The 55,806-nt window shown below is 61.2% G+C and carries 55 protein-coding genes and 4 pseudogenes (2 of these 59 running past the window's edge); 16 read left to right on the top strand and 43 right to left on the bottom strand.

Annotated features, from left to right (window positions below; all coding sequences use genetic code 11):
- Together ACSBOB_RS28090 and ACSBOB_RS28085 are read right to left on the bottom strand one after the other, a co-directional pair.
- On the bottom strand, positions 1-6 hold the start of the coding sequence (locus ACSBOB_RS28090; protein WP_442583858.1) for an FAD-dependent oxidoreductase. 1,527 nt of this gene lie to the left of the window's left edge; the window shows 6 of its 1,533 coding nt (coding positions 1-6); the start codon lies at positions 4-6; its stop codon lies beyond the left edge, outside the window.
- A 23-nt stretch (positions 7-29) separates the two neighbouring features.
- Positions 30-536, bottom strand: a complete 507-nt coding sequence (locus ACSBOB_RS28085; protein WP_442579317.1) for a YciE/YciF ferroxidase family protein — start codon at positions 534-536, stop codon at positions 30-32.
- A 182-nt stretch (positions 537-718) separates the two neighbouring features.
- Here ACSBOB_RS28085 and ACSBOB_RS28080 point away from each other — a divergent pair, with 182 nt between their 5' ends.
- Positions 719-1,612: an SDR family oxidoreductase gene (locus ACSBOB_RS28080; protein ID WP_442579316.1), complete on the top strand. Its 894-nt coding sequence runs from the start codon at positions 719-721 to the stop codon at positions 1,610-1,612.
- A 23-nt stretch (positions 1,613-1,635) separates the two neighbouring features.
- On the top strand, positions 1,636-2,502 hold the full coding sequence (locus ACSBOB_RS28075; RefSeq protein WP_442579315.1) for an alpha/beta fold hydrolase: 867 nt from the start codon (positions 1,636-1,638) through the stop codon (positions 2,500-2,502).
- Positions 2,503-2,544: 42 nt separating this feature from the next.
- Here the strand turns inward: ACSBOB_RS28075 and ACSBOB_RS28070 are convergent, their stop codons facing one another.
- The 3 genes from ACSBOB_RS28070 to ACSBOB_RS28060 are packed head-to-tail and all read right to left on the bottom strand — an operon-like array spanning position 2,545 to position 4,371.
- Positions 2,545-3,414, bottom strand: a complete 870-nt coding sequence (locus ACSBOB_RS28070) for a transglutaminase-like domain-containing protein (RefSeq protein WP_442579314.1) — start codon at positions 3,412-3,414, stop codon at positions 2,545-2,547.
- A gap of 38 nt (positions 3,415-3,452) precedes the next feature.
- Positions 3,453-3,770, bottom strand: a complete 318-nt coding sequence (locus ACSBOB_RS28065) for a SemiSWEET family sugar transporter (RefSeq protein ID WP_442579313.1) — start codon at positions 3,768-3,770, stop codon at positions 3,453-3,455.
- Positions 3,771-3,786: 16 nt separating this feature from the next.
- The gene (locus ACSBOB_RS28060) at positions 3,787-4,371 is read right to left on the bottom strand and encodes a hypothetical protein (RefSeq protein ID WP_442579312.1); all 585 of its coding nucleotides are present in this window, start codon (positions 4,369-4,371) and stop codon (positions 3,787-3,789) included.
- Between the two features lie 223 nt (positions 4,372-4,594).
- Between ACSBOB_RS28060 and ACSBOB_RS28055 the strand changes: the two genes are divergently transcribed.
- From ACSBOB_RS28055 to ACSBOB_RS28045, 3 genes are all read left to right on the top strand, one after another.
- On the top strand, positions 4,595-6,706 hold the full coding sequence (locus ACSBOB_RS28055; protein ID WP_442579311.1) for a catalase: 2,112 nt from the start codon (positions 4,595-4,597) through the stop codon (positions 6,704-6,706).
- A gap of 123 nt (positions 6,707-6,829) precedes the next feature.
- Positions 6,830-7,246, top strand: coding sequence for a DUF6894 family protein (locus tag ACSBOB_RS28050; RefSeq protein WP_442579310.1), 417 nt, complete (start codon positions 6,830-6,832; stop codon positions 7,244-7,246).
- Positions 7,247-7,249: 3 nt separating this feature from the next.
- Complete coding sequence (locus tag ACSBOB_RS28045) at positions 7,250-7,888, top strand: DUF6766 family protein (RefSeq protein WP_442579309.1); 639 nt, start codon at positions 7,250-7,252, stop codon at positions 7,886-7,888.
- A 19-nt stretch (positions 7,889-7,907) separates the two neighbouring features.
- On the opposite strand, the gene ACSBOB_RS28040 is transcribed toward ACSBOB_RS28045, so the two are convergent.
- The 8 genes and pseudogenes from ACSBOB_RS28040 to ACSBOB_RS28005 form a co-directional block, all read right to left on the bottom strand.
- Positions 7,908-8,114, bottom strand: a complete 207-nt coding sequence (locus ACSBOB_RS28040; protein ID WP_442579308.1) for a KTSC domain-containing protein — start codon at positions 8,112-8,114, stop codon at positions 7,908-7,910.
- 14 nt (positions 8,115-8,128) lie between these two features.
- Positions 8,129-8,434, bottom strand: coding sequence for a hypothetical protein (locus tag ACSBOB_RS28035; RefSeq protein ID WP_442579307.1), 306 nt, complete (start codon positions 8,432-8,434; stop codon positions 8,129-8,131).
- Between the two features lie 111 nt (positions 8,435-8,545).
- Positions 8,546-9,706 (bottom strand): extracellular catalytic domain type 1 short-chain-length polyhydroxyalkanoate depolymerase, encoded by a 1,161-nt coding sequence (locus tag ACSBOB_RS28030; RefSeq protein ID WP_442579306.1) that lies wholly within the window; start codon positions 9,704-9,706, stop codon positions 8,546-8,548.
- A gap of 154 nt (positions 9,707-9,860) precedes the next feature.
- Positions 9,861-10,781, bottom strand: a complete 921-nt coding sequence (locus ACSBOB_RS28025; RefSeq protein WP_442579305.1) for a hypothetical protein — start codon at positions 10,779-10,781, stop codon at positions 9,861-9,863.
- 157 nt (positions 10,782-10,938) lie between these two features.
- Complete coding sequence (locus ACSBOB_RS28020; protein WP_442579304.1) at positions 10,939-11,436, bottom strand: YciE/YciF ferroxidase family protein; 498 nt, start codon at positions 11,434-11,436, stop codon at positions 10,939-10,941.
- Between the two features lie 170 nt (positions 11,437-11,606).
- On the bottom strand, positions 11,607-12,551 hold the full coding sequence (locus ACSBOB_RS28015; RefSeq protein WP_442579303.1) for an NAD(P)/FAD-dependent oxidoreductase: 945 nt from the start codon (positions 12,549-12,551) through the stop codon (positions 11,607-11,609).
- Positions 12,552-13,345, bottom strand: a pseudogene (locus ACSBOB_RS28010) (SDR family NAD(P)-dependent oxidoreductase).
- A 12-nt stretch (positions 13,346-13,357) separates the two neighbouring features.
- Entirely contained in the window at positions 13,358-14,533 is a 1,176-nt protein-coding gene (locus tag ACSBOB_RS28005) for a zinc-dependent alcohol dehydrogenase (protein ID WP_442579302.1), read from the bottom strand.
- Between the two features lie 205 nt (positions 14,534-14,738).
- On the opposite strand from ACSBOB_RS28005, the gene ACSBOB_RS28000 reads away from it, so the two are divergent.
- Positions 14,739-15,038: a hypothetical protein gene (locus ACSBOB_RS28000; RefSeq protein ID WP_442579301.1), complete on the top strand. Its 300-nt coding sequence runs from the start codon at positions 14,739-14,741 to the stop codon at positions 15,036-15,038.
- A 35-nt stretch (positions 15,039-15,073) separates the two neighbouring features.
- On the opposite strand, the pseudogene nadE reads toward ACSBOB_RS28000, so the two are convergent.
- The 5 genes and pseudogenes from nadE to ACSBOB_RS27975 all read right to left on the bottom strand — a co-directional run bounded on the left by nadE (position 15,074) and on the right by ACSBOB_RS27975 (position 18,159).
- A pseudogene (nadE, locus tag ACSBOB_RS27995) lies at positions 15,074-15,909 on the bottom strand (ammonia-dependent NAD(+) synthetase).
- 18 nt (positions 15,910-15,927) lie between these two features.
- On the bottom strand, positions 15,928-16,542 hold the full coding sequence (locus ACSBOB_RS27990; protein ID WP_442583857.1) for a cysteine hydrolase family protein: 615 nt from the start codon (positions 16,540-16,542) through the stop codon (positions 15,928-15,930).
- Between the two features lie 5 nt (positions 16,543-16,547).
- Positions 16,548-16,927: pseudogene (locus ACSBOB_RS27985) on the bottom strand (inorganic diphosphatase).
- A 188-nt stretch (positions 16,928-17,115) separates the two neighbouring features.
- Positions 17,116-17,892, bottom strand: a complete 777-nt coding sequence (gene xth, locus ACSBOB_RS27980) for an exodeoxyribonuclease III (RefSeq protein ID WP_442579300.1) — start codon at positions 17,890-17,892, stop codon at positions 17,116-17,118.
- Positions 17,893-17,973: 81 nt separating this feature from the next.
- On the bottom strand, positions 17,974-18,159 hold the full coding sequence (locus ACSBOB_RS27975) for a DUF3606 domain-containing protein (protein WP_442579299.1): 186 nt from the start codon (positions 18,157-18,159) through the stop codon (positions 17,974-17,976).
- 316 nt (positions 18,160-18,475) lie between these two features.
- Between ACSBOB_RS27975 and ligD (ACSBOB_RS27970) the strand changes: the two genes are divergently transcribed.
- Positions 18,476-21,121: a DNA ligase D gene (gene ligD / locus ACSBOB_RS27970; protein ID WP_442579298.1), complete on the top strand. Its 2,646-nt coding sequence runs from the start codon at positions 18,476-18,478 to the stop codon at positions 21,119-21,121.
- A 1-nt stretch (position 21,122) separates the two neighbouring features.
- Here ligD (ACSBOB_RS27970) and ligD (ACSBOB_RS27965) read toward each other — a convergent pair whose 3' ends face one another.
- The 5 genes and pseudogenes from ligD (ACSBOB_RS27965) to ACSBOB_RS27945 form a co-directional block, all read right to left on the bottom strand.
- Entirely contained in the window at positions 21,123-22,175 is a 1,053-nt protein-coding gene (gene ligD, locus ACSBOB_RS27965) for a non-homologous end-joining DNA ligase (RefSeq protein ID WP_442579297.1), read from the bottom strand.
- Positions 22,176-22,183: 8 nt separating this feature from the next.
- Positions 22,184-22,991, bottom strand: a pseudogene (gene ku, locus ACSBOB_RS27960) (non-homologous end joining protein Ku).
- A 5-nt stretch (positions 22,992-22,996) separates the two neighbouring features.
- A complete protein-coding gene (ku, locus tag ACSBOB_RS27955; RefSeq protein ID WP_442579296.1) occupies positions 22,997-23,863 on the bottom strand; it encodes a non-homologous end joining protein Ku in 867 nt (288 codons plus the stop codon).
- A 678-nt stretch (positions 23,864-24,541) separates the two neighbouring features.
- Complete coding sequence (locus tag ACSBOB_RS27950) at positions 24,542-25,105, bottom strand: cytochrome b/b6 domain-containing protein (protein ID WP_442579295.1); 564 nt, start codon at positions 25,103-25,105, stop codon at positions 24,542-24,544.
- Positions 25,102-25,386, bottom strand: coding sequence for a PepSY domain-containing protein (locus ACSBOB_RS27945; RefSeq protein WP_442579294.1), 285 nt, complete (start codon positions 25,384-25,386; stop codon positions 25,102-25,104). The genes ACSBOB_RS27950 and ACSBOB_RS27945 overlap by 4 nt, the downstream gene beginning before the upstream one ends.
- A gap of 183 nt (positions 25,387-25,569) precedes the next feature.
- On the opposite strand from ACSBOB_RS27945, the gene ACSBOB_RS27940 reads away from it, so the two are divergent.
- The 5 genes from ACSBOB_RS27940 (at position 25,570) to ACSBOB_RS27920 (ending at position 29,290) form a co-directional block, all read left to right on the top strand.
- Positions 25,570-25,851, top strand: a complete 282-nt coding sequence (locus tag ACSBOB_RS27940; RefSeq protein ID WP_442579293.1) for a PepSY domain-containing protein — start codon at positions 25,570-25,572, stop codon at positions 25,849-25,851.
- A gap of 2 nt (positions 25,852-25,853) precedes the next feature.
- Positions 25,854-26,528, top strand: a complete 675-nt coding sequence (locus tag ACSBOB_RS27935) for a response regulator transcription factor (RefSeq protein ID WP_442583856.1) — start codon at positions 25,854-25,856, stop codon at positions 26,526-26,528.
- Positions 26,525-27,886, top strand: coding sequence for a sensor histidine kinase (locus ACSBOB_RS27930; protein WP_442579292.1), 1,362 nt, complete (start codon positions 26,525-26,527; stop codon positions 27,884-27,886). Before ACSBOB_RS27935 ends, ACSBOB_RS27930 begins: the two co-directional genes overlap by 4 nt.
- Positions 27,887-28,071: 185 nt before the next feature.
- On the top strand, positions 28,072-28,590 hold the full coding sequence (locus ACSBOB_RS27925; protein WP_442579291.1) for a cytochrome b: 519 nt from the start codon (positions 28,072-28,074) through the stop codon (positions 28,588-28,590).
- Positions 28,591-28,594: 4 nt separating this feature from the next.
- Positions 28,595-29,290, top strand: coding sequence for a VIT1/CCC1 transporter family protein (locus ACSBOB_RS27920; protein ID WP_442579290.1), 696 nt, complete (start codon positions 28,595-28,597; stop codon positions 29,288-29,290).
- A 207-nt stretch (positions 29,291-29,497) separates the two neighbouring features.
- Here ACSBOB_RS27920 and ACSBOB_RS27915 read toward each other — a convergent pair whose 3' ends face one another.
- Positions 29,498-31,087 carry an MBL fold metallo-hydrolase gene (locus tag ACSBOB_RS27915; protein ID WP_442579289.1) on the bottom strand — a complete coding sequence of 530 codons (1,590 nt, stop codon included), beginning with the start codon at positions 31,085-31,087 and terminating at the stop codon, positions 29,498-29,500.
- Between the two features lie 409 nt (positions 31,088-31,496).
- Between ACSBOB_RS27915 and ACSBOB_RS27910 the strand changes: the two genes are divergently transcribed.
- Together ACSBOB_RS27910 and ACSBOB_RS27905 are read left to right on the top strand one after the other, a co-directional pair.
- Positions 31,497-33,878 (top strand): phosphoketolase family protein, encoded by a 2,382-nt coding sequence (locus ACSBOB_RS27910; protein ID WP_442579288.1) that lies wholly within the window; start codon positions 31,497-31,499, stop codon positions 33,876-33,878.
- The gene (locus ACSBOB_RS27905) at positions 33,878-35,050 is read left to right on the top strand and encodes an acetate/propionate family kinase (RefSeq protein WP_442579287.1); all 1,173 of its coding nucleotides are present in this window, start codon (positions 33,878-33,880) and stop codon (positions 35,048-35,050) included. The genes ACSBOB_RS27910 and ACSBOB_RS27905 overlap by 1 nt, the downstream gene beginning before the upstream one ends.
- A 34-nt stretch (positions 35,051-35,084) precedes the next feature.
- Here the strand turns inward: ACSBOB_RS27905 and ACSBOB_RS27900 are convergent, their stop codons facing one another.
- From ACSBOB_RS27900 to ccoN, 14 genes are all read right to left on the bottom strand, one after another.
- Positions 35,085-37,367, bottom strand: coding sequence for a heavy metal translocating P-type ATPase (locus tag ACSBOB_RS27900; RefSeq protein WP_442579286.1), 2,283 nt, complete (start codon positions 37,365-37,367; stop codon positions 35,085-35,087).
- Positions 37,368-37,373: 6 nt separating this feature from the next.
- Positions 37,374-37,760, bottom strand: coding sequence for a hypothetical protein (locus tag ACSBOB_RS27895; protein ID WP_442579285.1), 387 nt, complete (start codon positions 37,758-37,760; stop codon positions 37,374-37,376).
- Positions 37,761-37,820: 60 nt separating this feature from the next.
- Complete coding sequence (locus ACSBOB_RS27890) at positions 37,821-39,080, bottom strand: MgtC/SapB family protein (protein ID WP_442579284.1); 1,260 nt, start codon at positions 39,078-39,080, stop codon at positions 37,821-37,823.
- Positions 39,081-39,090: 10 nt separating this feature from the next.
- Positions 39,091-39,537 (bottom strand): thioredoxin, encoded by a 447-nt coding sequence (trxA, locus tag ACSBOB_RS27885; protein ID WP_442579283.1) that lies wholly within the window; start codon positions 39,535-39,537, stop codon positions 39,091-39,093.
- Entirely contained in the window at positions 39,538-40,815 is a 1,278-nt protein-coding gene (gene hemA / locus ACSBOB_RS27880; RefSeq protein ID WP_442579282.1) for a 5-aminolevulinate synthase, read from the bottom strand. It abuts the gene before it with no gap.
- 173 nt (positions 40,816-40,988) lie between these two features.
- A complete protein-coding gene (locus ACSBOB_RS27875) occupies positions 40,989-41,426 on the bottom strand; it encodes a pseudoazurin (RefSeq protein ID WP_442579281.1) in 438 nt (145 codons plus the stop codon).
- Positions 41,427-41,554: 128 nt separating this feature from the next.
- Positions 41,555-41,746, bottom strand: coding sequence for a cbb3-type cytochrome oxidase assembly protein CcoS (gene ccoS / locus ACSBOB_RS27870; RefSeq protein ID WP_442579280.1), 192 nt, complete (start codon positions 41,744-41,746; stop codon positions 41,555-41,557).
- Positions 41,743-43,980 carry a cation-translocating P-type ATPase gene (locus ACSBOB_RS27865; protein WP_442579279.1) on the bottom strand — a complete coding sequence of 746 codons (2,238 nt, stop codon included), beginning with the start codon at positions 43,978-43,980 and terminating at the stop codon, positions 41,743-41,745. Before ACSBOB_RS27865 ends, ccoS begins: the two co-directional genes overlap by 4 nt.
- Entirely contained in the window at positions 43,977-44,471 is a 495-nt protein-coding gene (locus ACSBOB_RS27860; protein ID WP_442579278.1) for a FixH family protein, read from the bottom strand. The genes ACSBOB_RS27865 and ACSBOB_RS27860 overlap by 4 nt, the downstream gene beginning before the upstream one ends.
- The gene (gene ccoG / locus ACSBOB_RS27855) at positions 44,468-46,027 is read right to left on the bottom strand and encodes a cytochrome c oxidase accessory protein CcoG (RefSeq protein WP_442579277.1); all 1,560 of its coding nucleotides are present in this window, start codon (positions 46,025-46,027) and stop codon (positions 44,468-44,470) included. The genes ACSBOB_RS27860 and ccoG overlap by 4 nt, the downstream gene beginning before the upstream one ends.
- A 152-nt stretch (positions 46,028-46,179) precedes the next feature.
- On the bottom strand, positions 46,180-47,043 hold the full coding sequence (gene ccoP / locus ACSBOB_RS27850) for a cytochrome-c oxidase, cbb3-type subunit III (RefSeq protein WP_442579276.1): 864 nt from the start codon (positions 47,041-47,043) through the stop codon (positions 46,180-46,182).
- Between the two features lies 1 nt (position 47,044).
- The gene (locus ACSBOB_RS27845) at positions 47,045-47,197 is read right to left on the bottom strand and encodes a cbb3-type cytochrome c oxidase subunit 3 (protein ID WP_442579275.1); all 153 of its coding nucleotides are present in this window, start codon (positions 47,195-47,197) and stop codon (positions 47,045-47,047) included.
- A gap of 9 nt (positions 47,198-47,206) precedes the next feature.
- A complete protein-coding gene (ccoO, locus tag ACSBOB_RS27840; RefSeq protein WP_442579274.1) occupies positions 47,207-47,938 on the bottom strand; it encodes a cytochrome-c oxidase, cbb3-type subunit II in 732 nt (243 codons plus the stop codon).
- 11 nt (positions 47,939-47,949) lie between these two features.
- On the bottom strand, positions 47,950-49,560 hold the full coding sequence (gene ccoN, locus ACSBOB_RS27835; RefSeq protein ID WP_442579273.1) for a cytochrome-c oxidase, cbb3-type subunit I: 1,611 nt from the start codon (positions 49,558-49,560) through the stop codon (positions 47,950-47,952).
- 127 nt (positions 49,561-49,687) lie between these two features.
- Between ccoN and ACSBOB_RS27830 the strand changes: the two genes are divergently transcribed.
- Positions 49,688-50,197: a hemerythrin domain-containing protein gene (locus ACSBOB_RS27830; RefSeq protein WP_442579272.1), complete on the top strand. Its 510-nt coding sequence runs from the start codon at positions 49,688-49,690 to the stop codon at positions 50,195-50,197.
- Here ACSBOB_RS27830 and ACSBOB_RS27825 read toward each other — a convergent pair.
- The gene (locus ACSBOB_RS27825; protein WP_442579271.1) at positions 50,194-50,910 is read right to left on the bottom strand and encodes a Crp/Fnr family transcriptional regulator; all 717 of its coding nucleotides are present in this window, start codon (positions 50,908-50,910) and stop codon (positions 50,194-50,196) included. The two genes, ACSBOB_RS27830 and ACSBOB_RS27825, sit on opposite strands and share 4 nt — an antisense overlap.
- Before the next feature lie 141 nt (positions 50,911-51,051).
- On the opposite strand from ACSBOB_RS27825, the gene hemN reads away from it, so the two are divergent.
- Positions 51,052-52,398 carry an oxygen-independent coproporphyrinogen III oxidase gene (hemN, locus tag ACSBOB_RS27820; protein WP_442583855.1) on the top strand — a complete coding sequence of 449 codons (1,347 nt, stop codon included), beginning with the start codon at positions 51,052-51,054 and terminating at the stop codon, positions 52,396-52,398.
- A gap of 238 nt (positions 52,399-52,636) precedes the next feature.
- On the opposite strand, the gene ACSBOB_RS27815 is transcribed toward hemN, so the two are convergent.
- From ACSBOB_RS27815 to ACSBOB_RS27800, 4 genes are all read right to left on the bottom strand, one after another.
- A complete protein-coding gene (locus ACSBOB_RS27815) occupies positions 52,637-54,160 on the bottom strand; it encodes an AAA family ATPase (protein WP_442579270.1) in 1,524 nt (507 codons plus the stop codon).
- Positions 54,161-54,234: 74 nt separating this feature from the next.
- Complete coding sequence (locus ACSBOB_RS27810) at positions 54,235-55,071, bottom strand: universal stress protein (protein ID WP_442579269.1); 837 nt, start codon at positions 55,069-55,071, stop codon at positions 54,235-54,237.
- Between the two features lie 75 nt (positions 55,072-55,146).
- A complete protein-coding gene (locus ACSBOB_RS27805) occupies positions 55,147-55,596 on the bottom strand; it encodes a pyridoxamine 5'-phosphate oxidase family protein (protein ID WP_442579268.1) in 450 nt (149 codons plus the stop codon).
- An 81-nt stretch (positions 55,597-55,677) separates the two neighbouring features.
- Positions 55,678-55,806, bottom strand: partial view of a hypothetical protein gene (locus ACSBOB_RS27800; RefSeq protein WP_442579267.1) — the 3' end only. Its footprint extends 384 nt past the window's final position; 129 of the gene's 513 nt are visible here — the last part of the coding sequence; its start codon lies off the right edge, out of view — the gene reads right to left on this strand; its stop codon occupies positions 55,678-55,680.

The following is a 55,806-nucleotide window of genomic DNA, read 5'->3' as shown; positions in this document are numbered from 1 at the left end:
GTTCATAAGGGGCCTCCGACCGCAGCCGGTCAACTCGAAGCCTTCTCGTTGACTTTTCGCTCGGCGATGGTGGTCAACTTTTTATCGGCCGCCTTTTCCTCGTTGAGCGTCGTGGCCAAAAGTCTGGCAACAGCCTCTTTCCCGCTCTCTTCTGCCCACGCGATCAGGGTTCCGTAGCGGGTGATCTCGTAGTGTTCGACCGCCTGCCCTGCGGCGATCAATGCGGCGTCGAGGACCTTTTTCTCGGCAACTTCGCCGGCGATACCGTTCGCTTCCTTGATGATGCCGTCGATTGCCGGGCAGGTCGTCCCCTTTGGCTTCTCGCCGATGAGCTCGAAGGCTTGCTCGAGCCGCTGCACATGCTTTTCTGTTTCGGCGAGGTGCGCCTTGAAGGCGGCCGTCAGGTCGCGGTTGGTCGCCTTTTCGACCATATCGGGCAGAGCATTCAGTATTTGCTTTTCGGCATAGTAGATGTCCTGCAGCACGTGCAGGAACAGATCGTCCATCGTCTTGATGTCTTTCGTAAACAGACCCACGGTGCGCTCCTGGATTTGATTTGGAAAAGAGTCTGTTGAGAACGCGCGGCCCGAACGCCCGTTCCGGCCAATCTAACTGCGTGCGTCATTGGCCTGGGCGCTGTAGGAACGATTGCCTCCGTCCATCGTTGCGACTTGTCGGGCTGATGTCCGGCCAATCTCCCAAATGATGGAATATCGCCATGACCGATCGCCCGCCGCTTCAGGATCCTCGCAAGCAATATCCGGCACCGCCTTTTCCCGAGCAGCGGCAGCCCATGCCAGGCCTTGCCCGAAAAATGGACCCCGTCCCCGATCATGGCGAGGAGAGCTATCGCGGCTCCGGCCGGCTGAAGGGGCGCAAGGCGCTGGTGACCGGTGGAGATTCGGGAATAGGGCGCGCGGCGGCGATCGCCTTTGCCCGTGAAGGCGCGGATGTCGCGATATCCTATCTGCCGGAGGAAGAGGCGGACGCCAAGGAAGTCATCGCTCTCATCGAGAAGGAAGGGCGTACATCCATCCCACTGCCGGGCGACATCAAGGATGAGGCGTGGTGCCGGGCGTTGGTGGAAAAGACCGTCACCGGCCTGGGCGGTCTCGACATCCTGGTGATCAATGCCGGCCGCCAGCAGTACCGGGACAAGATCGAGGATTTGACGACCGACGACTTCGACAAGACCATGAAGACCAATCTCTACGCGCTCCATTGGATCGCACAAGCGGCGGTCCCGCATATGGCGGCAGGCGCTTCTGTCATCACCACGGCCTCCATCCAGGCCTATCAGCCTTCACCGATCCTGCTCGACTATGCCACGACCAAGGCCGGCATCGTCGCCTACACCAAGGCGCTCGCGAAGCAACTGATCGAACGTGGCATCCGCGCCAACGTCGTCGCGCCCGGCCCGGTCTGGACGGCGCTACAGCCTAGCGGCGGGCAGCCGGATGAAAAGGTCGAGAAGTTCGGGGAGGACAGCGATTTCGGCCGGCCGGGCCAACCGGTCGAGTTGGCGCCAGTATTTGTGCTCCTCGCCTCACAAGAAGCAAGCTTCATCAATGGGGAGGTCTACGGTGTGACCGGCGGCAAGGGAGTTGGTTGAGGACTTCTTCCGGGCGACCGGGCATGTTTGAGGGCTTCAAGCCGGAATTCATCGATGTGGGCGAGGCCGTACTGCGCGTCCGTCATGGGGGCTCCGGTCATCCGGTTCTTCTCTTGCATGGTCATCCGCGCACGCATGCAACCTGGCACCGCGTTGCACCGCTTCTGGGCGCTGAACACACCGTCGTCTGCCCGGATCTGCGCGGTTTTGGACAGTCATCGAAGCCGGTTGACACACCGGATCATGCGGGCTCGTCAAAGCGCGCAAAGGCCGCCGATTGTGTCGCGTTGATGCGCAAGCTCGGATTCGAGCGTTTCGCGGTCGTGGGACATGACCGCGGCAGCTACACGGCCTTCCGCGCGGCGATGGACCATCCCGAAGCCATCACCCATCTGGCCGTACTGGACGGTGTGCCGATCCTTGAAGCGCTGGAACGCTGCGACGTCGGCTTCGCCTCGGCCTGGTGGCACTGGTTCTTTTTCGCCCAAGCCGAAAAACCCGAACGCGCCATATTGGCAAACCCCGAGCTTTGGTATCCAGGCACACCGGACCAGATGGGAGAAGAGGCCTACGCCGACTTCATGGCCGCAACGCGCGATCCAGAAACGATCCATGGCATGCTGGAGGATTATCGCGCAGGCCTCGGCCTTGATCGGCAACACGATGAAGCGGATCGACGCGCCGGACGCAAGGTGCAATGCCCGACGCTTGCGCTTTGGTCGCTGCGCGACGATCTCGAACGACTTTACGGCGATGTGCTCGGCGTCTGGCGACCATGGACCACACGGCTGGAAGGACGCGGTCTGGACTGTAGCCACCACATGGCGGAGGAGGCGCCCGAGGAACTTGCGACCGAGCTGCGGCGGTTTCTAAGCGAGGCCGGAGAATAGTCGGCGGCTTCCCAACCCCCTCACTGACGAAGGTAACTTCGATCAATTCGCGCCAGCGTGTGGCGCCGGCTCCTCGGTGGAGATTGCATCGGTCGTTCGGCCCGGCAACTCCGGAGATCCATCGGCGTGGTCGATGGTGATTTTGACCGGGCCCGCCTCGATCTCGCCAAAGGGCGACGCGAACGCAATCTCCGCCGCGTCCCGGCCGACGCCGATCCGGACCAATCCATCGAGATTTGCTTGCCGCGTTCCATCGAAGAGCCACCAGCGGCCGCCAAGATAGGCTTCGAAGACGGCGTGGAAATCGCGGGGCTCCAGCCCGTAGGCATAGCAGCTGACGAAGCGCGCCGGAATATTGAGCGCGCGGCAGAATGCGATGCCGAGATGTGCGAAGTCGCGACAGACTCCTGCCCTGAGTAGTAGGCTTTCGTCGGCAGTGGTTTGTTCGTTCGACGAGCCGCGACGGTAGTCGATATTGTCGTAGAGCCAGTTGCAGATCGCGGTGACGCGGCCGTGCCCCTTTGGCAAATCGCCAAACTCACGACAAGCAAATGCAGATAGCCTGTCCGAGGGGACGAACCGCGACGGCAAGAGGAAAGGCATGATGTCGAGCGGTATCGCGTCGAGCGGAGTTTCACCGATCGTCGCGGGGTCGGCGCGAAAAACATCGAGGGTGACATCGGCCTGGTAGACGACCTCTAGCGGGCCGGGCTGCGCTGAGACACTCACATAGCGATTCTGGATGTCGGGAACGGTGTAAGTCCGACGCGGAAGGTCTGGCGTGACAGTCAGCCGCTCAACCAGGCCATGATGCCTGAGCAACCTTGCCACCTCCAGATTGAAGATGAAGACGGTGGGCGCTTTCACCTCGTAAGAGAGCTCACACCCCAATCTGTATCGAACGGTCGTCACATGTCTCATCCTTCAGTTCGGCGATCTCGACGGTAAGATCAACTCTTAGTATCGCTGCCGCGTCCCGTCGGATCGATAGCGTCCGCGATCGCTTCCTTCTTGGCTCCGGGAAGCACGGTCATCATTAGGATGAATGCAGAGAGGATGAGGCAGACGCCGTTGGTGATGATGATGGGCCACTCCGCCTTCAGCAACCCGAAGGCCAGCCATAACGCAAAACCCAAAACAGTCAGCGCGTACATCGGTGCCGAGATACTGCTGGTGTCGCGCGTCTTGATGATTTTCCAGGCCTGCGGCGTGAAGCTGGTCATGGAACATATGGCTGCAAGATATCCGACGATGGTAACCGTTTCCATCGATGCAAAGCCCATCTCAGGAACGACCCGGCTCAGAGCTATCCGCCCGCGCTAGCTCCGAAACGCGAACGACCCCGTGCTGACTGACGAAAGTGAGGGTGGAATTCGTGCTCTGTGCTTGAGATACACCGGAAATCTGGTGATCGCCGGTGTCGTAGGAGGTGGTCTGGCCGTGATCGTCGATGACCAGGCGACGCTTCAGTGGAAACACCGCGTAGCGCATGTCATTCTGAGATCCAACGGAAGAAGGGTTTCCGAGTTCTTGGGGCCACCATGAACCGGCATGCAGAGTGCCGCCAGAGCGACAACTGACGACAAAATCCGCGTCAGGGTGCTCCACCGGGTGCTCGCGCAGGTACCTCGACAGTTCACCGGCAATGGCATCGAGCTTGGCTTTAAGGCTGTCGTTGAACATGTCGCCGACCATGGTCATGCCGGAAGACCATTGCGACATACCGCCGAACTCGGCATGGCTGAACTGCGCCATGGTCCCGCCGCCGCGGCGCAGGGCCTCGAAAACCGTCCTCACAGCGTCCTCGGACACGCCGTGCTCGCGAGCAAGCCTGGCGACGACTTCGGCCGCTTCCTGGGCGCTTGTCATAGAATGTTGTCCTCGCATTTGTCTCCGACAAACTGCGCGCCCCAGGCAGCGGTTCCAGACTCTCGGGTGGCCACTCTCGAAAGGGCCGCAAATACCCTTGCAGTGCGCCCGCGCCGTAGTCTGGCCTCAAGGAGGAACTGGGCCGCTCTCACAAGGAACTTAAGGGCTTAGGCCGGCATTGAGAGTGATCTGAAGTCCCATTTCTCCAAAAGGAAATAATGGTATGGCCAAGACCACTAGACAGTCGTCGGACAAGCCCGCGACGATCCATGATCAAAAGCTGACGCGCGGGAACGGAGGCGAGCTTCACCAGATCGCCGAGGACGACATGGATGTCCTGACGACCGCGCAAGGCGGTCTGGTGGCCGATGACCAGAACACGCTTAAGATCGGGGAGCGTGGTCCGACGCTCATCGAGGACTTCCATTTCCGCGAAAAGATCTTCCACTTCGACCATGAGCGCATCCCCGAACGCGTTGTGCACGCCCGCGGCTATGGCGCGCATGGCTTCTTCGAGACCTACGAGTCGCTCGCGGCCTACACGCGTGCCGACATCTTCCAGCGCGCCGGCGACAAGACGCCGGTGTTCGTGCGCTTCTCTACCGTCGCGGGATCGAAAGGTTCTTTCGACTTGGCACGCGACGTGCGGGGCTTTGCCGTCAAATTCTATACGCAGGAGGGCAACTGGGATCTGGTTGGCAACAACATCCCGGTCTTCTTCATCCAGGACGCCATCAAGTTCCCCGACATCATCCACGCGGTGAAGCCCGAACCCGATCGGGCCTTTCCGCAAGCGCAATCGGCGCATGACAATTTCTGGGACTTCATCAGCCTCACCCCGGAATCGATGCACATGATCATGTGGGTCATGTCGGACCGCGCCATCCCGCGATCCTTCCGGTTCATGCAAGGATTTGGTGTCCATACGTTCCGGTTGGTCAATGCCAAGGACGAATCGACCTTCGTCAAATTCATCTGGAAGCCGAAGCTCGGCATGCAGTCGGTGGTCTGGAACGAGGCGGTCAAAATCAATGGCGCCGATCCTGATTTCCATCGGCGCGACCTGTGGAATGCCATCCAGTCCGGGGATTTCCCGGAATGGGAGCTCAACCTGCAGCTCTTCGACCAGGAGTTTGCGGACAGTTTCGACTTCGACGTCCTCGATCCGACCAAACTCATTCCGGAAGAAATCCTACCGCCGGTTCCGGTCGGCCGACTGGTCCTGGACCGCATGCCCGACAATTTCTTCGCCGAGACCGAGCAGGTCGCGTTCATGACGCAGAATGTTCCGCCCGGCATCGACTTCTCCAACGACCCGCTGCTGCAGGGTCGTAACTTCTCCTACCTGGACACGCAGCTGAAGCGGCTTGGTAGCCCCAACTTCACGCATATCCCAATCAATGCGCCGAAGTGCCCATTCCACCACTTCCAGCAGGACGGGCATATGGCGATGCGCAACCCTGTCGGGCGCGTGAACTACCAGCCGAATTCCTTTGGCGAAGGCCCTCGGGAATCGCCACAGCGGGGTTTCAGGTCGTTTCCGGACGCGGAGGAAGGTCAAAAGGTTCGTTTGCGCGCGGAAAGCTTCGCCGACCACTACAGCCAGGCGCGACAGTTCTTCAACAGCCAGACGGCGCCAGAGCAGCGCCATATCGCAGCGGCATTGACCTTCGAACTGAGCAAGGTCGAGACCGTAGCCATTCGCGAGCGCATGGTCGCGCACCTGCTCAACATCGACGAGGGCCTCGCCGAGACAGTTGCCGACAAGCTCGGCATGAAGGAACTGCCCAAGCCGGCGGATGCCGCGGTTGCGCCACGCGACGATCTCGAACCCTCGCCAGCGCTCAGCATCATCGAAAACGGCCCGGAAACTTTTGCAGGCCGCAAGGTTGGCGTGCTTGTCAGTCCCGGCGCCGATGCGGCATTGCTGAAGAAGCTGCAAACAGCGATCGAGAAAGAAGGCGCCGTCATGGAGGTCGTCGCGCCAAAGGTCGGCGGCGTCGAGGCGGCTGACGGCAGCTGGATCGCGGCAAAGCACATGATCGACGGCGGGCCTTCAGTGCTGTTCGACGCCGTGGCACTGATCCTCTCTGAAGAGGGAGCTGAGCGCCTGACTGGTGAGGCTGCGGCCCGCGACTTCGTCGCCGACGCCTTCGCTCATTGCAAGTTTATCGCGTTCACGCCGGGTAGCATCCCGCTCTTGCAGAAGGCCGGTGTCGATCCTGAAGCTGACGAAGGCCTGATCCAGCTCGAGGATCCGAAGGCGGTCGCCAAGTTCATCGACTCATGTCGGAAGCTCCGTCTTTGGAGCCGGGAAATGGCCGTCAAGCTGTGACCGGTGCGAATACTCTCGGAGGAGTGCCGAATGCAAATTGTTCGAACTGATGTCTCTCGTGCGACCGCGTTGACCGGAGAGCCTGTCCTGCGGGTTCTCTTTTGCGGAGAAGGCGGGGACTGCGTGACTGTCGACATGGCCAGCGTCGAATCTGGAAGCGACGACGCAGCTCTTGATCGAGCACGCGCAATCCTGGTGCAAACCGCTACTTTCGGCCTGGCGGCCAACGATTACGACACGCGAAGCAACGGCAATTTTGACGAAGTCGCCATCACGGCGGCCACCGATGGAAACGAGGGGATCTACATCTTCGAGTATCGTGACGGCGAAGGCAGCCGGCAGGTGCCGCCGTCGAGTATGCCGAGCTTCGACGCGGCGCGTGAGGAGGCGATTCGCTGCGCAATCGATCTTTTGGTGGACCTAGAGCCGGGTACCGACGCTTTGACAGGGTGGCTTGTGCGAGTGCGCAACGACAGTGGCGAATTGCTGTGCGCGATCGACGTTCAAGAGGCTGAAGCTGCCCGCCAGTTGAGGCAATGATCCGTGAAAACGTTCGTTCGGGACAATGGCCTCACGATTGCGCTGGTGGCTCTGTTCCTGTTCAGCGGGCTGGGAATGATCTGGTCCGGTCATTCCGCCTACAATGAAGAGCTTCAGCACCACGGCTCTCCAGCAATCGGCCTGCTAGCGTATCTGATGAGCGGCGATTTCCTATCGGCCCTTTTCGAGAACTGGGAGAGCGAATTTCTGCAGATGTCGGCCTACGTCATGCTTACCGCGATTCTGTTCCAGCGTGGCTCGGCCGAATCTCGCGATCCCGACGATCCAGACCGACCTGACGATGAATTACCGGCTACGACCCGGAGGCGGGACCCGGTACTCTCATGGCTCTATTCCTACTCCTTGGGCATAGCGCTGGCCGTGTTGTTCGTCGTCTCCTTTGCCTTTCATTGGTGGGCGAGCCTGGCGGCCGCCAACGCGGAAGCGCTTCGGCACGGCGGAGAGGAAGAATCGCTTGCCAGTTACCTCATGGATGCCAACCTATGGTTCGAATCCTTCCAGAATTGGCAGTCCGAATTCATGTCGACCGCAGTGCTGGTCCTCTTATCGATTTTTCTGAGACACAAGGGCTCTCCGGAATCGAAGCCTGCTGGGGCGGCGAATTCCGAGACGGGCGCTTAGTCCCGGCGCCGCGCGTCCTCTACTCCTCCGGGTTCAGGTGGTAACGAAAGCGTTCCCGGATGTGCTCATTGAAGAAGCGGCCTTTTGCGAAGGCGGCTCTGAATGCGGCATAGACCTCCGCAGGAACACCTTCGTAGTCATAGCGCTTGCCGCTCGCAACGAACCACACGGACAGAACCTCCCTCTCGGGATCGTATTCGCACTTGCGGATCGAGGTCGAAGGCATGGAGTCGCCCTAGACTAGACGAGCGCCATGGGCATGTAGCGGATGATGACCTTGTCTTGCCGGAACCGGCATTCGAGCTCGGCGCGTCGGCGTCGCCAATCGTGCAGATCGATTTCTTCCGCCATCACTTCGAAGATAATGATGTCGTCATTGTCGGTTTGACCGCCTTCCCGCCAAAGACCTTCTGCCGGGGCCTGCAAATAGGCGGTAACGCCCTTGAAATCAGCCGCCAGTTCCTCCTTGACTCGATTGAAATCTTCCCGCGCGAAAGGCTGACCGGCGTTGTCGGCTCGGGGGAGAAGGATCTGGAACAGGTGCATGATTTATACTCGCTGACAGCAGTCAACCATTGCAAAGCCTACCGCGTTCCTTGATTGAAGGCCTGTGCTGCGTTTAGCCGTGCCCCCTGAACCTTGGAGGTTTGCGCGCTCCTACGGCAGCAGGCCCGCGGCGCGCAGAGCGTCCTCGATGGCCTTTTTTACCGCTCCAGCTTGCGATCCCCGCATGTCATTTCGAGGCGGTTCCGCAGGCCTGGCCTTCGCAGGTTCCTCAGACGCGGCCCGAAGCTGAAATGTTGATGGTGTCGTCTCGCCCCTTGGCGTGGCAGACCTCGACCTCGCTGCCCCGCTCGAGTCAGCGGCATCACCGACACCCCAGAACCGCGCTATCTCACGGGTAGACGAGATGCCTACATCGAGCATGTAAGGCCCGGCCGTGCCGAGGCCGTTGCCGATGGGCGCACCGTGGCCCATGCCCGCAATCATATTGATCTCGATCTTCGCTTCGCCTGCTTCGTCAGCCCAGACTTGCCTGCTTCGTCCGCGCTCGCTCGTCGAATGCGTCGGCGCCTGGTCGAGTTTGTGCACGCCGCGCCACTGCGCAGCGATGGACTCCGCGTTGGCAGACGCCACAGTGTGATCGGCAGAGCCCTGCCAGATCGAAATCCTGGGCCACTCCCCATTGTGCTTGGAAGCTTTTCGCACAAGCCGCTGCAGTTCTTGCTCGGAGGGACCGCCATGGCCGCGCATCCGATCGAAAGCTTCGGGAACGGTTGTCGCGCATCCGAAGGGCAGCCCGGCAATGATGCCGCCGCCGGCGAACACTTCGGGATAAGTAGCAAGCATCGTTGCGGCCATGGCGCCTCCGGCCGAAAGACCGGTGACAAATATCTGCTTTCGGTCCAGGCCGTGGGTAACGACCATCGCCTCGATCATCTGCTGGATCGAAGAGACTTCGCCGTAATCGCGGGCAGTGTCTGCCGGCAGGAACCAGTTGAAGCAGAGGTTCGGGTTGTTGGCGCGTTGCTGCTCGGGATAGAGAAGCGCGAAACCGGCCTCGTCAGCGAGTTGGGACCATCCCGAGTGATGGTCGTAGCCGGCGGCATTCTGGGTGCAACCGTGCAGTACGACGACGAGCGGCGCGCCGTTCCGGAGGTCAGCAGGCAGATAGTATCGCGCCTGCAACGCGCCGGGATTGGAGCCGAATTTTCCGAGGGTGGAGAGGCGATCGGCGGATGTGATGGAGGTGGGATGTGTGTTTTGTAGCCCGCGCAACGCCGCAAGGCGCGCGATCGTATCGGAGACTTTTCGCAAATGGGCCGTCCTTGTTTTTTTGACGCCCCGGATTGGACGGCGTGTGTGCAACGCACTCGCAGCAATATCGTTGCTGCACTGCACAATAACAAGGGAGAGACTGACGTAGTGGGAGGTCGGCCGGCCGGCCCCTGCGGGCCGGCCGATCTGCAAGTCAGCGTCGATCGGTGAGGTAGAGCGTCTCTTCGTCGTCGCGTTGCCTGCCGCCTAGGGCCGCGGCGGCACTGGCGATGAAAGCGCCGACTATGAGAGAGAGCGCACCCAATAAGGCAAAGGTTGCACCGGCTTTTCGTGCTGTGTCGGCAGCCTCCTGCGCGGTAACCTTTGCCTGCTCCACTTGGGCGAGAACCGCATCGACCCGTGCCGTCGCATCCGCCTGGGACAGGCCTGTGCGTGCCGCGACGAGTTGGCCAAGGTAAGTTTTGTCGTCCGCGGAAACCTCGCCGGCAGCCGCACTTGCAACAAGAATGCGCGAGGCCTGGGCAGCAGCCGCCGCGTCACCCTCGGCGCCTGGCGCCGCGAGCCTCGCGGGATCGCTAGGCCGGAACAACGCGTCCACAAAATAGGAGGTCGCATTAGCCCCGCCACCTTCTCCAGCATTCGCAGCTGCACCTGCGGAGGCTCCCATTGCGGCTCCCGAGGCAACGGTCGAAGCCGCCTGCACGCCGGTGCCGATCGCCGAAGACAACGCGGAGCCCAGCACGAAAACGACCAGCATTGTCGCGAGCGCCCAGGCCATGAAGCCATGCGCGGTATCCCGGAAGTAGGTCTCGTCCGTGTGGATACCGACCCACTTGGTGCGAAGTCGTCCGGTGAGATAGCCGCCGAGGCCTGACGACAGCCACTGCACGATCACGAGCCAAATCGCAGTGGAGACCGCGAAGGTCGTCACGCTGGCGCTTTCGCCAGACCAAGGAGAGACCATCGTTAGTCCGAGTCCGGAGCCGAGCAGCATGAGGACAAAGGTAAGCGTTGCGGCAGCGAAAGCGCCGGCAACGATTGGACCCCAACTGACTGCCGAGGAGGAGGATTCCACTGGGGCGGCGACGTCTGTCGCCGAAAGTGTTGAAGCCATGGTGTTCACCTATCGCATGAACAGCGCGAGGAGGATGATGATCGGTATTGGAATGCCGAGAAGCCAGAGCAGAATGCCGCGACCCATGTTGGTCTCCTGTCAAAAATAGGAATACAAGTTGAACAGCCACCCGATAGTTGGCGGGTGGCTGTGTTAGTCAGGCGGCCTTGGCCATCTCGTTGACGGACGCATCCGCCAAGCCGGTCAGCGCCTCGTCCGTCATCGACTCCTCGCCAAGCGTTTGCTCGAGCAGCGCGGCGGCATCGCTCATACCGAGCACTTCCGCCCAGCGCTTCAACGTGCCGTAGCGGGTGATCTCGTAATGCTCGACCGCCTGAGCCGCGGAGATCAGGCCAGCGTCGAGCGCCGCCGTGCCCTTGAACTCCTCAGCGATTTCGTCGCCCTCTTCGAGAATGCCGTCGATCGCCGGGCATGTCTTGCCTTGAGGACGCTTGCCCATCAGTTCGAACACCTGCTGGAGGCGCTCGACATGTCCTTCAGTCTCGTCCTTATGCTTTTCGAAGGCCGCCTTGAGCTCCGGTGAGGAAGCCGCGCGCGACATCTTCGGAAGAGCTTTCAGGATCTTCCTTTCCGCGTAATAAATGTCTTTCAATGTATCGTGGAAGAGATCTTCCAGCGTCTTTTCTTTTGCCATGGGAGTTTTCCTTTGGTGCGCATGTTCGCTACGCTGCCATTCACGAGGTCGTGAAGCGCATGCTCAACAAGCGCGCAGCGGATCAAAGGTTCCCGAAACAGGCGGACCGGCCATGCCGACGCCCGAGTCCCGTATACCCGCAATCGGCTCAGCCGCACAGGCGCGTTCGGTTAGTCAGTCGTCGCAAGATAGCTGTGGATGTCGACGGCGGCGATCGCCGCATGCCCGAAGGCTACCGCGATTTGGTTGATTTCGTCGACGACGTCGCCTGCAACATAGAGGCCGGCTATGCCCGTGCGCTGGTGCGAGTCTGTGACGAGATTCTCGGCTTCGTCGAAAGCTGCGCCAAGATCGGTGGCGAGCCTTGAGCGCATCGTGCAACCCATGGCCGGGTAGATCGTGTCGAATGAGAGCGTTCTTCCATCAGGAAGACTTACAAGAGCTCCATGACCCTCAGCGCTCACCGAATCCGGGAGACATTCTTCAACAGTAACGTCAGCCCCGTTGAGCAATTCGCTCGAGGTGGGGTCAAGGTCAGATATCGGCTCAGTCACGAGCAAAGTGACGTCGCTCGAATAGGTCCGCAAGAACACGGCCTTCTTTGCCGCCTGGTCTGCCGGGCCCATTACCGCGACGCGTTTATCGATGACCTCGTAGGCGTCGCAGATCGGGCATAGCCGCAGCGAACCACTTGCGATCATGTCGGTCACACCCGGTATGGGAGGGAGCGTATCAACAATGCCGGTGGCAATGAGCACCGCGCGAGCCCGAATGGGAAAGGAAGCCGTGGCGACGAAGTCACCTCCGTCGCGCCGGAGGGCCGTCACTGTATCGCTGACGAGGTCAACGTTGCCCATCAGCGCCTGCTGCCGCAGGCGGTCAAGCAGGTCGACCCCGGCGATACCGTCGGGAAAACCAGGACAGTTGTGACTGACGGGAATCCACTTCGCGCGGCTTTCGCCGGCGTCGACAACGATGACCCGACGACGAAACCGCCCGAGGTAGGTTGCGGCGGTCAAGCCTGCTGGGCCGCCGCCGATTATAAGACAGTCGCACACCGTGTCGTGGATCGGATCGTCTGGTATGCTGAGTTTTGGAGGATTGCGCTCACTCACTTATTTGTCAGCCGAACCGGGCTCAGCCATCTTCCGATGCTGCTCTGCGAGCACGCCCGCTGGCGTAACGTTGGCAACGGCGGACTGGACTTTGTTTTTCATTCCGCTGACGATATCGCCATCGCCCCGCATCATGGCGTCCCAACCTGTCTTGGCGACATCGGCGGGATCGTCTTTCTCCTGCTGGCCGACCTTGGTATCAAGCATATCGGCGCGCTCGAAGAAGCGCGTTTCGGTCGCGCCTGGCATCAGGCAGGTCACTGTGATGTCCGTGTCCTTCGGTTCATTACGCAGCGCGAACGCAAAACTGTTCACGAAGGCCTTCGTGCCGTTATAGACGGCCTGGAACGAGCCCGGCATGAAACCGGCGATCGAGCCAGTCAGAAGTATTTTGCCCCGGTTGGCCTCCCTCATGTCGCGCCCAACCTTTTGCACGAGATAAATCGTGCCGACGATGTTGGTGTCGACCACGCGCCTTGCCTCCTCAAAATTCTGGTCGAGGAATGCGTGGCCAAGGCCGCGACCGGCGTTTGCGATCAGGATTTCGACCGGACGCCCCAACTCTCGCGCGGCATCATAGAGTTCGTCGACACCCCCCGTGTAGCGAGATCAGCATGAACGGCTCGAACCTTGGCTCCCTTGGCCTCGATCGCCCCGGCGGCCTGGTGGATTTCCGGCTCGTCGGCCGCGATGATCAGATCATATCCCTGGTCTACGGCGAGCTTGGCTAGTTCGAGGCCAATGCCGCTCGAGGCACCCGTGACGATGGCGAGGGGGCGTGAGGTTTCAGACATGGATTTCCGCAGTCAGGGCTTGAGAACGACTTTGATGCAGCCGTCCTTCTTATCGTTGAACATCTTGTAGAGGTCGGGGCCTTCTTCGAGGCTCGCCGTGTGGGTGATCACGAAGGACGGGTCTATGTCGCCGTTCTCGATGTGAGCCAGCAGCTTCGGCAGGTATCCTTGCACAGGTGTCTGCCCCATCCGCATCGTCAGACCCCGGTTGATGGCGGATCCAAACGGGATCTTGTCGAGAAATCCGCCGTAGACGCCGACAATGGAGACCGTGCCGAAATTGCGGGCGCAGTGGATTGCCTGACGCAGAACATGCGGCCGGTCTGTGCCCATAAAGGTCGCGACCTTTACGCGATCAACCATTGCGTAGAAGCTGGAATTGGCGAGCGGCTCCGTACCGACGGCATCGATGCAGGCATCTGCTCCGCGCCCTTTGGTCAGTTCCTGGATACGGTCGTAGACATCTTCATCGAGGAAATCGATCGTAATGGCGCCGGCGGCCCGCGCCAGTTCCAGGCGCTCCGGAACCGTGTCGATGGCAATAACGCGCTCTGCGCCGAGCAGGAAGGCGCTCCGGAGCGCCATCTGTCCAACAGGTCCGCAGCCCCAGATAGCAATGGTGTCACCCTGCTGGATGTCGCAGAAGTCTGCTGCCATGTAGCCCGTCGGGAATATATCGGAGAGGAACAACACCTGTTCATCGCTCAGACCTGCCGGCACCTTGATCGGGCCGACATCGGCGTATGGAACACGAAGATATTCCGCCTGGCCGCCAGGGAAGCCGCCGAGAAGGTGCGAATAGCCAAACAGCCCGGCTGGCGAATGACCCCAAAGCGTCTCGGCCTTTTCCTTGCTTTTTTGCGGATTGGACCGCTCGCAGCCGGAGAAGGCGCCGCGCTTACAGAAGAAGCACTCGCCGCAGGCGATAACGAAGGGCACCACAACGCGGTCGCCGACTTTCAGGTTGGAGACGTCTGACCCAACTTCGACAACCTCTCCCATGTTTTCGTGGCCGAGCACATCGCCGCTGTGCATGTCAGGGATGACACCGTTGTAAAGGTGGAGATCGGAGCCGCAGATGGCGCAGGAGGTGACCTTGATAACCGCGTCCGTAGGCGACTCAATGGTGGGGTCGGGCACGCTCTCGCAACGAATGTCATGTTTGCCGTGCCAAGTGAGTGCGCGCATCGAAACCTCTCGCTGAATATAAGGGTTCTAATTTTCGGACCCCCTTTTTGTTCCTTGATGCGCAAACCGGCGAGGGATCGACGTGCTTTGTCATGAACCCGGGAGAGCAAAGGATGTGGCCGCTTGGTGGGGGAGGCCTCTTGCAATTGTGAGTTCACTTTTGCCCCGTTCGCGGCATAGTAGCCTGGAGAAAAGGAGGAAGATCATGGCGTCCTTTTTCGCTCGTTCACCACAGGCCGTCGCGAAGGAGTATGTGGGATCGCGGTCGAAATCTCGGCTCATTTCGACCAGCCAGGCATTGCGCGCGATCCGGACGGCTCTTCCTCTTTGCGCCCTTGGCGACCGGGAATTGGAGGATCTGGTGGCGGCCGCCGCAATAGAGGCTGGCTTCGATATACACTTTGATCTTGAAGAAGACGCCCTGACAACTTTGCGGCAGAGTAAGGTCAAGACACCAGAGGTGGGCCAGGAACCCTCCTCCAATACACGCTCAGCCCAAGGCTGAGAGCTTCGGCCCGGCAGCACTGTGGACCAAGGCAGCTACTCTTCCGACGAACGAGGGGGCATCGGAGCTACCGGAAGAGCGCGTTTGTGTGCGGTGCTCGAATGCGTTCGAAGTATCTGCGCGCGAGCCGCCTCGTCGATCTCGCGTCCCTCCAGGAAGTCGTCGATCTGATCATAGGTAACGCCATAAGCATCTTCGTCTGGGCGAAGCGGAACCAGGTTCTCGAGATCCGCCGTCGGCACCTTGGCAACGAGACCCGGCGGAGCACCCAGATCCGCCGCCAAGGCTCGAACTCTGCGTTTGTTGAGTCCGAACAGAGGAAGGATGTCGGCGGCACCGTCACCGAACTTCGTGAAAAAGCCCATCAATGCCTCGGCCGCATGGTAGGTGCCGATGACCAGGCCACGGTTGGCTCCGGCAAGCGCGAACTGAGCGATCATGCGCTGACGAGCCTTGATGTTGCCGAGCAAGAAATCCTCGCGTCCCGCGTCACCGAGATCTGTACCGGATCGCTTGATCGAATCCAGCATAGCGTCGGCGGCCGGCTTGATGTCGACACGGTGCACTTCGTCGGCGCGGATCGAGTCCAGGGCCCGTTGGGCATCACTCTCGTCTGCTTGGATTCCGTATGGCAGCCGAACGGCCAGGAATTTGGCCTCATATCCCGTCGCTCGCAATTCTTCGACTGCGCGTCGAGCAAGAAGGGCAGCAGCTAGTGAATCCACGCCGCCGCTAATCCCGAGTACGTAGGCTCCAGACCCGAGGCACGCAGGTAGGTGCCGAGGAAGTCGATGCGCCGATTCGCTTCCAGTTTGACATCAAAGCTTGGAGCTACGCCCAAGGCACCGATGATCAGTTTCTGTTCGGTCATGCGGTGGCGCTCCTGACGTTATAGCATTCCATCTATCCGGGCCGCCACGAGATCGGCGGCGGTCACGGTCTCGACCTGCATGCCGAAGCGGCTCTCATAAATCCCGAGCATGGCATCGTGGGTAGAGTCCGCCCCCGAACAGATCGCGTCCGCGACAATGATGACGCGGTAGCCAAGGTCGATGGCGCCCATGACGGTGGCAAGCACGCAAACCTCCGTCTCCGCCCCCGAAACGATGAGCGTATCAACCCCCGCCGACTGGAGTCGCGCATGCAGAGATCCACGCCATGCCGACATGACGGATTTGTCCTCGATCGACGCTGGGGGCACGAAGCGGGACAGATCGGGGACCAGATCAATCAGTCCTGGGTCCAGCCGAGTACGCGTCATCGAATCCCACTTGCGCCAATACCGGCGCCAGGCGCCGCTGATATCGTCCGGAGAACGTGGAGGAATAAAGCGAGTGAAGATTGTCCGTGCGGGGTCAACTTCGACAACGGCGATGACGTTGGGCAAGACCCGCTCCATCCAAGGAGTGTGCCATTCCGTCGGCTCCGCGAACATCCGTTGCATGTCGATGCAAAGGTGAACCCAGTGCCCTCGAAGCGGTCCAAAGCGCAGGCCTTCCTCCAATTTCGTCAAGGCTGGGCAGCTTTCCTGACGACGCTCTCCGCCTCTGCCTTGTTCATACGACCGACGACCTTGGCTTCCTTGCCATCGGCCACTTGGTAGGCGACGAGAAAGTCCTCGAGATCCTTGAGTTCGGCCGACGGGATTTCAGAGAGCGCATAGGGCGGACGATCCTGATGCAGCAACAGCGGGACCGCCAGCAGACGGTCATTTCGCTGGGGATTTCCCTCGCTCGACCCCTCCATCGCAATCCCCCCAATAGCCGGCACCGGACCAGCGAGCCCGTTGGCAGGTCTGCATCCGTTATCAGCAAAACATCTAGCGGGTCGCCATCCTGAGCTTTGGTCGATGGGAAGAAGCCAAACGGAAACGGGAAGGCGAAACGCATGGCGAGCAACTTCTTGGCTCTAAACAGGCCCGTCTGCTATCATACGCGAATTTATCATAGGCGAATTTTGTGCGGCTTCCTCGCGGTGTCTCGACCACCACATTGTAGCCGCCCTCTACATGAAGAGCGATTCCATCGATCGGTGCATGCATGGGCAGATAATTCCGTGCGCCCCTCTGTGTTCCGGGTCAATCGAACTCGATCCAGGCCGGAGCATGGTCGCTAGGCTTCTCCCAACCGCGCACGTGGACATCGACCCCGGCGTTACGGAGTTTAGCGAGGAGCGAGGGATCAATGAGGAGATGATCCATTCGAAGACCGGAGCTGCGATCGTAGCCGCCGCGATACGAGAAATTCCAGTATGTGTAGATACCTTTCTCCGGATGAACGTGCCGCACGGCGTCAATCCACCCGTCCTCAAGCATTTGCCCATATGCCTGCCGGCTCTCCGGAAAATAAACTGCATCGCTCAACCATCGCCTAGGTACGACGGCGTCGATCGGCGTCGGAACCACGTTGTAGTCGCCACAGAGAACACTCGGCGCCCCCTCTTCACGCAAGAGTCCGGCGTAGCTGATTAGGCGATCAAACCAACGCAGCTTGTAGTCGAACCTCGGGCCAGGCGCGGGGTTTCCATTCGGCAGGTAAAGGCATCCGACTACGAGACCGTCAACGTCGGCCTCGATGTAGCGGCTATGGGTATCGTCGGGATCGCCCGGCAGGCCGCGCCGACGTTCCGTCGGCGCTGTACCTCGCGCGAGAATGGCCACGCCGTTGTAAGATTTCTGCCCGTGCCAAATCGCTCCGTAACCGGCCTGCCGGATCGCCTCGACAGGAAACTTGTCGTCCGATGTCTTTAGCTCCTGAAGACAGACGATGTCATAGGCGGTTTCTGCCAGCCATTTGAGCAGGACTGGCAGCCGACCGTTGACGCCGTTCACATTGAAGGTCGCGATGCGGGTCATCGGCCGACACCGGCAGAGATAGAGGACGCAGCCAGTGCAGAGTGGTCTATTTCTGTTCCGAGCGCGGAAAACTTCATACGCTCATTTTTTCCCCAGCTTGTCTTCTACCTTCTTGCGGCTGTTCCCGACCGACTTCACGGCGGACTTGACGTTGGCCTTGCTGGCGCCGGTCTTGCCCGCCTCGTACTTGACTTCATGATCTTGGCCACCAGCGACCCTTGCGCGGTCTTGGTTGCGGCCACGTGATGTTGTTCCTGTGTTTGCCATTTTGTCCTCCGGGTCCGTAGTTCAGTCATCAACAACGCGCCCGGACTCTTCCGGTTCAATATCAAGCTATTGCCTTTGACTATGGGGTGACAACGACCCCCGCAGCGGCCAACGGTTCCCTCGCTCGCCGAGCCGAGTAGCGATTTCCATCTTGCCCTCCCGGCAGCCCATCTAGAGACCTCTCAGCCCCGGCGACCGCGTTCGGGTCGTGACTCCGCTGGTCAAGGGGAACCAAGGGCGGCGGCATAAGGGGGGAACATGTTCTCCCCCTCTAGCATTCTGGTTGAGGACAACTTGTTTCCCTATCGAGGACGCGATGGCGCAGGACAAGCTTAGTAATTACAAGGCCAAACGCGACTTCGAACTCACGCAAGAACCGAGCGGCAGGGAGGCGATCAAGCCTTCCAACCGACGCCGATTTGTCATCCAGAAACATGACGCGACCCGACTACACTATGATCTACGCCTCGAACTGGATGGCGTCTTCAAATCTTGGGCCGTAACCCGAGGCCCCTCGCTCGATCCGCATGACAAGCGCCTCGCCGTCGAGGTGGAAGATCATCCCCTCGACTATGGCGACTTCGAAGGGACAATTCCGAAGGGCCAGTACGGCGGCGGCACTGTCATGCTTTGGGACCGCGGCTATTGGGAACCGGAAGGCACGAAGACCCCTGAGCAGGCTCTTGCGAAGGGCGATTTCAAGTTCACGCTTGAGGGTGAGCGCCTGCACGGCAGCTTCGTGTTGGTCCGGATGGCCCACGACCGGGAACGAGGCAAACGCACCAACTGGCTGCTGATCAAACACCGCGATGAGTTCGCCGTAGAGACAAACGGGGCTGCGGTTCTGGAAGAGAATAACACGTCAGTCGCTTCCCGCCGCACCATGGAAGCCATCGCTGCCGGCAAGGGTCGTAAGCCGAAGCCATTCATGCTGCAGGGCGGCAAGGTAGAGGCAGATGCCGTCTGGGACAGCCGCACCGGTCTCGCTGCCGAGGAGCGCCAGGCCGAGGCGCGGGGAAAGAAGAAAGCGAGTAGCGGCAGGGTCGCTCGCCTCCCCGACTTCATCGCTCCGCAGCTTTGCGAGACGCTTGCGCGTCCGCCGTCGGGAAACGGATGGCTGCACGAGATCAAGTTCGACGGCTACCGCATACAGATGCGCGTGGCCGCCGGCGAGGCAACGTTGAAGACGCGCAAGGGGCTCGACTGGACCGCCAAATATCCGGCTATCGCGCGAGCCGCCGGCAGTCTGCCGGACGCCATCATCGACGGAGAAATTTGTGCGCTCGACGAGAACGGCGCACCGGACTTTGCCGCCCTTCAAGCTGCGTTGTCAGAGGGGAAAACCGACGCGCTCGTCTATTTCGCTTTCGATCTGCTGTTCGAAGGCGGCGAGGATCTTCGCGCCCTATCGCTGGGCGAGCGCAAGGCGCGTTTGCAGCAGTTTCTCACCGACGCCGGCGCGAATGACCGCCTTCGCTTCGTCGAACACTTCGAGACCGGCGGCGAGGCGGTCCTGCGCTCGGCCTGTCGCCTGTCGCTCGAAGGCATCGTCTCGAAGCGCGCCGACGCTCCCTACGTCTCCGGCCGAACGGAAACATGGGCGAAATCCAAATGTCGCGCCGGGCATGAAGTGGTGATCGGCGCCTATGCGACGACCAACGGCAAGTTCCGCTCCCTCCTGGTCGGCGTCAATCGCGGCGATCACTTTGTCTATGTCGGTCGCGTCGGCACGGGTTACGGGGCTGCCAAAGTCAAGGAACTGCTACCGAAGCTGAAGGCAATGGAGGCCGCGAAGTCGCCCTTCACCGGGATTGGCGCTCCAAAGAAGCAGCCCGGGGTGGTCTGGCTTAAGCCTGAACTGGTCGCCGAAATCGAGTTCGCTGGCTGGACTTCCGACGGGCTCGTACGCCAAGGCGCTTTCAAGGGACTCCGCGAAGATAAGCCCGCCGCGGAAATCGAGGCAGAGAAGCCCGCTTCTCCGACAACGACCGAGGTGCCGCAGCCGGCGCCGCCGACATCGTCGAAAACCGTCCGTCGGGGCGGCAAGGTTGATGTCATGGGCGTTCTGATTTCGAACCCGGACAAACCGCTCTGGCCAGACGCCAACGACGGCAGTGCCGTCACCAAGGAAGATCTTGCACGCTACCACGAAGCCGTCGGATCGTGGCTGATCGAGCATATCAAGGGCCGGCCATGCTCCCTCATCCGAACCCCGGACGGGATCGGTGGCGAGCAATTCTTCCAGCGCCATGCCATGCCGGGGACCTCCAATTTGCTGGAGTTGGTCACGGTGTTCGGCGACAAGAAGCCTTATCTGCAGATCGACCGTGTGGAAGGCCTGGTTGCCGTCGCCCAGATCGGTGGTGTGGAGTTGCATCCGTGGAATTGTGCACCACAGCAGCCCGAGGTACCGGGCCGCCTTGTGTTCGACCTCGATCCAGGCCCGGATGTGCCGTTCTCTCGGGTCGTCGAAGCTGCAAGGGAGATGCGCGATCGTCTCGCAGCCCTTGGTCTCGTCAGTTTCTGTAAGACCACCGGCGGCAAGGGGCTACACGTCGTTACCCCGCTCGCCGTCACCAAGCGCAGCAAATTGACCTGGCCAGACGCCAAGGGATTTGCCCACGATGTCTGCCTGCAGATGGCGCGCGATAATCCTGAGCGCTATCTGATCAAGATGGCCAAGAACCAGCGGCATGGTCGGATCTTCCTCGATTATCTCCGCAATGATCGCACGGCGACGGCCGTTGCGCCGCTGTCGCCGCGTGCACGGCCCGGCGCCACCGTGTCGATGCCGATCACCTGGAATCAAGTCAAAGCCGATCTCGATCCCAAGCGCTACACGCTTCGCACCGTGCCGGGACTCCTAGCGAAGACGACGGCGTGGAAGGACTATGATGATGGTCACCGGCCGCTGGAGCCCGCGATCAAACAACTGGCAGAGTCGATGAAGATCGCTGCCTGAGTCAGGTCTCGCGATCGGCCATATCGAATACCGCCGCATTGTCCTGGATCTCGCGCAGGCCCTTATAGGCATGGCGTAATTTACCGTCATTGCTCCAACCGCGGAATTCGATCTCTGCGATCAAAGTAGGCTGTGCAAGGACGATGTTTTTGCCCTTCAACGGTACCGCAGCGGTCTTCGTTCTCAGCTTGTCCAGCGCCGTCCGGAGAAAAATCGCGTCCTTGCTGCTAAAGCCGGTGCCGACCGAGCCGACGTAGATCCAGTCAGATCCAAGCTTCCCCGCAAGCAGCAGACTGCCGATCCCCCCGCGGGCTGCGGCTGAGGCTTCGTACCCGACAATCATGAAGCTCTCGCTCCGGATGCATTTGATCTTCACCCAGTCGCCAGTCCGGCCGGAGCGATATGGCTGGTCAGACTTCTTGGCGATGATGCCTTCGAGCCCGATCTGGCAGGCCTGTTCTAGCAAATGGGCTCCATCCGCTTCGATCTCCTCGGAAAGGCGGATCGCGCGATTGTCGGAAGGGGTCACGATGTCTTCGAGCAGATGACGGCGCATAGACAGGTCCGACCCAGTGAGATCATGTCCGTCGAGATAAAGTGGATCGAACGCCATCAAGACGGATTCGGTCGAAACCCTCTTCCCGCCGCGCCCGCCGAGAGACCTCTGCAAAGCGCCATAGTCCGACCGCCCGCTGCTGTCGAGCACCACCGCCTCTCCGTCGAGGATTGCCGTGTGGACATTCAATTCCTTGGCGGCAGCGGCAATCGAAGGAAAGCGGTGCGTCCAGTCGTGGCCGCCACGGGTGATGATGCGAACGTCCTTCCGCTCGATGTGGATTGCAAGGCGGTACCCGTCCCATTTGATCTCGAAAATCCACCCAGGGCCTGTCGGCACGCTCGGCTTCAACAGTGCAAGGCAAGGTTCTACGCGCTGCGGTATCGAGTCGAACGGCAGATCCGGCTGCCGCGCATCGCGCTTGCGCAGTGGGCGGGACCGGATAAAAGGCTCGGCATTTGCGAGCAGCAGAGCCGCCGTTTTGGAGGGTCGTCGCATGCCGAGCGCTAGCGCTTAGCCGGCCGGTTCTCGGCCTCGACGGATTTGCGCAGGGCATCCATGATGTTGATGACGTTGTTGGGAGTCGCCTTCGCTTCGGATCCTTTCGCTTTCGTCGGCCGCGTGGTCTTCTTGCGCTTGGCTTCGATGATTTCCAGCAGCTTGTCCTGGACGGGATCCGACACCAGCTTGCTGTCCCAATGCCGCGTCTGTTTCTTGATGAACTGCTCGATGAGAGGCATCATCTCCGAGTCCGATGGTTTACCGTCGATCCCCTCGAAATAAGCGTCCTCATCCCTGACCTCATCGCCATAGCGCAAAGTCCAAAGAACGATGCCTTTGCCCCGCGGCTCAAGCATGACCGCGCGCTCGCGACGGGAAATCACCAGACGGGAGATGCCAACCATGTCCTCCGCGGCCATGGCGTCCCGGATCACTGAGAAAGCCTCCTGGCCGACCGGATCGTTTGGCGACAGGTAATAGGGCGAGTCGAGCCAGATCCACTCGATGGAATCACGCGGTGAGAAGACATCGATATCGATCGTTCGCGTGCTTTCCAGAGCGACGTTATCAAGCTCCTCGTCTTCCAGGATGACGTAATCGTTCTCACCCCTCTGATAGCCCTTGACCTCGTCTTCGTCCTTGACCTCCTTGCCAGTGACGGCATCGACAGTGGCTGACGACGCGATTGTTGGTCTCGCGGTTCAGCGTATGAAAGCGGATCTTTTCGCTTTCCGAGGTCGCGGGCATCATCTGCACGGGGCAAGTCACCAGCGAGAGCTTGAGATAGCCTTTCCAGTATGGGCGCACCGCCATGACTATCAGGCAGCGCGTTTGGCGCCAGCGGCGACACGCTTCGGTTGCTTGGGGCCGGCATCGGCTTTGGCCACAGCACGTTTCGGGCTTTTCGAGGTTGCCATACCGGCGCTCTCCCGCAGCGCCTGCAATAGATCGTTCTGCTTCGAAGCTGGCGGTGCCTTCTTCTTTGGAAGAGCCTTGCCTTCGATTTTAGCCTTGACCAGTTCGGCGACGGCCGCGTCATAACGGTCATCGAAAGTCTTGGCGTCGAATTCGCCCTTTTTCGTATTGATGATGTGCTTGGCAAGATCGAGCATCTCGCCTTCGATCTTGGTGCTGGGGATGTCGTCGAAGGCTTCCTGAGATGAACGCACTTCGTAGTCGAAGTTCAGCGTGGTGCCGATCAAGCCCGCGCCGTGCGGACGGATCAACACTGTTCTCAGCCGGCGGAAGAGTACCGTGCGCGCCAGAGCCGCGACCTTGGCTTTTCGCATGCCGTCGCGTAGCAGCCTGAAAGCATCGGCGCCCATCTTATCGGGCGCGAGATAATAGGGCTTGTCGAAATAGACGTCATCGATCTCGTTGCACGGAACAAAGGCCTCGATCTTCAGGGTCTTGTCGCTGTCGGGGATCGCCGCTGCAACCTCATCAGGTTCGAGCACGACGTAATCGCCGTTCTCGGTCTCATATCCCTTCACCTGCGCTTCCCGCTCGACAGGGTCGCCGGTTTCGCTGTCGACGAATTCGCGACGGACGCGATTTCCCGTCGCGCGATTGAGGGTATTGAAGGCGATTCTTTCCGAAGACGAGGCCGCAGTATACAGCGCAACCGCGCAAGCGACTTCTCCAAATTTGATGAAACCTTTCCAGTTCGCCCGTGACGCGACCATGGCACTCGCACTCCGATACAACTTATGCGAGTCAATAAGAGTCTCTCTGCCGCGATGGTTCCGAGTCAAAAGGAATCTAAATTCAAGGGGTTGGGCGGTAGCGACCGGCGCGGGGAGCTGTCGCCAGCGTTCAACAGAGAAGGTAGTCGGTGCTGACACACGCACGGATCCAACAGCATTACTGAATGGTGATTTGAAACGTGGGCAAAGCCGCAGGACCGCGATACTGGTTCCGCTGCGGCAAACGGGGAATGCCGAGCACCGCCGTCGTCCTCGGCCAGAATGTCCTCCATCAGCCGATTCGGCTTCGCCCAATCGCAACTGGCGCGGAGCGTCGAGGCCTTTATTGGCGTCGCAGTTCGCCACCCGTATCCGGCAGCCCGCATTATTCTGGAGACAACGTGGAGACAAAGGCCTTACGAAAGGCGATGTCTCCAACTCGATCGACCGGATGGTTGAGTCTATACGCTTGGTTTTACTGAGAAAATTTGGTGCCGCTTAGGTGACTCGAACACCTGACCCCATCATTACGAACTCTGCGCCTCCGATTTCATCAATACAGAACGGCATAAGACTAGGTAAGCTAAGAGCTTGCTGAAGGAAAGGGCGTCAAATCCACATCGGTAATGGCGAGCATCGAAGACGCAGGCCGGCCGCACTCCGACCGGCCTGCCACGCTTAATTCGCCCGCTTCTTGCCCGTGAACATGGCGCTCACCAGATTTTCGCCGTGCTCGATGCTGGCCAGCAGGACACCGCCGATATGCAGCACGATCAGCCCGAGCGTTAGATAGACCGTGGTCGTGTGCACCTCTTCCACCCATTCGACGCCCCAAAAAGCGTCAGTGGTCATCATGTATCCGGTCGTGGCAATCGTTGCGGTCGCCACAAGCAACGCGACGATCATCGCGCCTCCGGCTGGATTGTGGCCGAGGTAGCGCGGTGCCCGGAATGCCAGTGCGCTCCTCAGATAACCGAGGGTCGTCGAAGGTCCGCGGACGAAGCTCGTGAAGCGGGCGTTCCTCGGACCGACCAGCCCCCACAGGACGCGGAACACGACAAGACCGCCGACGATGTAGCCCGCGACAATGTGTGCGTCCTTCCATTCGTCACCGGTGAAGTAGGCGAAGGCGAAGCCCCCGACCAGCGACCAGTGGAACAGCCGCACCAGGGGGTCCCAGACCTTGACCATCGCCGGCCGGTCGCCGCGGCCGGCATCGAGCGTTTCGGCGCCGGTGCTCATCCCTCGTCGTCCTCGCTACCGACGACCTCGCCCGTCACGGGATTGACCACCTGCTCTGTCTTCTTGCCGTCCTTGGTGACAGCATAGACTTCGTAGCAGCCGTCCTCGACCTTGACCTGCCTGACTTCCGTTCCGTCGACGGCGAACTTGGCCTTGATCGCGTCCTTGCTCATCCACTGGCTCTCGGCGGCAGTGCCGCATTTGTGGCTGTCTTCCGCGGACGCGGCGCTTGCCCCGGCAAGCAGGGTGAAGAGGGCCACGGCTGAGATCATTGTACGCATTTTGGTTTCCTTGTTTCGTCGAAATATCGCTTTGTTGCGATGGCAGCGTTTTCGGCGGAATTCGGTGACGGAGCGCTGAGCATCGTTGTCAGCGTTTTGTCATCGGGGTGTCGCCAACAGGTGCGGATGGGCTTGGAAAACAGAGTGCGGAGAGTCTTGTGCGCGTTTGCGCTGGCTGTCGCCATGACCGGTTGGGCGCATGCGGACGAGGACCATCAGAGCCGTCATGAGGACGCCGAACGAGCGAGCCGCGGCGCCGAGTCGGGCGAATTCGTGCCGCTCGCGCGGATCTTCACCGCGGTTCGCGCGCGGTACCAGGGCGAGATCGTCGAAACCGAGTTCGAATCCCGACACGACACGCCGTACTATGAGTTCCACATCCTGCAGCCGGACGGCCATCTGATCGAGATCAAGGTCGATGCCCGTAATGGCCGCTATCTCACCATGCAGGACGACGACGATTGATCATGCGGATTCTTTTGGTCGAAGACGATACGCGTATTCGCGCCGACATCATCGCCGCGCTCGAAGCCAGCCACTACGTGGTTGATTGGGTGCGTGAAGGCGAGGAGGCTTGGTTTAAAGGCGACACCGAGGACTATGCCGCCGCCATTCTCGATCTCGGCCTGCCACAGATGGACGGGATGTCGGTGCTGAAGCGCTGGCGGGCGAGCGGGCGCGACTTCCCGGTGCTCGTGCTCACCGCGCGGGGCTCCTGGAGCGAGCGCGTGGAAGGGATCGACGCCGGGGCCGACGACTATTTGCCGAAGCCTTTCGCAATGGAGGAGCTGCTAGCGCGGCTGCGCGCCATCCTGCGCAGGCGCAGCGGGCTTGCCAGCCCGCAAATCCGGATCGGCAGCATCACGCTCGATACTCGCCTGATGCGCGTCTCGCGGAACGGCGTGCCGCTGGCCCTGTCGCCCCAGGAATACCGGCTGGTCGCGTATCTCATGCACCACCCTGGCCGTGTCGTACCGCAGCAGGAACTGGCGGAGCAGCTGCAGGGCGACGTCTATGAGCGAGAGTCCAACGCGGTCGAGGTTTTGGTCGGTCGGGTGCGGCGCAAGCTCGGACCCGATATCATCGAAACACATCGTGGCTTCGGCTATTTGATCGCTGAAGCGAACAGATCGGGGCCATGAGGCTGCTCCGGTCGATCAGGCTTCGGCTGCTGTTGTTCTCGCTGATCGGAACGCTGGTTGCGGTTGCCGTCGCCGGTGCGGGCATCGTCACGCTGTTTGGACGCCATGTCGAGCGGCGCGTGGAGCAGGAACTCGACACCTACATCGACACGTTGACCGGCAATCTGCGCGTCGGCACGGACGGTCGGTTGTCTCTTGCGCGCGAGCCAGCCGATTCCAGGTTCCTGCGACCATTTGGCGGTCTTTATTGGCAGGTGCTCGACGAGAAAGAGGGCACGACGCTGCGCTCGGTCTCCCTCTGGGACGCGCGGCTCTCCCTTCCTGACGACAAACTGGATGCCGGCGCGACCCACACACACCGTGCGAAAGCACCGGATCAGCGCGACGCGATCCTGCATGAGAAGCGCGTCGTGATCGACACACCCTCAGGCGAGCGGTCCGTCAGGATCAGCGTTGCCGTGAACGAGGCAGATACCGAGGCGCTAACGGCAGGATTTCGGCGCGATCTCCTGCCCGGCCTCGCGCTGCTCGGGGGGTTGCTGCTGCTGACAGGCTGGTTACAGGTAGGCGCGGGGCTGAAACCGCTTGCCAGCATACGCTCCGCAATCGCGGCGGTGCGCGAGGGGCGCGCCGATCACCTGTCGCTCTCCGCACCGACGGAGATCGCGCCATTGGTTGCCGAGGTGAATAGCCTGCTGGAAGCACAACAGGCTGCGCTTCGCCAGGCTCGGCACCGGGCCGCCGACATCGCGCATGGTCTGAAAACGCCGCTCACCGCGTTGGCCGGGGACATAGCGAAGCTCAGGACGGTCGGTCAGAACCCGGTCGCCGACGATATCGAGGCTGTTGCCCGGCAAATGCGGCGCATCGTCGAGCGGGAACTTGCGCGCTCGCGCCAGCGCCACCGTCAGCAGGGCCAGAGTACGACGGTTCGCGCGGCGGTCGAGGCCATCGCGCGGACTCTGGCGCGAACGCCCGCCGGTGAGGCAATCGACTGGGACATCGACGTGGAGGTCACTCTCGCCGTTACCGCCGACATTGACGATCTGAACGAGGTTCTCGGCAATCTGATAGAGAATGCCGCACGCGTGGCTGCGCGCCGTGTCCGGGTCCGCGCAACCGTGGACGGCAGGGACGTACTCGTTGCTGTGGCCGATGACGGGCCTGCGGTCGATCCGCAGTCCATCGCGCACCTGATCGCACGCGGTGCGCGCCTTGACGAGAGCGGCGGCAGCGCTGGGCTCGGGCTGGCGATTGTAGCCGACATCCTTGCGGAGTACGGTTCGACGCCGCGTTTTGCCGTTTCGGATTTAGGTGGCCTGGAGGTGTCGTTTCGGCTGCTCGCCGCGACGGCCTAGGGACCTGATGTGGCGCTCGGCAAGGGCTGGGGTCGGGCAACATTGTTCATGATGATGCTCACTGCTCCGCTAGGCTCCTGACATTCGCTGGCCGCAGTAAAGCGGTTTGTCGTAGATCAAAACATTCGTGCAAGACAGTGGCTATGTTCGCTATGAACAAGCTAGGTAACTGTGAGGCAGTTGTCATGAATGTTGCCAAGGAGACAGCCGGATACACAGCAACGCAGATTCTGTTGCATTGGGTGATCGCGGCGCTGGTTCTCTTCCAACTGGTGATCGGTGAGGACATAAAGCCCGCCTACCGAGCATTTTCGCAACACAGTTCGCCTCAGAATGACGATCTGATCAATGCGAACATTCATGTTTATGTCGGACTGCTTGTTCTGCTCCTAGCGCTTTGGCGGTTGGCGATCCGGCTGCTACGGGGTGTGCCGGCGCCTCCACCGGAAGAAAACATGCTCTTCAAGCGGATCGCGATGGCAACCCACTTTTTGCTCTATCTGTTTATCTTCGGCATGCCGATTACGGGTGCACTGGCATGGTACTTTGACCTTGACGCAATGGGGGAGATTCATGAGTTCGCGAAGCCGATTATCATCGCCGTCGTCGGCCTCCATGCCGCCGCGGCGTTGTGGCAGCATTTCTTTGTGAAATCGGATGTGCTGGTCCGGATGCTGCGGCCGGCGAAACAGCGCATGAGTTGACAAGATGAGTCGTCTGCATGCTGAAAACCACCTTATATCGCGCATCGGCTGGCTGCGAGCTGCCGTGCTCGGCGCCAATGACGGCATAGTGTCGACGGCCAGTTTGATCGTTGGCGTTGCGGCGGCCAATGCCGCCGCTTCCGATGTTCTCGTTGCCGGAGTCGCGGGGCTGGTGGCGGGCGCGATGTCGATGGCGGCAGGTGAATATGTGTCGGTCAGTTCGCAATCCGACACTGAGCAAGCGGACCTTGATCGCGAGCGGGCCGAACTCGCAGGGCAGCCTGATTCCGAGCGCGATGAACTCGCGCAAATCTACGTGGCACGTGGCGTCGACCAGGTCTTAGCGCTGCAGGTCGCCGACCAGATGATGGCTAAAGACCCGCTCGGCGCACATGCTCGCGACGAGCTCGGTATTACGGAGATCACAACAGCGAGGCCGATCCAGGCCGCGCTGGCATCGGCAGCTGCATTTTCAGTTGGCGCGGCCATGCCGCTTGCGATGGTTTTGATCGCACCGACAACATATCTGGTCGCAATTGTGTCGGTTGCCTCGCTTCTGTTCCTGGCGGCGCTCGGTGCCGTTGGGGCTAAGGCCGGTGGCGCCAATGCGCTGAAAGCAAGCGTGCGCGTCACATGTTGGGGCGCGTTGGCAATGGCGCTGACAGCCGGTATTGGCGCGCTCTTCGGCACTGCAATCTGATCCAGCCTCGCCCAGAACACGATCTTTGACGACCCCAACCTTGGTCGCCCCGAGCACTGGCTTGGTCCCTTCGCGTTGGGAAGCCACAGACGTTTTCCACACGTGACATGAACTATTCCGCGGCCGGGTAACGACGAAGTGCGCAATGGCATCCACGACTGCAGTCCCTTCTTACGACGGCAGAGCAGCCCTGTTGCGATGCTTCGCTCAGTCCTCGACGAGTGCCCGTCGCAGGCGCCGGATGATCGCCGCGCGGCCCCGTTCGTCGGCGGCCGTGTTGACCTGATCGGTGACTTCGATGAGCAGCTTTGACAGGTCGTTGTGCCAGTCGAGCCGCGCAACCTTTTCCGGCGTGAGCCGACGAGGTCTGTTGAGGTCGACCTGTCGTGCGCCTGAAGGTCCCAGTTCATAGGCATCGTCGATAAGCGGGAGGATGATGCGCTCGGATGCAAATGTGGACGACAGGCGATCACGCAGACCGGTGAGGCCAGTGTCCTCCCCGTGGGTCAGGAAGATGGTCCCATGCACCGGTGAGCGATTAGCCACCCAGGAAACCAGCTCGGTCGCGTCTGCATGGCCCGAGTATAGGTCGAATGAAACGATGCGCGCCTTGACGTTGACCTCATCCCCCTGGATGCGCACGCGCGAGGCTCCGTCGATGAGGATCCGCCCGAGCGACCCTTGTGCCTGGTAGCCGGCCATCATGATGCTGGCGTTGGCTCGCCAGAGATTGGCCTTGAGATGATGGCGAATTCGCCCTGCGTCGCACATGCCACTGGCCGCGATGACGATGAAGAAGCCAGACAGCCGGTTGATCGACTTGCTTTGTTCGACCGTCTCGGTGAACCGGATGTCGCCCGACTTGAGTGCCGCGAGCAGGGTATCGCCACTTTCTATCTCGCCTGCGTGGCGCTCAAAGATCGCGCTGGCGCGAGTGGCGAGCGGAGAATCGACGAAGATCGGTCCGGACGGGATCGAGCCGTTGCGAGCGAGCAGGAAAAGATCAACCAGCAATTCCTGGGTGCGCTCCACAGCAAAGGACGGGATGATGAGCGGGCCTTGCGAGGCTACTGCCCGCCTGACCTCCTCACCCAGCATTGCACGGCGCTGGTCGCGCGAGAATTCGGGCCTGTCGCGGTCGCCATACGTGGATTCGCAGACCAGATAGTCGACGCCTTTCGGTCCGTTTGGTTCAACCTGCAGGAGCTTCTGCCCGGGTCCGATATCACCAGAAAACAGGAGACGCAGCGGAGCGTCGGTTTTATCGCGGTCGATCTCGATCTCCACCGATGCCGATCCCAAGAGATGACCGGCATTCCAGTAGCGGGTGCGCACGCCCGTCCCGACGGTTGTCCAAACGTCATACTGCACGGGTCGGAACTGCCTCATGCAGGCGGCGACGTCCGCGACCGCATAGATCGGAGACACTTGCGGGCGACCTCGCTGCGCGTTGCGGCGGTTGAGGTTCTCTACCTCCATCTCCTGGATGTGGGCCGAATCCGGCAGCATGACCGAGCACAGGTCGATGGTGGGGAGTGTCGCGAAGATCGGACCTGCGAAGCCGAGCCTCACGAGCTTGGGAAGCAGGCCGCTGTGATCGATATGGGCGTGCGTGAGGATAACGGCATCGACAGTCTTCGGATCGAACGGGAAGTCTCCGTAGTTCAGCTCTTTCTCGGATTTCGAACCCTGAAATAGGCCACAATCGACAAGGACGCGACACTCGCCGGTCTCGATTTCGTAACATGAGCCGGTGACGCCGTGGGCGGCGCCGTGAAACCGTAGGATCGGGTGCATGGTCTCCTTCCTCGACGCCAACACGGGAGGCGCCGGTCGCTCTTTTGCTTGCACCGACGCGATCCCCATGACGTTGCGCAGATGATGTTGCAATGAGCATCACCGGTGCGTCATCTGCTCAGGTTCCATGACAAGCGTGGTCGTTGCTTTGACCGGCGTCAATTCCGACCGGCTTTGATCGTGCAGACTAGATCCCGCACTTTGTCTCTGTTGGTCGCGTTTTCGACGCTTGGATATGGTGGAGCGATGCGGTCTGTGGCGGCTAGCAAATGCGCTCGACGCTGAAGGCATGAGATGGGATTCAGCTGTTCCCATGGTCCACCGCCGGACATGTTTGCTGCCGGAATGCGATCGATCCATGCTGGTTCCGGTGCGCGTTTGAGGCTGTGGTCCACGAAGGGATGTAGCAATGCTCAACGATAAGGAAATCGAACTCATTGACCGCTATTGGCGCGCCGCCAACTACGTGTCCGTCGGTCAGATTTATCTGATGGACAACCCTTTGCTGCGAGAGCCCATGAAGGCTGAACACGTGAAGCCGCGGCTTCTTGGGCATTGGGGCACCACACCCGGGCTCAACTTCATTTACGCGCATCTCAACAGGATCATTCGCGAGCGAGACCTCGACGTCCTCTACATTTGCGGTCCAGGACATGGCGGGCCTGCCATGGTCGCCAACACCTGGCTGGAAGGCACCTACAGCGAAATCTATCCGGATATCACGCCCGACGCGGCGGGTATGACGAAACTCTTCAAGCAGTTCTCCTTTCCAGGCGGCGTACCAAGCCATGTCGCTCCCGAAACACCGGGTTCCATCCATGAAGGCGGTGAACTTGGTTACGCCCTGGTCCACGCCTACGGCGCAGCTCTCGACAATGCCGACCTCATCGCTGCTTGCGTTGTTGGTGACGGCGAGGCTGAGACGGGACCGCTCGCCGCCGCGTGGCACTCGAACAAGTTCCTGAACCCCAGGATCGACGGCGCGGTGCTGCCGATCCTGCATCTCAACGGCTACAAGATCGCCAACCCGACTGTGCTCGCACGGATGGATGACGAGGAGCTTCGCAATCTTTTCTGTGGCCTCGGCTACGAACCATTCTTCGTGGAAGGACACGAACCCCGGATGATGCATGACCTGATGGCCAGGACACTCGACGAGGTGCTGGACCATATAAGGGACATTCAGCGTGCCGCCCGGGAAGATGGGTGGTCCGGGGAACGACCGCGCTGGCCCATGATCGTGCTTCGCAGTCCCAAGGGCTGGACCGGGCCAAAAGAGGTGGATGGGCAGAAGGTCGAGGACTTCTGGCGCTCGCATCAGGTGCCGGTATCGAATGCGCGCGGTGATGCCGCGCATCGCAAGATTCTCGAAGACTGGATGAGAAGCTATCGGCAGGAGGATCTGTTCGATACGGATGGGCGGCTTCTTCCAGAGCTTGCCGCCCTTGCGCCTCGTGGCGGCAAGCGCATGGGCGCGTCGCCTTACGCCAATGGTGGGCTGCTGAAGCAGGATCTCGTCCTGCCAGATTGGAAAAGCTTTGCGGTTGACGTGCCGAAGCCGGGCGGCAATGTCGCTGAGGCGACGCGACTAATGGGCGCCTACCTCCGCGATGTGATGAGGCTCAATGAGAAGACGCGGAATTTCCGCCTGATGGGTCCCGACGAAACGGCATCGAACCGGCTGGACGCCGTCTTCGAGGTAACCGACCGCGTCTGGATGGAGAGGATCGAGCCTTACGACGTGTATCTTGCGCGCGAGGGACGCGTCATGGAGGTGCTGTCGGAGCATCTCTGCCAAGGTTGGCTCGAAGGCTACCTGCTCACCGGACGGCACGGCCTGTTCTCGTGCTACGAGGCATTCATTCACATCGTGGATTCGATGGTGAACCAGCACGCCAAGTGGCTGAAGACTTCCGCCGAACTGCCCTGGCGCAAGCCGATCGCCTCACTCAATTATTTGCTCACCTCACATGTCTGGCGGCAGGACCACAATGGCTTCTCGCACCAGGATCCGGGATTCGCCGATTTCGTTTCCAACAAGAAGGCCGATATCGTCCGGCTCTACTTTCCGCCCGACGCCAACACGTTGCTCTGGGTCACGGATCATTGCCTGCGCACCTACAACCGCATCAACGTCATAACGGCCGGGAAGCAGCCGGCGCCGCAGTGGCTTCCGGTCGAGGCCGCCGACGCGCATTGCAGGGCGGGTGCGGGCATCTGGGAGTGGGCCTCGAACTGCCCTCTTGGTGAGACGCCGGACGTCGTCATGGCCTGCGCCGGCGACGTGCCGACCATGGAGACCTTGGCCGCCGTCGACATCCTGCGCACGGGGATGCCCGGTCTGAAGATCGGGGTCGTGAACATCGTCGACCTGATGACGCTGCAGTCGCATGGCGAACATCCGCATGGTTTCACCGACGAGACGTTCGACAACCTTTTCACGCGCGACAGACCGGTCATCTTCGCCTATCACGGTTATCCCTATCTCATCCACCGCCTGACTTATAAGCGAGCCAACCACGACAACATCCATGTCCACGGGTTCAGGGAGGAGGGAACGACGACGACACCCTTCGACATGGCGGTGATAAACGAACTCGACCGTTTTCATCTGGCTTTGGCTGTGCTGCGCCGTGTGCCCGGTTTAGAAGAGCGCGGGCACGAACTGACCGAGCGGATCAAGGCCAAGCTCGCCGAACACAAGGCCCATGTTTGCGAGTACGGCGAAGACATGCCGGAAATCCGCGACTGGGTTTGGCCATATGGAACGGCGGTCGGAGCCGAAGATTGATGCAGGCCACGATCCTGGCGCTCAATGCCGGCTCTTCGAGCATCAAGTTCGGCATTTTCGACATCGGCGGTGGCGATCTGACGACTGTGGCGCGCGGTATGCTGGACATCGACAAGTCGTCGCGCCTTGTGGCCAGGGCTGGAGATGGATCGGTCCTTCTTGAGCTTACCGTTCAGGGTGACGGACTGCCGGCCGGAATCGCTGCAATGTTGGACTGGATTGAAACCGAATTTGGCAACCGCCGTATCGTCGCCTGCGGCCACCGCATCGTGCATGGAGGATCGACGTTCTTCAAACCTTCGCTACTGACATCCGCGCGGATCGACGCCATCGAAGCACTTTCGCCGCTCGCGCCATTGCACCAGCCGCGCAACATCGCCCCGATCCGTGCCCTTTCGAAACTGCGGCCGGGACTTCCGCAGGTCGGCTGCTTCGACACGGCTTTCCATCGGACGATGCAGCCGCCGGCTAGCCGTTATGCTCTGCCCCGCCCCTATGAGGAAAAAGGTATCCGTCGCTACGGTTTCCATGGACTATCCTACGAATTCATCGCCGGAAAGCTCCATGACGAGGGAAGGGCGGATCGCCGGACGATCGTCGCCCATCTTGGGAATGGAGCGAGCCTCTGCGCGATGCGATACAGCCGCAGCGTCGACACGACCATGGGATTTTCCGCGCTTGACGGGCTGGTGATGGGGACACGTTGCGGAACGATCGATCCGGGTGTCTTGCTCTACTTGCTTCAACACGAAGGGATGAGAACGGAAGAGCTCGAGCGCTTGCTCTACCGGGAATCCGGATTGCTTGGTGTTTCGGGAACTTCCGGCGATATGCGTGACCTGGAGGCGAGCAAGGCGGAGCATGCTCGCGAGGCCGTCGAGCTGTTCGTGTTTCGCGCCGCGCGAGAGACCGCGGCACTTGCGAATACCCTGGGCGGTCTGGACTGCATTGTTTTCACGGCCGGTATCGGGGAGCATTCCGCCGGCGTGCGACGGTCGATCTGCGACAGGCTCGGTTGGCTTGGCGTCGTGATCGACAAGGACGCCAACGATCGCCATGAGCCGGTGGTCAGCGCTTCCACCAGCACTGTCGAAGTGTGCGTGGTCGCAACCGATGAGGAGTCCATCATCGCCCGGCACACGCTCGGCGTGATCTCTGGAGTATCCGCATAGTTTGGTCGGTCGGGCGGCGTGACAATCAAACAGCTCAGGCCGCCGCGGCGTGTTCATAAATATCCTCTTCCTGTGCGTTGTGGAGCCGCACCAGCGCCTCCACCGACTCGATGACACGCTGGGCGTCCCGGATCAGGTGGCGGTCGATGTCGTTTGCGTCCAGGTCTCGGGCCACGCGGGCGAGGAGCCTGGCTTGATGAATGATCTCGCGGTGGGCGCGGCTCATGGCGTTGAGACCATGCGCATCCGAAAGGTACTTCGAGAGGCGAGGATAGACCATGCTTTCGTCATCGCTTTCATGCGTAACGATGCGCTCGCCCACCAGGCCGCTGGCTTCCTTGATGAGCGCCACTGCCCCGGCCGGCTCTGCGTCGTCCAGCGCGTTGGCGATGGAGCGAAGACGGTCGAGCGCCGCGGCCAGGCGTTCGTGGTCTTCGTGGAGGGTTTGCGCTGCGCTTCCCGGCAGACGGCCCCGGCCGGATCTGCGTCCGGGCGTGAGTGCGCGCAGAGCGTTGAGGATCACGGCGACATCGATGGCCTCCTGCGTCAGCGCCCCCATGACCGGTGTCAGCCAGCCAGCGGCCGCTGCGCCCATGGCAATGGCGGACATGCCGAGACCGGCGACGATGCTCTGCCAGGCGATCCTGCGGGTTCGTGACGCGATGACGATCGCGTCCGATACACGGTCGAGCCGGTCAACCAGGAGAATGACGTCGGCGGCCTCCGAAGAGGCACTGGCGCCGCGCGCGCCCATGGCGATACCCACATCCGCGGTCGCCAGCGCGGGGGCGTCATTGATGCCGTCGCCCACCATCACCGTCGGATGCATACGCTGCTCGACAGCCACCGCGTCCACCTTGTCGGCCGGCTCGCGGTCGGCTAGCACGGCATCAAGATCAAGAGCGGCGGCAATCGTTTCGGCTGCATCGGCGCGGTCGCGGGTGACCATGACGATGCGGGTGACGCCGGCCGCACGAAGCGCCTGAATGGCATGTGGTGTTTCCTGCCGGAGCTCGTCGCCAAGCAGAAGAGCGCCGATGGTCCGGCCGTCGACCGCAACGAAAACGCTGAGTGCAGAGCGCCATGCTGCGCGGCGCAGCGCGCGGGCGGCCCAGTCTTCCGCCTTCCTGGCGCTGTGAACCAGCTGATACGAGCCGGCCATGACCCGCCTGCCGGCGATCAATCCTTCGAGGCCGGATCCCATCGTCTCGTGGACCTGAGAAGGAAGATCGAGTTGCAGCCCGCGGGCCAAGGCCGCCTCGACGATCGCTTTGGCCACCACGTGATGCGAAGCCTGCTCAAGCGTGGCGGCCAGCCGCAGAACATCATCGGCGTCCTCACCCGGCGCTGTCTCGACGGCGACAAGACGGGCGCCGCCCACCGTCAGCGTACCGGTCTTGTCGAAGACGACCGTGCGCGTGCGCGCCAGGGCCTCGAGCGGGGCGCCGCCCTTGACGAGGATGCCGCGACGAGCCGCCTGCGCCACGCCGGAGATGAACGCCACGGGCGCAGCGAGGATCAGAGGGCAGGGGGTTGCCGCGACCATGACCGCCAGTCCCCGCAACGGGTCGCCGGACAGCAACCATGCTCCGCCGGCGACGACAAGCGTGAGCGGCAGCAACAATATTGCGAAGCGGTCGGCTAGCCGAATGAAGGGTGCCTTGGCCGTCTGGGCCGCTGTGACCATGCGTACGATGCCGGCATAGGTGCTCTGGCCCGCGGTGGCTGTCGTGGCGAGTTCGAACATTTCGCCGGCATTGATCGTGCCGCTTCGCGCCGCTTCTCCCTGTCGGCGGTGAACCGGAACAGGCTCTCCTGTAAGCGCCGACTCGTCGAGCACAGCGTCGGGGCTCGCGATCACGCCGTCCACGGGAATGACCTCGCCGCCGCGCACGAGAAGGAGGTCGCCGATGGCAAGGTCATCGACTGGCACGTCATCCACATTTCCGGCAGAGCGCCGGTGCGCAATGCGCGGCGTACGATCCACCAGCGACTTGAGATCCCGCTCCGCCCGCGCCACCGCGAACTCCTCGAGCACGTTGCCGCCGGCATACATCACTGCGATCACGGCGGCAGCGAGCCCTTCGCCAAGGGCGAGCGCTGCCGACATGGAGACGAAAGCAACAGCATCGACGCCCATTCGGCCAGCGAGCAAGTCACGAACTATCGAAATGCCGAGGACGGCCACGACCGGGACGGTGCCGGCGGTCCAGAGGCGAAACGCAAGGGATGGGGTCCCCCAGAGCCAGGTGCTCAAGCCACCTCCAAGTCCAGCCAAAGCAATGACGATCAGCGCGAGGCGTGTGTTGCGTCCCATCGCCGGTCAGGGTTTCTCGACGCGGGCCACCTGATAGGTGTGCATGGACGCATGTGTGCCGATCGACACATACTCGCCGGTCAGGAAACGCTCCTCGCCGAGGCGAAAGCCGATCTCGTCGTCGCTTTCGCCTTCCTTGTAATCGAAGTACCATTGCCCACCGGGCTTGCGCCGAAGTCGACCGATCTTGACGTCCCCGTTTTCGTCGAACCGCCTGACCCTGCACGAAGCCTGATGCGCCTTCCATTCTCGGGGATCGAGACGACCCTCTTTGTCGAGCGGCACGAGAAGGTCATAGCCTTCGTCACGCGCACCTTCGGGGTGGGCCTTCTCGCGCGCAAGCAGCAGGCGCACATGGCGGAAATTAGCAGGCAATGTCATTGTCTCACTCATTGGGTGCTTCCTTTCGGCTTTCCTCGTGCCAGATCGAGGAAGTGCCGTCCTTGATCGGCATCAAGGCAAGACCGAGGGCGAGAAGACAAAGACAACACCCCCCAGTGCCCCGGCTCCCGTTGTGGCGAATAGCAACGGCGCCCAGAAGCGGGGCGTGGACGTAGCCATGGCCAGGATCAACCTGAGCAAGGCGTTGGCCGCGATAGCCGCAAGAACCGCCCGCCCGGCCGCCTCGACGGTCATGGAGGTGCCCACCAGCCGCAACACGCTGAGCACCGCGACGTCCACGTCGACTGCGCCGGAAGCGGCGGTTGCGACGATCAGACCCGCCGGCCCGATATGGCCAGCTAGAGCCGCATTGAGCGTCGAGACGGCGGCAAACAGCAGCGCGAACAACAACAGTGGCCCAAGGTCAAACGGACTGCGCGAGGACGTGTCGACACTGCCCGCATCAACCCCTCTGGCCAGCATCAGCCCGCTGCAAAGGCCGAAGACAGCCGCAACTGCAAGCGTCGCAGGCAAGATTTCGATAAGCACACGCGGCTCGACGAGGCCAATGATAAAGGCGATGCGCGCCAGTGAAACCGTCGCTGCCAGCGCGGCCGCACCCGCCAGACGGTGGTTTCTTTCTGCCGTCCTCGCCATGCGGCCGAGCGCGAGCGTGACCGCCGTCGAAGAGATTAATGCCCCGCAAACAGCGCTGATGGCCAGCCCGCGGGTCTCGCCCAGCATGCGGACCGCGATATAGCCGAGATAGGAGATAGCGGCCGTCAGAACGGTGAAAAGCCAGATTTCCCGCGGGTTGAGTCCACCCCACGGATCGACGGTGCGGTTTGGAAGCAGCGGCAGCACCATCGCTGTCATGACGGCCAGGATCAGTGCGGAGCGCAATTCGATCCAGGTCAGGCGTTTCAGCAGTCCATGCAGGACCTCGCGGCTCGCAAGCAGGGCGGCAAGAGCAGCAGCAGCCCCGGCGGCCGCCGTATAATCCCCAGCGACCGCAAGGGCCCCCAGCGCAAATACCGCAAGGCCCGCCATGACGCCGGTAACACTGAAATCCTCGTCGTGAGCTGCCTCTCGCGCCTTGTAGAAGGCTAGGACGGCTGCGAAACCGAGAAACCCTGTTATCAGAACCGAGACCGCGTCCAGCGATTGCGCAAGCGCGGCGAGGACACCGCCGAGGAGACCGGAAATTCCATAGGTGCGGATACCGGCCGTCCGGCTACGGTCGGGTGCTTCACGCTCGCGCCAGCCGCGTTCCAGACCGATCAGCAGACCGATCGCAAGGGCAAGGCCAAGACGAGCGAGGAGCGTGTCCATGACGCGGTGTTCATGCCGCGACGTATGGCAGGTGGTCGCGGACCCACCGAACGATCTGCGCCGTAGTCATTGCCCCGGACTGGCGGGCGATCTCCCGGCCACCATGGAAAAGGATCATGGTCGGAATGCTGCGGACGCCAAGTTCGGAGGAAGTCGCTTGAGCATCGTCTGAATTAAGCTTTATCAGGACGACGTCCGGCTCAAGTTGCTTTGCTGCAGCCTCGTACGCCGGCGCCATGATCTTGCAAGGGCCGCACCATGGCGCCCAAACGTCGACGAGCACCGGCAAGGTCGACCGCGCCAAGTGTCGCCTGAGCGTCGCCGCGTCCACGTCTGGCGGATGGCCTGCGAAAATCTTGCGACCGCATTTTCCGCACTTCGCGAACAGAGCGGGGCGCGTCGCGACGAGCCGATTAGCGCTGGCGCAAGCGCTGCAGACGACCATGTCTCCCGTCATCTACCCGCCCGCCGCAGGAACGAGAAGCGGAATCACCCGCCCGCCAGGATTCAGGGCAGGACGCGTGTTGGTGTTGCGCGCAATTCCCAGCGCCTGCCAGGTCTCGAGCAACGCCTCGCGCAGGCTTGCGATCAAGGCGTCGTCGTGAAAAGGCGTAGGCGTGATGCGAAGCCTTTCCGTGCCGCGGGGAACGGTCGGATAGTTGATCGGCTGGATGTAGATCCCATGCGTGCCGAGCAGGCGGTCGCTTGCCGCCTTGCACAATTCGGCATCGCCAACCCATAGCGGCACGATGTGGGTTTCGGATGGCATCACCGGCAAACCTGCCGCCAACAGAATATCCTTCGTCTGCCTGGCCTGCCGCTGATGCCGTTCGCGTTCTGCGGACGATGTCTTCAAGTGGCGAATCGATGCTGTTGCCGCCGCTGCGATGGCTGGAGGCAGTGCTGTGGTGAAGATGAAGCCAGGTGCGTAGGAGCGAACGGCATCGACGATTGGAACTGCACCGGCGATATAGCCGCCAAGTGTCCCGAAAGCTTTGGCTAGGGTTCCCTCGATGATATCGATGCGGTTGGCGACCTCGTCTCGCTCGGCGATGCCACCGCCGCGAGATCCGTACATGCCGACCGCGTGGACTTCGTCGAGATAGGTCATCGCATTGTATTTTTTTGCGAGGTCGGCGATCTCCTTGATGGGAGCGATGTCACCGTCCATAGAGTAGACGCTTTCGAATGCGATCAGCTTGGGCCGATCACGGCCGGTCGCCTGCAGCAGGCTTTCCAAGTGTGCCACGTCGTTGTGGCGGAAGATTTTCTTCTCGGCCCCGGAGCGGCGCACGCCCTCAATCATCGAGGCATGGTTCAATTCGTCGGAGAAGATGAGGCAATCGGGCAACAGCCGGCCAATCGTCGAGATCGACGCCTCGTTGGAGACAAAGCCGGACGTGAATACCAACGCGGCTTCCTTCGCATGAAGGTCGGCAAGTTCACGTTCAAGCGTGACGATAGGATGATTGGTCCCCGATATGTTGCGGGTGCCACCTGCGCCGGCGCCCATCGTTCCCGCAGCAAATTGCTGCGCGGCGATCACGTCGGGGTGCTGGCCCATGCCGAGATAATCGTTGGAGCACCAGACCGTGACTTCGTCGACCTGGCCATCGTGGCGCCAGATGGCCTGCGGAAATCGCCCGACGATGCGTTCCAGGTCCGCAAACACCCGGTACCGCCGCTCGGCATGCAATTGCGTGATCGAATCCTCGAAAAAGCGTCGATAGTCCATTCCGGCCTCACTTGGCGACCGATATCGGATGCGGGTGGTCGTCGGATCATCGATAGCCGCTTGGCGGGCTGACTGCTTTGATGTCGGTCAAGTGGGATCGCCTTGCGAAAAAGACAGCCGGGCGGATGTGCGTCCGCCGGCGAGGCAAACAACGGATTAGACACCCCCCTTGTTCAATCGCCCGCCTCAACTTGGGCGAAGAGTTCCTCGAAGGCCTTCTTGGCCTTGCCGCTCTGCTTTACGGCCCTGGCTTCATCTAGGTTGACCGGCTTGCCCACCAAGACAAGCGCGACCATGCCCATCCCGTAGTGCGGTGTACATTTGACTCCGTAGACCCCCTCGACGGAGAGCGGGATGGTAATCTGTTCGTTGATCTTGCCTTTGAAAGGCTCAGCGCCTGTCGGCATCATGCCCTTGATGCTTTCGGCATCGTGGCCTTTGTCCACGGGGACGAATGTCACGGTGTCGCCCGGCGCCGCTACGATGAGCGACGGTTGAAAGACCATAGTGCCGTGTTCACCCTTGTTAAGCATCAGAACTTGGTGATCCGCGGCGCTGGCGCCGCTGGCAGCCAAAACAACTGCGGTCGCGAGGGCGATGGTATGGTTCATAACGGGGGAGCTTTCGGGTTGGAGATCGACGGTGAAGTGTCCATCCGTCGTTAGGCGAACCAAGGCAGGCGATCTTTGATCTCGATCAAACTTGATTGCCTATTTCTCCTCCATGAGTCTCGCCGGCCTTACCGCGTAGCTGAACGCTTCCGATCAGCTGTTTTGTCCAACGGCAGGCTGTCAGTCTCTTCGATGAAGATGCGTTCAGCCGCTCCGTCCAGGTCCTCATATTGGCCGCTTCGCAGAGCCCATAGAAACGCCACAAGGCTCAACCCGCCCAGGAACAGCGCGACGGGGATAAGGTAGGCGAGTGTCGTCACGTCTGTGCCTCCGCAAAGCGCCGGATCGCAGCGTCAGCGACGCGGCTCTCGCGGACGCCGAGACGCAGTGCATTGGCAATCACCAGAATGGATGAGGCCGACATGGCGATCGCCGCGATCAGGGGCGTTACGTATCCCAGGATTGCTATCGGCACGGCCAACGCATTGTAGACGACGGCGAGCGCGATGTTCTGGCGAATGAGCCGGTCGGAATCTTGCGCGATCCGGAACGCGGCAGTGACCGCGCCGAGGCTGTCGTGCAGGAAGACGAAGTCAGCGGCGTTGCGGCCGATATCGGCTGCCGTTGCGGGCGCCATCGATACATGGGCGGCGGCGAGCGCCGGCGCATCGTTGAGACCGTCACCGACCATGAGGACCTTGTGGCCAAGGTCGACAAGATCGGAGATCCGGTTGGTCTTGTCCGCCGGCATCAGCGATGATGAGAACGTGTCGATGCCGAGGCGGGTAGCCATGTCACGGCACTTCGGCTCGGCGTCTCCAGACAGCATTTCCACGGACTTGCCGCCGGCTGTCAATTCATCGACAACGGCCTCTGCGTCCGGGCGCAGCAAGTCCTCGAATTCGAAAACCGCGGCAAGCCGGCCGTTGCAGCCCAAAACGGTGCCGACTTGCGCCGGTGCCGCTTGGCCGAGCACCCATCCGGCGCGGCCCAGCCGCCAGATTTCGCCTTTTCTCTGGCCCTCCATGCCGCATCCCGGCGTTTCCTCGATCGTTTCGAAGCCGTCGTTGTCCAAGGTGGCATAGCTTGCCAGCGTCTGCGAAGTCGGATGGCGGGACCTGGCCGCGAGTTCAGCCGCGATTGACAGGCTCGCCGGGTCAATCTTTGCAGCATTGCACAGACGCGGTCGTCCAAGCGTCAGCGTTCCCGTCTTGTCGAAGATGACCGTGTCGCTTTCGGCCAGCCTTTCCATCGCGGAGCCGTCCTTGACCAAGATGCCCTGCTCAAAGAGGCGGCGGGCCGCGACGACCTGCACGATCGGCACCGCCAAGCCGAGCGCGCAGGGGCAGGTTATGATCAAGACCGCGATAGCGATGGTGATTGCCTTGTGCCAGTCGCCGTCGACTGCCATCCAGCCGAGAAAGGTGACAAACGCCGTAAGGTGAACGACCGGCGCATAGAGGGCTGAGACGCGCTCGGCAATGCGCCGGTAGCGCCCGCGCCCGCCCTCGGCAGCCTCCATCATGCGGGTCATCTCGGCAAGGAAGGAATCCGACGCCGGGCGTAGCGCCTTCAGTGTAATGGCTCCTGTCAGATTGAGTGTGCCGGCCCGGACCTCGCTGCCAGGCGAAAGGGGGACCGGCGCGCTTTCGCCGGTGGCCAATGAGCAGTCGAGCTCGGAAACGCCTTCGAGGACGACCGCGTCGACTGGGATTCTTTCTCCAGCCGAGATCATGATTCTCATACCCGGTTCGATCTCGCCGACCGGGCGGTATGCGCGGTTGCCGCCGTCGTCCATGGTCAGGGCGCCATGCGGCGTCAGGCGCGACAGTCCGAGCACGGCGGAGCGGGCACGGTCGCGCATGACGTGATCGAGCGTGCGGCCGATCAAGAGGAAGAACAGCAGCGACACCGACGCATCGAAAAACGCCTGGTGGCCATGATTGATCGTCTCGTAGAGACTCATGGCGTAGGCAAGCGTCACGCCGATGGCGATGGGCACGTCCATGTTCATGTGGCCGTGCCGCAGCGCGCCCCACGCCGAGCGGTAGTAGATGCGGCCGGCAAAGAACAATGCCGGAAGCGCGATCAGCGCCGATACCCAGTGGAACAAGTCGCGCGTGGCGCCCTCGGCGCCCGACCACACCGAAACCGACAAAAGCATGATGTTGCCAGCGGCGAACCCGGCCACACCGACAGCGCGGATCAGTTCGGCGAGGGTCTTGTCGTTGCGGTTCGATGCCTCTTCGAACAGATGCGGAGGATAGCCGAGCTTGACCAGCGTCTCGCCAATCGGAGGCACTGGCCCGTCGTCCCACTGTACGGTGACCCGTTTCGTCGACAGATTGACCCGGGCCGACCTAACGCCTTCGAGGTGCCGGAGGCCGCGTTCGACCGTGTGGATGCAGGCCGCACAATGAACGTCCGGAACCGAGAGCTCGGTCTGGCGCACGCCATTGCCGAGCGAACGGGCCGCCAAAGCCAGTTCTGAAGCCGAAGGAACAGTGTTCGCCAGCTGAAGCGCGACCTCGGCGCCGGGTGCACAGCAACTCATGACGCAATACCTCCGATCACGTGCACGCGCAGGGTCTCGCGGTAAGGTTTGGACAAACCCGCATCGGCGTTGATCTCGATCAACCAAACGCCGTCCGCCACTTCATGGGACAGCGCGAACCCGCCGTCTCCGTCCGGAGCCAGTGTAATGACATGGTCTTCCCGATCATCGACTGGCCGCTTGAAGCTGATCTGCACGCCTTTCAGCAGCACCGGGGCGTGAGCCGGATCGACAAGCCGGTAGCGAACGAGGTGGTCCCGGATCGCCAACGTGCCTTTCCACTTAAGCGCCGTCTGCGCCCGCGTCTCAGCCATCTTTGCGTTGAATTCCTGGCTGGCGACGTAGGAATTGGCGACGACGAACCCCGTCCAACTGGTGCGGGCGAACACCGCCATGGTGACGTTGACTGTTATGATGACGCCGAAGAAGACCAGCATGGTCAGAAGCATGTGCCGGCCCGTAAAGCCGGTCGTTGGTTGGACTATCTTCATTTCGTGCCTCCCGGCGCTTCGAATGTCGCGGCGTAGACGTCGGATTCGAAGCTCGATTTGTCTTCGACCACGATGTTGAAAGGCTGCGACTGTGCGGCGACGTTTTCGAGCGGCTGGCGCACATAGACTTTCAAGGTCTTGAGGCGGTCCGGCTCGACCTCGACAGCGAACGCGCGATCTTCAGGCTGGTCGATGCCGACCACGGTCATCTGTGCGCCTTTCAGCCCTTGAAGCGTGACGATGATCGTGCGTGGCTCAGGGATCATGTTGAGCAGCTTGACGGTGTAGCCGTTGCGGATCGAACCATCGGACAGTCTCACGAATTGCGGGTTGCGGTCATGCAGGACGTTGACCTGCAGGCGGTCTCGCGTGAGCAGTCCGTATACGAGCAGCAGCCCGACCGCGGACCACGCGGCGAAGTAGACCAGTGTCCTGGGGCGAAAGATCTTTGCGAGATGGAAATGCGCCAGCCCAGGCGACAGCTTGCCCTTAGTGGTACGGACAAGATCGGGAGAAATCCCGCAAGCGCCGCCATTGGTGGAGATGCGCATGTTGAAATTATAGTCGGACAGCGTCGCGTAGGAGATCAGCCCCGTTTCCTTGCCAAGTTTGTCCATGACGCTGTCGCACGCGTCGATGCAGAGCGCGCAGGTGATGCACTCGAGCTGCTGCCCGTCCCGGATGTCGATGCCCATCGGACAGACGGCGACGCAGGCGTTGCAATCAACACAGTCGCCGACCTTCTGTCCGGCGGCGATCGACTTTTTGGCGTGACGGGAACGCGGCTCGCCACGCCAGTCGTTGTAGGTGACGGTCAGCGAATGCTCGTCCAGCATCGCCGCCTGGATGCGCGGCCAGGGGCACATGTAGGTGCAGACCTGTTCGCGCATCAGGCCGCCGAACGTGTAAGTGGTGGCCGTCAGCACGGCGACCGTCAGATAGGCGATCGGCGCCGCCTGACCGGTGAAGAGGTCGACCAGAAGAGTTGGCGCATCGGCGAAATAGAATATCCACGCCCCGCCGGTCGCGACCGCAATCAACAGCCAAATCGTGTGCTTGGTGACGCGGAGCACCAGTTTCTTCGCCGACCAGGCCGCCTGGTCGAGCTTGATACGGGCATTGCGGTCGCCTTCGACCAGACGGTCGACAGCGACAAAAAGGTCCACCCACACCGTCTGCGGACAGGTATAGCCGCACCACGCACGCCCGACGCTCGACGTGACCAGGAAAAGTCCGAAACCGGCCATGACCAACAGACCAGCGACGAAATAGAATTCCTGCGGCCATATCTCGATGAAGAAGAAGTAGAAGCGGCGATTGGCGAGATCGACAAGCACGGCCTGGTCCGGCGCGAAGGGACCGCGGTCCCAGCGCAGCCACGGCGTGAGATAGTAGATGCCAAGCGTGACCAGCATCACGATCCATTTGAAGCGGCGGAACCGTCCGTCGGCGCGTTTCGGAAAAATCTTCCTGCGCGCCTCGTACAAAGGCCGCCGCGTCTGTGCGGAGTTGACCGGCTCGGCATTCAGCCGTTCAATCTCAGCGGTATCGAGCATGGTCGCATCTCCGACCCGACCTGCCGGGCTCAGCGTGACAACCTTCTCACGGCACCGTCGGCTTTGCGTTGATTTGGGTCAAAGCGGCAGGATCCCTTAGCCCCCCGATGGCCAGAGGACTTGCACGGCAGGACGGCGAGAGCCGCTTCAGCCTACTGCCCACCGCCCAGCGAATGAACGTAGACGGCCAGCTCCTTCACGCTGATGTCGCCCAGTCGAGCACCCCAAGCTGGCATTACACCGTGCTTGGGATTCCGCACCTGGCTGGCGACGTCCTCCTCGGAACGCGTGTAGAGCGAGATCGCATCAGTGAGATCGGGCGCGCCCATCTCGCGATTTCCCTTGCCAGCATCACCGTGACAGGACGCGCAGTTTTCGGCAAACACGGTCCTGCCTGCCTCGGCTTTCGCCGGATCGACCTCCAATCCAGACAGCGAGGCGGCGAAGCTGGCAACCGCGTCTATCTGCCCCGGCTCCAGAATTTCCCTGAACGCCGGCATCTCGGAAATGTGAGTGTCGGCATCTGCCGCGAAGCGCGCGCCATGCGCGATCGTGACGCGGATTTCCTCGGCCCGGCCGCCCCATAGCCAGTCATCGTCGTTGAGATTGGGAAAACCCTTCGAACCTTCGGCGCCTGATCCGTGACACTGGACACAGTTGACCTTGAACTTTGCGGCGCCGGCGGCAGCTGCGAACGTTCGAAGGTTTTCGTCCGCGAGGATTTCGTCGACGGTCTTCGCGCCGATCGCGGACACGTATTCGGACTTGGCTGCCTCGGCGGCGGCCAGCTCGTTCTTTACGTCGGCACGGCTTGAATAACCCAGGAGCCCAGTTGTCGCTGACGAAACCAACGGCCAGGCCGGGTATGCGATGCAGTAGCCAATCGCCCAAACTATGGTTGCATAGAAGGTCCAAACCCACCAGCGCGGCAAAGGATTGTTCAATTCCCTGATGCCGTCCCATTCGTGGCCGGTCGTGCCAACCCCGGATACCTCGTCGATATGGTTCTCACTCATTTCAGTCATCCCTGAGAGGTATCTGCGCGGCCTCGTCGGCGACGGAGCGACTGCCGGGACGGAAGACGAAAAGCGCCATTCCGATGAAGAATAGGGTCATTGCCAGCAGGCCCCAGCTGTCGGCGAAGTGACGCATTGCGGTGTAGGCTTCCATCAATGGCTCCTAACGTGCGCCAGCGGCTTCGTCGTAGGTCGAAAAATCGACCAGCGTGCCGAGGCCCTGCAGGTACGCGACGAGCGCGTCCATCTCGGTAAGAGCCTGCGGATTGCCATCGAAATCGCCGACCTTCACCTTCGGGTATCGGGCCTCGAGAGCGGACGTGTCCGCTTCCGGATCGGCCTGGGTACGCAGATCAGTCTCCGCGTTCGCGATCATCTCGTCGGTGTAGGGCACGCCGACTCGGGCGTTGGCGACCAGATGGGTGGAGAAGTCCTTTGCGTCGAGCCGGACATCCTTCAGGAACGCATAGCTCGGCATGATCGATTCAGGGACGACCGACCGAGGCTCCTCGAGGTGCTGGACGTGCCATTCGTTCGAATAGCGGTCGCCGACTCGCGCCAGGTCGGGTCCGGTGCGCTTCGATCCCCATTGGAACGGATGGTCGTACATCGACTCCGCCGCGAGGCTATAATGGCCGTAGCGCTCAACCTCGTCGCGGAACGGCCGGATCATCTGCGAATGGCAGACGTAGCAACCTTCGCGGACGTAGATGTCGCGTCCGGCGAGCTCCAGCGGGGAGTAGGGCCGCATGCCTTCGACTTTTTCGATCGTGTTCTCCAGATAGAAGAGCGGTGCGATTTCGACGATGCCGCCGACCGTCACCACCAACAGAGAACCGACAAGGAGAAGCGTCGCGTTCTTCTCCAGGATGGCGTGCTTGTCCATCAAGGCCATGGCTCAGGTTCCTATTCGGCAGGCTGAAGGGCGGGCATCGTGCCGCCGATTGGTTCTTCCTCGCGCTGGTAACCGAGGATCGTCATCGTGATGTTGAAGGCCATGATCAGGGCGCCGGCGAGATACATGGCTCCACCGATGGCACGCATCACGTAGTATGGGTGCATGGCGGCGACAGTCTCGGCGAAGGAATAGACCAGGAAGCCCTGATTGTCGTATTCACGCCACATCAGGCCCTGCATGATGCCGGACACCCACATTACCGCCGCGTAGACAACGATGCCGAGCGTCGCCAACCAGAAGTGCCAGGTGATCATACGTATCGAGTAGAGACGCTCGCGGAACCACAGCTTCGGCACCATGTAGTAAATGGCGGCAAAGGAGATCAGACCAACCCAGCCAAGCGCGCCGGAGTGAACGTGGCCGATGGTCCAGTCGGTATAGTGGCTGAGCGAGTTGACGGCCTTGATCGACATCATCGGACCTTCAAAGGTGGACATGCCGTAAAAGGCGATTGCCGCCACCATCATGCGCACGATCGGGTCGGTGCGGATCTTGTCCCAGGCGCCCGACAGCGTCATCAGGCCGTTGATCATGCCGCCCCAGGACGGCATCCACAGCATCACCGAGAACACCATGCCGAGCGTCTGCGCCCAATCCGGCAGGGCGGTGTAGTGGAGGTGATGGGGACCGGCCCAGATGTACATGAAGATCAGGGCCCAGAAGTGGATGATCGACAGCCGGTAGGAATAGACCGGGCGGTTCACCTGCTTGGGCACAAAGTAGTACATCATGCCGAGGAAGCCGGCGGTGAGGAAGAAGCCGACTGCGTTGTGGCCGTACCACCACTGGGTCAGCGCGTCCTGAACGCCGGAAAACAGCGAGTAGCTTTTCGAGCCCACGAACGAGACAGGCATGCTGAGATTGTTGACCACATGCAGCATGGCGATCGTCACAATGAAGGACAGATAGAACCAGTTCGCGACGTAGATATGGGGTTCTTTGCGCTTGATGATCGTGCCAAGGAACACCACCAGGTAGGCGACCCAGACGACCGTCAGCCAGAGGTCGACATACCACTCAGGTTCCGCATATTCACGCCCTTCGGTGATGCCGAGCAGGTATCCGGTTGCGGCCATGACGATGAAGAGTTGGTAACCCCAGAACACGAACCAGGCGAGGTTGCCGCCGAACAGGCGGGCCCTGCATGTACGCTGCACCACGTAGAACGAGGTTGCGATCAGCGCGTTGCCGCCAAACGCGAAAACCACAGCCGATGTATGCAGCGGCCGCATGCGGCCGAAGTTGAACCAAGGCTCGATGTTGAGATCCGGGTAAGCCAGTTGCAGGGCGACGACAACGCCGACAAGCAGTCCGACGATGCCCCAGAACATGGTCGCGATCGAACCGAAGCGGATCGGGTCGTCCATGTAGGCATCAGGATCGACCGGAGCTACCGGAGCAAAGCTCGTGCGGCGCAATAGCACCACTGCTGAGCCGGACAGGACGAAGAACAAAACCCACATATGCTGTCTGAATGGCTCGTCGGCTGCGAAGCCGGCACCAAGCAGGGCGACGAAGGCAAGCAAGGCGATGCCGATGATCTCGGTGCCGTATTTCATAGTGTTTCGTTCCCCATTCGAATGCCGGGCCGGTTCAGCTATCCACGACCGAGAGAAGCAGAGCCTTGATCCAGATCAAACGCTCCGATGGGTAGCTGCCTTACTTTCGGCCAATGAGGAGAAGATCATGGCGGTGAGCAGCCGAAGGGTTGGCGAACAGTGCAGCGGCGCAGAGCTTTGCTGGGCAGTGCGCGAATGCTCGCCGCTCAAGGGAAAACCGTGCATCTGGATGGCGCAAGCACATGCGGAGAAGCTCAGCCTGTGCGAGCAGCTAGAGCGGGTCGCGGATTCCTTGCCGGATCGCATCGACCGTCTGCTTTGCCTTCAGATCGCTAATCGACTTCTGCCGGTGATGCGTGAATCACATCGCCATGAGGAGCAGGTTCTGTTTCCCGCATTCGATCGCGCGGCGCGAAAGCCGGGGCGTGTCATGGTCACCCAACTCACGTCCGACCATATCTTCGATGAATGCGCCGCTGAAGAGATAACCGAGGCTTTTTTGCATATCGGGCACGGCGGCGAAGTCGCCAATCCCGAAGCGCTTGGTTTCATGCTGCGCGCCTTCTTCGGCACCGTCAGGCGCCACATCGCATACGAGCAGGAATACCTTTTTCCGGCGCTCGATAGGGGTGGCTAATTCCCGGCAACCGATAAGAGCCGCTCGAGGCTGCTGATCACAACGCGCCGGTTGTGAACGTCGATTACTCCGTCGGCATGGAGCTTGGTCAACTGCCGGCTGACGGTTTCGATCGTCAGACCGAGGTAGTCGGCGATGTCTGATCTCGAAAGCGGCAGATCGAAGCAAATTGGATGCTGGTATGCAGCGGTCGGATCGGCGTTCCGTGCGATCAGCAGCAAGAAAGTCGCTATCTTTTCGCTGGCGGACTTGCGGCCGAGCGTGAGCATCCACTGGCGCGCTTCATCGAGTTCCCGCAGCGTCTGCAGAAAGATCCGCTTTTCCAGCGCCGGACACTGTTCGAGCAGCCTTTCCATCGTACTGCGGGGAAACGAGCACAGCAAAACCTCCGTCGCGGCCTCGATGCCGAGATCGCTTTCTTTCCCGAAGGGACGCCCGAGAAAGTCAGGGGCAAACTGAAGCCCGACGATTTGCTGACGGCCGTCGGGCAGGGTCTTCGTCAGCTTGACGACGCCGGACAGCACGTTCGAATAACCCTCGATCGTTTCGCATTCACCGACAACCTCGCTGCCCTGTGCCAATCTATGCCGCGACGAGGATTTCGAAAGCTCCACCAGCTGGCTCGTTTCGAGCGCGCCACAAACGCCACGATCGCGCGCCTCGCAAGAGATGCATAGCACCGGAGCACCATTGGTATGGATGTCGTTGCGCAAGGCTCTCTTCCGCGGTCTTTCGCGATTTGGTCTAGCAGAGCTTCGGCTCGCGCGCGCCGTGTCAGTTTGTCCGGTGAGAACTTGATCAAGATCAACGCACGCCTCGATCGGGCGGGCAACAAGCCGGCTCAGGAGTTCTCCATGACAGCGCATCTGCAGAAAATTCTGAGCGAGAATGTGCCTCGCTACACAAGTTATCCGACAGCGCCGCACTTCCATGCCGGCATCGGGCCGAGTCAAACCCGGAAGTGGCTCTCGCAATTGCCCGCAGGCGACGCCATCTCGCTCTATGTGCACGTGCCCTTCTGCGACAAACTGTGCTGGTTCTGTGCATGCCACACCAAGCACACCCGTCGCTACGAACCGGTCGCTGCGTATCTAGCCATACTCGAACAGGAGATCCGCGCGGTATCCAGCCTGGTTGCGGGGAACGTCCGCATCCGCGCCATTCATTTCGGCGGCGGCTCGCCAACAATGCTTGAGCCTCAGGATTTCATGAGGTTGGCGGGCCAGATCCGGGCATCATTCCATGTGGATCGCGACGTAGAAATGAGTGTCGAGATCGATCCGAACGACATGACAGACGCAAAGCTGGATGCGTTGGCCGTAGCCGGTCTGACCCGGGCGAGCCTGGGCGTGCAGGACTTCGATCCCAGGGTGCAGAACGCCATCAACCGGCATCAGAGCTTCGACCTGACGCAAAAGGTGGTCGATGGCTTGCGTAGCCGCGGTGCGGTCTCGGTCAATCTTGATCTGCTGTATGGGCTGCCGCACCAGACCGAACAGACCGTGGCCGCCACCGTGCGTCAGGCCTTGTCGATGCGCCCCGATAGAATTGCACTTTTTGGTTATGCTCATGTGCCTTGGTTCAAGAAGCACCAGACCATGATCGACGAGGCATGGTTGCCGGATGGCGAGGAGCGGCTGGTGCAGTCGCGGCTGGCAGCCGCCATCATCCAGAGTGCCGGATATGTGCCGATTGGCATCGATCACTTCGCTGTGCCCGACGACTCCCTCGCACGAGCTGCTTTGTCCGGGCGGCTGCGTCGCAATTTTCAGGGCTATACGGACGATCAGTGCGAAACGTTGATCGGTCTCGGCCCGTCCTCGATCAGCCGCTTCCGGCAAGGCTATGCCCAAAACGCGCCTGCCATGGCGGATTACGAAAGGCTTGCTCGGGCCGACGGCCCGACGACGGTGCGCGGCATCGAGTTGACCCAGTTCGACGCCGCGACAGGGTGGATCATAGAGCGTCTCATGTGCGACTTCAGATTTCAGGCTGATGCGTTGACCCGTCTCTTTCCAACCTGTGGCGCGGTCATGCTGGCAAAGGCGAGCGCGATCGCCCGAAACAATCCGGAGATGCTGCGCCAGGAGGGCCGCTGTTTCGTCGTGTCGTCGGCCTACCGGCCATTTGTCCGCACCGTCACCTCGCGGTTCGACAGGTACCTTGAGATGGGCGGCGCGCGCCACTCGGTTGCCGTATAACGAGCGCTAGAAGTGCTTGACGGCCCTGAACGGACCGACCATGTGGCAGCTGCCACAAGATTAGGCCGGTGCATCAGGCATATCGGCCGTGGAAGCACAAAGTGGATCCGATCGTGATGGAGGGGGTAGGGCGTGGCGGACTCGCTCGTCTTCGCCTTGGCGGCTTTTCCAAAAGCTCGTGAGCTTGGCACTTGATCGGCGGTAGTGTTCCCAACATCTCAAACGAAGCCACTATGCATCAGTGGAACAGCAGGATATCGGAAACGATCTCGGATGGTTGGCGAGCGGCGTCGAGGCGGTGCCAGGTGATAATGCCTGCATCCCGCTTCAGCTGGCGAGAAAGGATGTCGACAGTCGCATCTGACGGACCGCCGCGCCGCCGGTCGACGCGATGCCACATCACCTCGGGAGATACGTCCAGCCAGACACCAAGAAACGGCGTGCGCCGTTCGATAGCTGCTTTTTCAATGCGCGCGCGGTCCGGCGCACGGTCGAAGACGGCATCTGCAACAACCGTCCTGTCCTCGGCGAGGATGAGTCCCGCGCGCCACGCCATCTCCCGATAGACCCGCTCGGAGACTTCCGGCCTGTAGGCTTTGTCCGGCAGACGCGTCTCGGCTGGTACGCCATGCAGGGCTTTTCGGATGCGGTCGCTTTCGACAATGCGCGCGCCCGGCGGTGCTCCGACACGAGCGGCAAGCGCCTCCGCCACGGTGGTCTTGCCCGATCCGCTCAGACCGCCGATGGCAATGAGACGAGGTGGATGCTCTTTCAGAAGGTCCGCGGCAAGGGTGAAATAGGCACGAGCCTCAGCCTGCAGGGATCCCGATAGATCTCCTCCTTCCGCAATTTGCGTCGCGGTGACATGGGCGCGAACGGCTGCCCTGATGGCCATCAGAAAGGGAAGAAGGGCGAAGCCGTCCTCGTTGTCGGTGTCGTCGAGGTAGCGGTTGGTCACCAGGTTGGCCAAATCGGGGAAACCGCGATGCCACAGGTCCATGAGCAGGAAGGCCAGATCGTAGAGCACGTCGACCGTCGCGATCTGATCGTTGAACTCGATGCAGTCGAACAGGCAAGGCTGGCCGTCGAGCAGGCAGATGTTGCGCAGATGCAGGTCGCCATGGCAGCGCCGCACCTTGCCGGCCAATTCGCGCGCGTTCAGCGTGTCGGTGTGACGCGACAGTGCAGACCTGAATGCTGCGTCGAGCGTCCCCACCTCTTTATCATCGAAGACGCTGCTGGTGGCGAAGCCGTCTTTGTTGATATCGAGCACTCCTGAGAGGTTTGCCGCCCCTCCGCCAGAATGCATGATCGCGGCCTGAGCGTGGAAGCAGGCGATCATGCGCGCCGTTCGCGTCATCAGATCGGGTGTGAGCGTGCCTGCCTCGGCGATACGATCGAGCAGGAGGGACTGTTCGAAGCGCTTCATTTCCACGACCGCGTCGATCAGTTCTCCATCGCCGTCGAACGCGGGTCGACCATTCGCCTCGCGCGTGATCCTCCTCACGCCGAGGTACAAGCCGGGAGCCGTCGGGCCATTGAGTTCGACCTCCTTGCGGCATGCGGCGAGACGCAGTTCGGCCGTGGAGAAGTCGACATAAGGCAGCTTCACAGCCCGTTTCATCTTGAAGGCGCGATCACCGGCAAGGAATATCCTGGAAATATGCGTCTCGATGGTTTCAACTGGGGCCGCACCCCCCAGCTCGACGGCATCAGACAGCAGCGCGATGGCTTCCTTCTGGTCAGATATAATCAAGGACATGACTCCAGACGGTGTGGACCACTCGTGCCCCAATACTGGCGCAGGGGCCTTCATCACGCAGTTTGTTGGCTCTATTAGCGAGCCAGGAAGACGGGCAGCGGAGGCGTCTCGACCATCGATCTCGTCACGCCGCCGAAAATGCGTTCACGGAGCCTCGAATGACCGTAGGCGCCCATGACGAGCAATTCTGCCGCCATGTCGACCGCGTGTTGGCGCAATGCATCCGCAACGCCCCTGCCTTGGCTTGTCAGCCGGTCGACCGTTACCTTGACGCCATGGCGCGCCAGATAGGTGGCGATGTCAGCTCCTGGCTCCGCGCCCTGTCCGCCGTCGCCTTCGACAGGGTCGACGAGGACGACGTGAACATCGTCGGCGGCGCTCAGCAAAACCATAGCGCGTGACACGGCGTTCGACGCCTCGAGACGCGAATCCCAGGCGATCATCACGCGCTTCGGCCTCAGGCTCGCTTTAGCGCCTTCGGGTACCAGAAACAGTGGCTTTCCTGAGGAAAACAGTGCTCCTTCCAGCACCTTGCCCTTGAGCAGGGGATTGGAAAACAGCTCCGGACCGAGAAAGACCAGATCGGCATATCGCGCCCGACGGCCGATCGCTTCGTCTGCCCATGTCTCCTCCTGATATTCGCTCGAAATATCGGACGAGACGGCACTGGTTGCGAGGAAAGCCGTAGCGGATGCGGCACATTTCTGCAGCCTGTCCATGTCGGCCTGCCGCTCTTGCAGCCACGCGTCGGACATAACCGCCGCATATTCGCCGATCGGCGGCGGCGCGGCGAGTGCGACAGCCAGCACCGCCAAGTGCGCGCCAATCTCCTCGCAAAGGGCTGCGGCGAGCTTCAGGTCACCAGTGCCACGGTCGGGACTGGTAACGGCTAGAATAGTCTTGAAAGTCATGGAGCTACCCTTCTTCTGATATTGTCGTGTGACGGAAAGCCTGAACGCGTTTCGCCGCCAGGCGCAGGTGTAACTTCAGTTCTCCTTCGCCTCGCGCCCGGAGAGTTGCTCCACCAGGATGCGGAAGAATACATGCTCTGAATGACCCGACTGCGGTGGCGTCACCGGCTTGAGGGCGCCAGGCTCCCACCAGTCGAAATGTCTGCTGAGCAGCGACCATGCGTGATCCCGCTCTTTCTTGTGGCCAATCCGGTCGGGCAGTTCCTCGAAACGGCCGTCGACGACGACGCTCTGCCATTCCCTGCCGTGGCCTCGCTCCTCCACGACGAGCGAGACGTGTGGATTGGCCCGCATGAAATCGATCTTCTTGCCTGGCATCGAGAACGCGTAGAGATGTATGTCCGCATAGGCAAAATAGAGGGGCACGACATACGGCTTTCCCTCCTTCGCGCAGGCGAGATGGGCGAGCCGGCTTGCGGACAACAGCTTGGTGCATTCAAGCGTGCTCAATGAACGGACGTGCATCATATCTTCCTTTCGGATTCCACCTGCTCAGCGCGCTCCATGACCCGGTTGGCGGCCTTGATCGGGTCGGTGTGCGCACATCTACGCTGCGCAAGATGCGTGACCTGAACGACAGCCGGCGGCGCCGTTGATTTCGACGAGCTCAAACGGAAAGGGGCGTGGTGTCTTGCTGGTGAGATCTCGATAGGCCATGGCGACCCGCCGACCGAT

The sequence above is a fragment of the Mesorhizobium sp. KACC 23794 genome, from assembly GCF_052180275.1.
GTDB lineage: Bacteria > Pseudomonadota > Alphaproteobacteria > Rhizobiales > Rhizobiaceae > Kumtagia.
The sequence above is the reverse complement of the archived record's forward strand: the minus strand, read 5'-3'. Positions and strand labels throughout refer to the sequence as shown.

Bases quoted from the DNA above. Each gene is read 5' to 3' on its own strand.
- ACSBOB_RS27895 (WP_442579285.1), bottom strand. From the start codon at position 37,760: ATGAGTGAGACAATGACATTGCCTGCTAATTTCCGCCATGTGCGCCTG.
- ACSBOB_RS27910 (WP_442579288.1), top strand. From the start codon at position 31,497: ATGCTCAACGATAAGGAAATCGAACTCATTGACCGCTATTGGCGCGCC.
- ACSBOB_RS27815 (WP_442579270.1), bottom strand. From the start codon at position 54,160: ATGTCCTTGATTATATCTGACCAGAAGGAAGCCATCGCGCTGCTGTCT.
- ACSBOB_RS27865 (WP_442579279.1), bottom strand. From the start codon at position 43,980: ATGAGTTGCTGTGCACCCGGCGCCGAGGTCGCGCTTCAGCTGGCGAAC.
- hemA (WP_442579282.1), bottom strand. From the start codon at position 40,815: ATGGACTATCGACGCTTTTTCGAGGATTCGATCACGCAATTGCATGCC.
- ACSBOB_RS27930 (WP_442579292.1), top strand. From the start codon at position 26,525: ATGAGGCTGCTCCGGTCGATCAGGCTTCGGCTGCTGTTGTTCTCGCTG.
- ACSBOB_RS27830 (WP_442579272.1), top strand. From the start codon at position 49,688: ATGGCGGTGAGCAGCCGAAGGGTTGGCGAACAGTGCAGCGGCGCAGAG.
- ACSBOB_RS28005 (WP_442579302.1), bottom strand. From the start codon at position 14,533: ATGCGCGCACTCACTTGGCACGGCAAACATGACATTCGTTGCGAGAGC.
- ACSBOB_RS27845 (WP_442579275.1), bottom strand. From the start codon at position 47,197: ATGGAAGCCTACACCGCAATGCGTCACTTCGCCGACAGCTGGGGCCTG.
- ccoO (WP_442579274.1), bottom strand. From the start codon at position 47,938: ATGGCCTTGATGGACAAGCACGCCATCCTGGAGAAGAACGCGACGCTT.
- ACSBOB_RS28075 (WP_442579315.1), top strand. From the start codon at position 1,636: ATGTTTGAGGGCTTCAAGCCGGAATTCATCGATGTGGGCGAGGCCGTA.
- ACSBOB_RS27860 (WP_442579278.1), bottom strand. From the start codon at position 44,471: ATGAAGATAGTCCAACCAACGACCGGCTTTACGGGCCGGCACATGCTT.
- ACSBOB_RS27900 (WP_442579286.1), bottom strand. From the start codon at position 37,367: ATGGGACGCAACACACGCCTCGCGCTGATCGTCATTGCTTTGGCTGGA.
- ACSBOB_RS27875 (WP_442579281.1), bottom strand. From the start codon at position 41,426: ATGAACCATACCATCGCCCTCGCGACCGCAGTTGTTTTGGCTGCCAGC.
- ACSBOB_RS27925 (WP_442579291.1), top strand. From the start codon at position 28,072: ATGAATGTTGCCAAGGAGACAGCCGGATACACAGCAACGCAGATTCTG.
- ACSBOB_RS27945 (WP_442579294.1), bottom strand. From the start codon at position 25,386: ATGCGTACAATGATCTCAGCCGTGGCCCTCTTCACCCTGCTTGCCGGG.
- ACSBOB_RS27810 (WP_442579269.1), bottom strand. From the start codon at position 55,071: ATGACTTTCAAGACTATTCTAGCCGTTACCAGTCCCGACCGTGGCACT.
- ACSBOB_RS28065 (WP_442579313.1), bottom strand. From the start codon at position 3,770: ATGGAAACGGTTACCATCGTCGGATATCTTGCAGCCATATGTTCCATG.
- ACSBOB_RS28025 (WP_442579305.1), bottom strand. From the start codon at position 10,781: ATGGCTTCAACACTTTCGGCGACAGACGTCGCCGCCCCAGTGGAATCC.
- ACSBOB_RS28060 (WP_442579312.1), bottom strand. From the start codon at position 4,371: ATGACAAGCGCCCAGGAAGCGGCCGAAGTCGTCGCCAGGCTTGCTCGC.
- ACSBOB_RS27940 (WP_442579293.1), top strand. From the start codon at position 25,570: ATGACCGGTTGGGCGCATGCGGACGAGGACCATCAGAGCCGTCATGAG.
- ACSBOB_RS27805 (WP_442579268.1), bottom strand. From the start codon at position 55,596: ATGCACGTCCGTTCATTGAGCACGCTTGAATGCACCAAGCTGTTGTCC.
- hemN (WP_442583855.1), top strand. From the start codon at position 51,052: ATGACAGCGCATCTGCAGAAAATTCTGAGCGAGAATGTGCCTCGCTAC.
- ligD (WP_442579297.1), bottom strand. From the start codon at position 22,175: ATGCGACGACCCTCCAAAACGGCGGCTCTGCTGCTCGCAAATGCCGAG.
- xth (WP_442579300.1), bottom strand. From the start codon at position 17,892: ATGACCCGCATCGCGACCTTCAATGTGAACGGCGTCAACGGTCGGCTG.
- ccoG (WP_442579277.1), bottom strand. From the start codon at position 46,027: ATGCTCGATACCGCTGAGATTGAACGGCTGAATGCCGAGCCGGTCAAC.
- ccoP (WP_442579276.1), bottom strand. From the start codon at position 47,043: ATGAGTGAGAACCATATCGACGAGGTATCCGGGGTTGGCACGACCGGC.
- trxA (WP_442579283.1), bottom strand. From the start codon at position 39,537: ATGACGGGAGACATGGTCGTCTGCAGCGCTTGCGCCAGCGCTAATCGG.
- ACSBOB_RS27920 (WP_442579290.1), top strand. From the start codon at position 28,595: ATGAGTCGTCTGCATGCTGAAAACCACCTTATATCGCGCATCGGCTGG.
- ACSBOB_RS27950 (WP_442579295.1), bottom strand. From the start codon at position 25,105: ATGAGCACCGGCGCCGAAACGCTCGATGCCGGCCGCGGCGACCGGCCG.
- ku (WP_442579296.1), bottom strand. From the start codon at position 23,863: ATGGTCGCGTCACGGGCGAACTGGAAAGGTTTCATCAAATTTGGAGAA.
- ACSBOB_RS28040 (WP_442579308.1), bottom strand. From the start codon at position 8,114: ATGCCTTCGACCTCGATCCGCAAGTGCGAATACGATCCCGAGAGGGAG.
- ligD (WP_442579298.1), top strand. From the start codon at position 18,476: ATGGCGCAGGACAAGCTTAGTAATTACAAGGCCAAACGCGACTTCGAA.
- ACSBOB_RS28080 (WP_442579316.1), top strand. From the start codon at position 719: ATGACCGATCGCCCGCCGCTTCAGGATCCTCGCAAGCAATATCCGGCA.
- ACSBOB_RS28035 (WP_442579307.1), bottom strand. From the start codon at position 8,434: ATGCACCTGTTCCAGATCCTTCTCCCCCGAGCCGACAACGCCGGTCAG.
- ACSBOB_RS27935 (WP_442583856.1), top strand. From the start codon at position 25,854: ATGCGGATTCTTTTGGTCGAAGACGATACGCGTATTCGCGCCGACATC.
- ACSBOB_RS27890 (WP_442579284.1), bottom strand. From the start codon at position 39,080: ATGGACACGCTCCTCGCTCGTCTTGGCCTTGCCCTTGCGATCGGTCTG.
- ACSBOB_RS28055 (WP_442579311.1), top strand. From the start codon at position 4,595: ATGGCCAAGACCACTAGACAGTCGTCGGACAAGCCCGCGACGATCCAT.
- ACSBOB_RS28000 (WP_442579301.1), top strand. From the start codon at position 14,739: ATGGCGTCCTTTTTCGCTCGTTCACCACAGGCCGTCGCGAAGGAGTAT.
- ACSBOB_RS27975 (WP_442579299.1), bottom strand. From the start codon at position 18,159: ATGGCAAACACAGGAACAACATCACGTGGCCGCAACCAAGACCGCGCA.
- ACSBOB_RS27905 (WP_442579287.1), top strand. From the start codon at position 33,878: ATGCAGGCCACGATCCTGGCGCTCAATGCCGGCTCTTCGAGCATCAAG.
- ccoN (WP_442579273.1), bottom strand. From the start codon at position 49,560: ATGAAATACGGCACCGAGATCATCGGCATCGCCTTGCTTGCCTTCGTC.
- ACSBOB_RS27915 (WP_442579289.1), bottom strand. From the start codon at position 31,087: ATGCACCCGATCCTACGGTTTCACGGCGCCGCCCACGGCGTCACCGGC.
- ACSBOB_RS28020 (WP_442579304.1), bottom strand. From the start codon at position 11,436: ATGGCAAAAGAAAAGACGCTGGAAGATCTCTTCCACGATACATTGAAA.